46 protein-coding genes (1 of these 46 cut by a window edge) are annotated in these 57,671 nt (G+C 38.9%); 22 read left to right on the plus strand and 24 right to left on the minus strand.

The window, feature by feature from the left end:
- A protein-coding gene (locus B3139_RS02310; RefSeq protein ID WP_293879572.1) for a glycosyltransferase crosses the window boundary here: on the minus strand, window positions 1–704 show its 5' portion. Its footprint begins 439 nt before the window's first position; the window shows 704 of its 1,143 coding nt (coding positions 1–704); the start codon lies at window positions 702–704; the stop codon falls past the left edge of the window.
- A 275-nt stretch (window positions 705–979) separates the two neighbouring features.
- Between B3139_RS02310 and tgt the strand changes: the two genes are divergently transcribed.
- The 3 genes from tgt to B3139_RS02325 all read left to right on the plus strand — a co-directional run bounded on the left by tgt (window position 980) and on the right by B3139_RS02325 (window position 4,224).
- Window positions 980–2,110, plus strand: coding sequence for a tRNA guanosine(34) transglycosylase Tgt (tgt, locus tag B3139_RS02315; protein WP_209578629.1), 1,131 nt, complete (start codon window positions 980–982; stop codon window positions 2,108–2,110).
- Between the two features lie 28 nt (window positions 2,111–2,138).
- Window positions 2,139–3,215 carry an LptF/LptG family permease gene (locus B3139_RS02320; protein ID WP_209578762.1) on the plus strand — a complete coding sequence of 359 codons (1,077 nt, stop codon included), beginning with the start codon at window positions 2,139–2,141 and terminating at the stop codon, window positions 3,213–3,215.
- A gap of 97 nt (window positions 3,216–3,312) precedes the next feature.
- On the plus strand, window positions 3,313–4,224 hold the full coding sequence (locus tag B3139_RS02325; protein ID WP_209578628.1) for a DMT family transporter: 912 nt from the start codon (window positions 3,313–3,315) through the stop codon (window positions 4,222–4,224).
- A 139-nt stretch (window positions 4,225–4,363) separates the two neighbouring features.
- Here B3139_RS02325 and B3139_RS02330 read toward each other — a convergent pair whose 3' ends face one another.
- A complete protein-coding gene (locus B3139_RS02330; protein WP_293879573.1) occupies window positions 4,364–7,405 on the minus strand; it encodes a VIT domain-containing protein in 3,042 nt (1,013 codons plus the stop codon).
- Window positions 7,406–7,531: 126 nt separating this feature from the next.
- Between B3139_RS02330 and B3139_RS02335 the strand changes: the two genes are divergently transcribed.
- Window positions 7,532–7,666 (plus strand): hypothetical protein, encoded by a 135-nt coding sequence (locus B3139_RS02335; RefSeq protein WP_293879574.1) that lies wholly within the window; start codon window positions 7,532–7,534, stop codon window positions 7,664–7,666.
- A gap of 506 nt (window positions 7,667–8,172) precedes the next feature.
- Here the strand turns inward: B3139_RS02335 and B3139_RS02340 are convergent.
- Together B3139_RS02340 and gltB are read right to left on the minus strand one after the other, a co-directional pair.
- Window positions 8,173–9,633 (minus strand): glutamate synthase subunit beta, encoded by a 1,461-nt coding sequence (locus tag B3139_RS02340; protein ID WP_293879575.1) that lies wholly within the window; start codon window positions 9,631–9,633, stop codon window positions 8,173–8,175.
- A 17-nt stretch (window positions 9,634–9,650) separates the two neighbouring features.
- Window positions 9,651–14,165, minus strand: a complete 4,515-nt coding sequence (gltB, locus tag B3139_RS02345) for a glutamate synthase large subunit (RefSeq protein ID WP_293879576.1) — start codon at window positions 14,163–14,165, stop codon at window positions 9,651–9,653.
- A gap of 307 nt (window positions 14,166–14,472) precedes the next feature.
- Here gltB and B3139_RS02350 point away from each other — a divergent pair, with 307 nt between their 5' ends.
- The 4 genes from B3139_RS02350 (at window position 14,473) to rdgB (ending at window position 18,432) form a co-directional block, all read left to right on the plus strand.
- Window positions 14,473–15,570 (plus strand): mandelate racemase/muconate lactonizing enzyme family protein, encoded by a 1,098-nt coding sequence (locus tag B3139_RS02350; RefSeq protein WP_293879577.1) that lies wholly within the window; start codon window positions 14,473–14,475, stop codon window positions 15,568–15,570.
- A 244-nt stretch (window positions 15,571–15,814) separates the two neighbouring features.
- On the plus strand, window positions 15,815–16,795 hold the full coding sequence (locus B3139_RS02355; protein WP_209578622.1) for a deoxyhypusine synthase family protein: 981 nt from the start codon (window positions 15,815–15,817) through the stop codon (window positions 16,793–16,795).
- Between the two features lie 90 nt (window positions 16,796–16,885).
- Entirely contained in the window at window positions 16,886–17,548 is a 663-nt protein-coding gene (locus B3139_RS02360; protein ID WP_293879578.1) for a hypothetical protein, read from the plus strand.
- A gap of 308 nt (window positions 17,549–17,856) precedes the next feature.
- On the plus strand, window positions 17,857–18,432 hold the full coding sequence (rdgB, locus tag B3139_RS02365; protein WP_293879579.1) for an RdgB/HAM1 family non-canonical purine NTP pyrophosphatase: 576 nt from the start codon (window positions 17,857–17,859) through the stop codon (window positions 18,430–18,432).
- 164 nt (window positions 18,433–18,596) lie between these two features.
- Here rdgB and B3139_RS02370 read toward each other — a convergent pair whose 3' ends face one another.
- Window positions 18,597–21,128: an OstA-like protein gene (locus tag B3139_RS02370; RefSeq protein WP_293879580.1), complete on the minus strand. Its 2,532-nt coding sequence runs from the start codon at window positions 21,126–21,128 to the stop codon at window positions 18,597–18,599.
- Between the two features lie 99 nt (window positions 21,129–21,227).
- Between B3139_RS02370 and tilS the strand changes: the two genes are divergently transcribed.
- The 7 genes from tilS (at window position 21,228) to B3139_RS02405 (ending at window position 26,371) form a co-directional block, all read left to right on the plus strand.
- Window positions 21,228–22,559, plus strand: coding sequence for a tRNA lysidine(34) synthetase TilS (gene tilS, locus B3139_RS02375; protein ID WP_293879581.1), 1,332 nt, complete (start codon window positions 21,228–21,230; stop codon window positions 22,557–22,559).
- Window positions 22,560–22,745: 186 nt separating this feature from the next.
- A complete protein-coding gene (locus tag B3139_RS02380) occupies window positions 22,746–23,240 on the plus strand; it encodes a hypothetical protein (RefSeq protein ID WP_209578619.1) in 495 nt (164 codons plus the stop codon).
- Window positions 23,241–23,329: 89 nt separating this feature from the next.
- Entirely contained in the window at window positions 23,330–23,650 is a 321-nt protein-coding gene (locus tag B3139_RS02385) for a DUF4834 family protein (RefSeq protein ID WP_209578618.1), read from the plus strand.
- Between the two features lie 33 nt (window positions 23,651–23,683).
- Window positions 23,684–24,787 (plus strand): DNA replication/repair protein RecF, encoded by a 1,104-nt coding sequence (gene recF / locus B3139_RS02390; protein WP_293879582.1) that lies wholly within the window; start codon window positions 23,684–23,686, stop codon window positions 24,785–24,787.
- A complete protein-coding gene (locus B3139_RS02395; RefSeq protein ID WP_293879583.1) occupies window positions 24,780–25,106 on the plus strand; it encodes a DUF721 domain-containing protein in 327 nt (108 codons plus the stop codon). The genes recF and B3139_RS02395 overlap by 8 nt, the downstream gene beginning before the upstream one ends.
- Before the next feature lie 11 nt (window positions 25,107–25,117).
- Complete coding sequence (locus B3139_RS02400; RefSeq protein ID WP_293879584.1) at window positions 25,118–25,681, plus strand: Crp/Fnr family transcriptional regulator; 564 nt, start codon at window positions 25,118–25,120, stop codon at window positions 25,679–25,681.
- A 255-nt stretch (window positions 25,682–25,936) separates the two neighbouring features.
- Entirely contained in the window at window positions 25,937–26,371 is a 435-nt protein-coding gene (locus B3139_RS02405) for an SRPBCC domain-containing protein (protein WP_293879585.1), read from the plus strand.
- Window positions 26,372–26,738: 367 nt separating this feature from the next.
- On the opposite strand, the gene B3139_RS02410 is transcribed toward B3139_RS02405, so the two are convergent.
- The 3 genes from B3139_RS02410 to sucC all read right to left on the minus strand — a co-directional run bounded on the left by B3139_RS02410 (window position 26,739) and on the right by sucC (window position 30,454).
- Window positions 26,739–27,359: an L-threonylcarbamoyladenylate synthase gene (locus tag B3139_RS02410; protein WP_293879586.1), complete on the minus strand. Its 621-nt coding sequence runs from the start codon at window positions 27,357–27,359 to the stop codon at window positions 26,739–26,741.
- Between the two features lie 149 nt (window positions 27,360–27,508).
- Entirely contained in the window at window positions 27,509–28,954 is a 1,446-nt protein-coding gene (asnS, locus tag B3139_RS02415) for an asparagine--tRNA ligase (RefSeq protein ID WP_293879587.1), read from the minus strand.
- Between the two features lie 306 nt (window positions 28,955–29,260).
- Window positions 29,261–30,454, minus strand: coding sequence for an ADP-forming succinate--CoA ligase subunit beta (sucC, locus tag B3139_RS02420; RefSeq protein ID WP_209578613.1), 1,194 nt, complete (start codon window positions 30,452–30,454; stop codon window positions 29,261–29,263).
- 172 nt (window positions 30,455–30,626) lie between these two features.
- Between sucC and B3139_RS02425 the strand changes: the two genes are divergently transcribed.
- From B3139_RS02425 to B3139_RS02440, 4 genes are all read left to right on the plus strand, one after another.
- Window positions 30,627–31,277, plus strand: a complete 651-nt coding sequence (locus B3139_RS02425; protein ID WP_209578760.1) for an ABC transporter ATP-binding protein — start codon at window positions 30,627–30,629, stop codon at window positions 31,275–31,277.
- Window positions 31,278–31,322: 45 nt separating this feature from the next.
- Entirely contained in the window at window positions 31,323–31,802 is a 480-nt protein-coding gene (locus tag B3139_RS02430; RefSeq protein ID WP_293879588.1) for a hypothetical protein, read from the plus strand.
- An 80-nt stretch (window positions 31,803–31,882) separates the two neighbouring features.
- The gene (locus tag B3139_RS02435) at window positions 31,883–32,413 is read left to right on the plus strand and encodes an HAD hydrolase-like protein (RefSeq protein WP_293879589.1); all 531 of its coding nucleotides are present in this window, start codon (window positions 31,883–31,885) and stop codon (window positions 32,411–32,413) included.
- A 127-nt stretch (window positions 32,414–32,540) separates the two neighbouring features.
- Window positions 32,541–33,545, plus strand: coding sequence for a LacI family DNA-binding transcriptional regulator (locus B3139_RS02440; RefSeq protein WP_293879590.1), 1,005 nt, complete (start codon window positions 32,541–32,543; stop codon window positions 33,543–33,545).
- A gap of 54 nt (window positions 33,546–33,599) precedes the next feature.
- On the opposite strand, the gene lpdA (B3139_RS02445) is transcribed toward B3139_RS02440, so the two are convergent.
- Window positions 33,600–34,988 carry a dihydrolipoyl dehydrogenase gene (gene lpdA / locus B3139_RS02445; RefSeq protein ID WP_209578609.1) on the minus strand — a complete coding sequence of 463 codons (1,389 nt, stop codon included), beginning with the start codon at window positions 34,986–34,988 and terminating at the stop codon, window positions 33,600–33,602.
- Between the two features lie 245 nt (window positions 34,989–35,233).
- On the opposite strand from lpdA (B3139_RS02445), the gene B3139_RS02450 reads away from it, so the two are divergent.
- The gene (locus B3139_RS02450; protein WP_293879591.1) at window positions 35,234–35,533 is read left to right on the plus strand and encodes a DUF3817 domain-containing protein; all 300 of its coding nucleotides are present in this window, start codon (window positions 35,234–35,236) and stop codon (window positions 35,531–35,533) included.
- A 145-nt stretch (window positions 35,534–35,678) separates the two neighbouring features.
- Here the strand turns inward: B3139_RS02450 and B3139_RS02455 are convergent, their stop codons facing one another.
- The 7 genes from B3139_RS02455 to B3139_RS02485 form a co-directional block, all read right to left on the minus strand.
- Window positions 35,679–36,083 (minus strand): acyl-CoA thioesterase, encoded by a 405-nt coding sequence (locus tag B3139_RS02455; protein ID WP_209578607.1) that lies wholly within the window; start codon window positions 36,081–36,083, stop codon window positions 35,679–35,681.
- A gap of 66 nt (window positions 36,084–36,149) precedes the next feature.
- On the minus strand, window positions 36,150–37,556 hold the full coding sequence (lpdA, locus tag B3139_RS02460; protein WP_293879592.1) for a dihydrolipoyl dehydrogenase: 1,407 nt from the start codon (window positions 37,554–37,556) through the stop codon (window positions 36,150–36,152).
- 207 nt (window positions 37,557–37,763) lie between these two features.
- A complete protein-coding gene (locus tag B3139_RS02465; protein WP_209578605.1) occupies window positions 37,764–38,297 on the minus strand; it encodes a plastocyanin/azurin family copper-binding protein in 534 nt (177 codons plus the stop codon).
- Window positions 38,298–38,474: 177 nt separating this feature from the next.
- On the minus strand, window positions 38,475–40,076 hold the full coding sequence (locus B3139_RS02470; RefSeq protein ID WP_293879593.1) for a response regulator: 1,602 nt from the start codon (window positions 40,074–40,076) through the stop codon (window positions 38,475–38,477).
- Window positions 40,077–40,097: 21 nt separating this feature from the next.
- Window positions 40,098–40,658, minus strand: a complete 561-nt coding sequence (locus B3139_RS02475; RefSeq protein ID WP_209578603.1) for a chemotaxis protein CheB — start codon at window positions 40,656–40,658, stop codon at window positions 40,098–40,100.
- A gap of 6 nt (window positions 40,659–40,664) precedes the next feature.
- Window positions 40,665–41,504 (minus strand): CheR family methyltransferase, encoded by an 840-nt coding sequence (locus B3139_RS02480; protein ID WP_293879594.1) that lies wholly within the window; start codon window positions 41,502–41,504, stop codon window positions 40,665–40,667.
- Entirely contained in the window at window positions 41,492–44,923 is a 3,432-nt protein-coding gene (locus tag B3139_RS02485) for a response regulator (protein ID WP_293879595.1), read from the minus strand. Before B3139_RS02485 ends, B3139_RS02480 begins: the two co-directional genes overlap by 13 nt.
- Window positions 44,924–45,658: 735 nt before the next feature.
- On the opposite strand from B3139_RS02485, the gene B3139_RS02490 reads away from it, so the two are divergent.
- Together B3139_RS02490 and B3139_RS02495 are read left to right on the plus strand one after the other, a co-directional pair.
- Window positions 45,659–46,177, plus strand: coding sequence for a KdsC family phosphatase (locus tag B3139_RS02490; protein WP_209578601.1), 519 nt, complete (start codon window positions 45,659–45,661; stop codon window positions 46,175–46,177).
- Window positions 46,178–46,179: 2 nt separating this feature from the next.
- Window positions 46,180–46,758, plus strand: coding sequence for a Maf family protein (locus B3139_RS02495; protein ID WP_293879596.1), 579 nt, complete (start codon window positions 46,180–46,182; stop codon window positions 46,756–46,758).
- Between the two features lie 44 nt (window positions 46,759–46,802).
- On the opposite strand, the gene B3139_RS02500 is transcribed toward B3139_RS02495, so the two are convergent.
- The 8 genes from B3139_RS02500 to B3139_RS02535 form a co-directional block, all read right to left on the minus strand.
- Window positions 46,803–49,388 (minus strand): TonB-dependent receptor domain-containing protein, encoded by a 2,586-nt coding sequence (locus B3139_RS02500; protein WP_293879597.1) that lies wholly within the window; start codon window positions 49,386–49,388, stop codon window positions 46,803–46,805.
- Window positions 49,389–49,654: 266 nt separating this feature from the next.
- Window positions 49,655–50,074 (minus strand): HYC_CC_PP family protein, encoded by a 420-nt coding sequence (locus B3139_RS02505; protein WP_293879598.1) that lies wholly within the window; start codon window positions 50,072–50,074, stop codon window positions 49,655–49,657.
- Between the two features lie 433 nt (window positions 50,075–50,507).
- Complete coding sequence (locus B3139_RS02510; protein WP_293879599.1) at window positions 50,508–52,973, minus strand: phosphocholine-specific phospholipase C; 2,466 nt, start codon at window positions 52,971–52,973, stop codon at window positions 50,508–50,510.
- Between the two features lie 184 nt (window positions 52,974–53,157).
- Complete coding sequence (trpA, locus tag B3139_RS02515; RefSeq protein WP_293879600.1) at window positions 53,158–53,919, minus strand: tryptophan synthase subunit alpha; 762 nt, start codon at window positions 53,917–53,919, stop codon at window positions 53,158–53,160.
- A 3-nt stretch (window positions 53,920–53,922) separates the two neighbouring features.
- Complete coding sequence (trpB, locus tag B3139_RS02520) at window positions 53,923–55,107, minus strand: tryptophan synthase subunit beta (RefSeq protein ID WP_209578595.1); 1,185 nt, start codon at window positions 55,105–55,107, stop codon at window positions 53,923–53,925.
- Window positions 55,085–55,702: a phosphoribosylanthranilate isomerase gene (locus B3139_RS02525; protein ID WP_293879601.1), complete on the minus strand. Its 618-nt coding sequence runs from the start codon at window positions 55,700–55,702 to the stop codon at window positions 55,085–55,087. The genes trpB and B3139_RS02525 overlap by 23 nt, the downstream gene beginning before the upstream one ends.
- A gap of 28 nt (window positions 55,703–55,730) precedes the next feature.
- On the minus strand, window positions 55,731–56,720 hold the full coding sequence (trpD, locus tag B3139_RS02530; protein WP_293879602.1) for an anthranilate phosphoribosyltransferase: 990 nt from the start codon (window positions 56,718–56,720) through the stop codon (window positions 55,731–55,733).
- 350 nt (window positions 56,721–57,070) lie between these two features.
- Window positions 57,071–57,538 carry a hypothetical protein gene (locus B3139_RS02535; RefSeq protein ID WP_293879603.1) on the minus strand — a complete coding sequence of 156 codons (468 nt, stop codon included), beginning with the start codon at window positions 57,536–57,538 and terminating at the stop codon, window positions 57,071–57,073.
- Window positions 57,539–57,671: the final 133 nt, after the last annotated feature.

The following is a 57,671-nucleotide window of genomic DNA, read 5'->3' on the forward strand; positions in this document are numbered from 1 at the left end:
GATTTAATATGCATGTGGGCCGCAAACCCTTTGTTTCGAAAGAAGAGATCTTTTTTGTAGGCCATATTCCGACCGACCCCCATATATGCATCCCCTTTCAGGGCATAGGAGAAATAACTCATGGCCGTATGACTGGTTTCAAATCGAATCAATAGATTTAATAAACTTTTTTTCTTAAAATACGGGGAATAGCCGAGCACAATTTCTGTTTCAGGTCTGAAAGCGGCTGCGACTTCTTTAAGCCACTGATTGGATTGTGGTGCACAGTCGGCATCAGTAAACACCAGTGTCTGGTGTTTTGAAGCCTTGATACCCATACTTACGGCGAACTTTTTGCCATGTTTTAAGCGTATATGTTCTTTGATATCAACAATTTTTAAATGCGGATATTTTGCTTCGAATTCATGTAATATCCAAGGCGTATTGTCTGTCGAAAAATCATTGACAACGATTACTTCAAAATTAGGATAGTCTTGATGCATGATGTCCGGGAGGAATTGGGCGATATTATCCTGTTCATTGTGTGCACAAATAATTACGGATAGCGGCGGGAATTCCGTTCCTTCTTGTACTGGTTTAATTTGATAACGGCTCAATTTACTATATACAAATAAGATGTAGTATAATTGTATACATAGAAAAAGGCCCAATACTCCGAAAGCAATATAGGGGAGATTGGCCAAAAATACGTGAAGGTCAAGCATAGCTCACAAAGATAAGTGCTTTCCACAACTTTTTTACAGCTGAAAAATGATAATTTATTTTTGAAACATCCTGTTTGCAAATCTTTTTATAGTATTTTTGCAACATATTCTAGGGATGAATCCCAATTTAGGTGGGTATTAGGTAGGTTATCGTAGTTTTTTAAGCTATAAATAATTGATAATGAGCTTGTAATTAGTTGTGGGCAAATACTTATGGCGCCATCTTTCTGGCAAATCATCCTTTAAAATAGAAATAGTCTCAGAGGAAAATATTAATGAAATTTACGCTACAAGCACAAGATAAGCTGTCTAAAGCACGTGCAGGTGTTGTCGAAACTGCACACGGTCCCATTCAAACACCTATTTTTATGCCTGTTGGTACGGCAGGTACAGTGAAAGCAATTCATCAACATGAATTGAAGAATGATATTGAAGCGCAGATTATTTTGGGTAATACCTATCATTTGTATTTACGACCAGGATTGAATGTATTGAATAAAGCGGGTGGATTGCACAAGTTTAACGGTTGGGATGGTCCTATTTTGACCGATTCGGGTGGTTATCAGGTGTATTCATTGACTGAAGTACGTAAGATTAAAGAAGAGGGGGTTACCTTTCGCTCTCATATTGATGGATCAAAGCATCTATTTACACCAGAAAATGTAATGGATACGCAACGTATTATCGGTGCCGATATCATTATGGCATTTGATGAGTGTACACCGTATCCATGTGATTATAATTATGCACGTCGTTCTTTGGATATGACGCATCGCTGGCTGAAACGTTGTGTGGATCGTTTTGATAGTACGGATCCGCTTTATGGCTATGATCAAACTTTATTTCCAATTGTTCAAGGTTCTGTTTATAAAGATTTAAGAATAAAATCTGCAGAGACTATTGCCTCATTTAATCGTGATGGGAATGCGATTGGCGGATTGTCGGTAGGGGAGCCTGCGGAAGAAATGTACGCGATGACCGAGGTTGTCTGCGATATCTTGCCGCATGACAAGCCACGTTATCTTATGGGGGTGGGTACACCAGTGAATATTCTTGAAAACATTGCGTTAGGGGTGGATATGTTCGATTGTGTCATGCCAACCCGCAATGCCAGAAATGGTATGCTGTTCACACAAAATGGGATTATCAATATCAAAAATGAAAAGTGGAAAGATGATTTTTCGCCAATAGAAGTGGAAAGCGATTTGCATGCAGATCAATTTTATTCAAAAGCTTATCTTCGACATTTGATTAAATCGCAAGAAATTCTTGGAGCACAAATTGCTTCTTTACATAATTTACATTTTTACCTTTGGTTGGTTAATCAGGCTAGGGAGCGAATCATTGATGGGACTTTCTACGATTGGAAAAGCAAAATGGTAAAAATATTGGATCAACGTTTATAAGACTAACTCGTTCAAGTTAAAGGAAATGCTGTCGTTAATCGATCGTTACATTATTAAAAAGTATCTATCTACTTTTTTATTCACCATGGCCATATTTACTGTTGTCATGGTGGTTTTCGACGTGTCCGAACGATTGGATGATTTTTTAAAGTATCATGCTCCTCTAGATAAGATTATTTTTGAGTACTATGCTGGGTTCATTCCTTTTTATCTGAATTTTCTTTGTCCATTGATCAATTTTATTGCGGTTATCTTCTTTACGTCAAAAATGGCGGATCAAACTGAAATTGTACCGATTCTAAGTGCTGGGTATAGTTTTAATCGGCTTCTTCGTCCTTATATGATTGCAGCTACTTTGATTTTTGCCGTTTCGCTGGTGTTCAATATTTTTATTATTCCGAATACCAATAAGATGAAGGTTGATTTTGAAAACATCTATGTTAAGCCACCTAAGGATAATTCAAGGGTTTCTACCCATATGCAATTGGACAAAGACAGCTATGTGTATATAGACAATTTTGATAATACGACCAAAACAGGTTACGGATTTGTTCTTGAAATTTTTAAGGGGGATACGCTTAAAGAAAAAATGATGGCTGACCGTATTACTTGGGACTCAGTGGCCACGAAGTGGAAGATTGAAGGGTATACCAATCGTATTATCAATGGATTGCATGAACGCATGGAAAAAGGTACTGTTAAAGACACTACCTTAGATATGAAACCTTCGGATTTTGAGGTGCGTGATAATATGTTTACTGCAATGGATACACACGAATTGAATATTCGTATCCGTAAAGAGGAGATCCGTGGTACCGGCGTCATGAACGATTTATTGCTTGAGAAATACAAGCGTTATGTGTATCCATTTTCAGCTTTTGTACTGACCTTGATGGGGGTGGCACTGTCCTCCAAGAAAGTGCGTGGGGGGATAGGATTGAGTCTGGGTATCGGTATCGCGTTAAGCTTTACGTATATCGTCTTTATACAGTTTGCAACTATGTTTTCTTTGAAAGGGGGACTACCACCGTTGATAGCCGTATTAATTCCAAATGTTACTTTCTTTTTGGTAGCAATATATCTGGCGATTAAAGCGCCAAAATAAATTTTTGTTCAGTTTTCAATAACTTCAGTGAGCCTGCCTTATTAAGGGAAATAGTAGGTATTGCTCATCATTTCCATACACATGTATTTTAGAGAATATGACTAAAATTAAATTAAATCGGAATATTCTAATTCTGCATTTAACAATACTTATTTGGGGATTTACCGGAATTTTGGGGAGTCTGATCTCCGTATCTGCCCTTCATTTGGTATGGTATCGCGTTGCAATAGCATCTATTGCTCTGCTGATCTATTTCTTGGTGACCAAACAATCTATATTAGTTTCGAGGAAGCAGTTTCTCCAATTTTTTATGGTAGGAGCGGTGGTTGGCCTGCATTGGGTACTATTCTTCTATTCGATCAAAGTTTCTACAGTTTCAGTGACGTTGGTAACACTTTCGTCGGTGACATTATTCACGGCAATATTGGAACCTATTGTGAATAAAAAGCGCATCGCGCGTTTGGACATTGTAGTGGGGCTAGTCATTATTATCGGTATTTATACGATCTTTTCTTTTGAAACGCATTATCTAGTCGGTCTGCTGGCTGGACTTGGCTGTGCTTTTTGTGCGAGTATATTTTCAATTGCCAATGCGCGGATGGTTAAGAAATCGAGCCCTACACTGATTACGTTTTATGAGATGATGGGGGCGTGCTTTTGGATAAGCATATTGATGCTGTTTACAGGAGATTTTAATGCCGGGATGCGATTGGGACAGCAAGATTTAATCTATCTTTTATTGTTAGGTGTGGTTTGTACTGCTGTGGCTTATGTGATGGGTGTTGCTGTCATGAAGGAATTGTCAGCATTTACTGTTGCGCTGACGACGAATTTAGAGCCAGTTTACGGTATTCTACTTGCGATGCTGATTTTTGGGCAAAAGGAAACAATGAGTGGTGGATTTTATCTCGGCGCTTGTATTGTTTTAGGAGCGGTGTTCACTTACCCTTATGTAAAAACCAAATTGGAAAATAGACAAAAGGATTTGGTTATCCGTAAATTGCATTAATTGAATGAGGTGCTATCCAATCTTTTTGGACAGCACCCGATTCATGTGACTTTAGACGTCTCCCATTACTGCATCGTTTCATAGATTCAATTTTCAACGGATTCATTTGACTTTTTGATCACCTTTTGTCTCTGTTTATCTATTGAAATGAAAATTCACCAATCCCTACATTGCGCTCTTTATTGCGGTCAAGATAGATCGTGACGATTTTTCGTTCCTGCTTTCCACTGCTGTAATAGGTGTAGATTTCGGCCATAACTGCGGCAGGACCAGCTAAAGTGAGTGAATTGTCATTATAGAAATCTACCTCAATTTTGTACGTTCCATGAAGTGCTTTTTTCAATAAAAATTGTTCTGGTCCATATCCTCCGGTGAAGTCATTGCTGAGTCGGCCCCCGATTGCTGTGGCAGGATTACTATAGAAACATTTTTCTCCATTTGGATCCGTTACCCAGAGATCGATATCTGTGTTTTGTGAATTCCAGTTAATAACAACGCGGATATCCACAGGCAGGTCAGCAATCAATTTTTTGTTCACCGCAACTTTGGAGCTTGCAGCTTTGTTTGCTTTAATGAGATTATTGATTTCCATGAGCAATGTTTCTTCGATGCCCTCATCGCGATCGGCAGCTTCTGGGGAGTAGCTCTGGGTCAAAATCCCATATAATTGTTCTAGTGCCTCCTTGAACATCCCTTTGTCTTGTAAAACGAGGGCATAATCGCGGTGACTTTGAGGATCCATTGGCCGCCATTTCAACACTTTGGCTGTAATGAATAGTGCTTTATCGTAATCTCCCCATTCGCGTAGTTTGTATGAAATGGTTTTATAGAGATCGGCATTTTCGATCTGCAAGTCAGCCAGTGCGCTTAGGATTAGTACGGCTTTTTGTTTATTTCCTCTTTTATAGAAGAAATTTGCGACATCAAAATAGAAAGTTGGTGTTCCCATGTATTGGTTCCGAAGTTGGAGGTAGCTTTTGTAGGGATCTTTGGATTGATCGAGTTCTTTAAGATAGGCCTGATCTTCTTTAATGTCGGGTATGCTGATTTTTCCACGGATGTTGTCGATGCTGTTGCCCGTTGGTACGCCCGCTACAGGTTCTTCCAAGGATTGAACAACAACGGATTCGTGAAGAACGTCGTCAGATGTGGTTGCCATTGCTAATTCGCTTGTTGCTGCCTTGGCGGTATTTGAATTGCCAACGACTGATATTCTTTTTTCGCTGGCAGCATCTGATGACCTCAATTCTTCGGCGCGTGTTGTCGCGACAGGACTGGCTGAAGCACGTGACGGAACAGGTGTAACAGGAACAACTCCGGTGGCGATCTCTTCGACAGCCATATAGTCTGTGGGCTCAATCTGCGTGTCCCGTTGTGGATATTTCTTTTTTGCCCGAAAGTCTGTATTCCACCAGGAGCGAAGTTCTTCTGCGCTATTTTCGGCTTTATCTAAGAGATTCGCTACACGCTCTTCCCTTTCGATAGCATGTTCTTTTTTGAGTGCATTAAATTGCGGAAGTAATTCTGCTGGAGGTGTTATTGCATAACGTATGTAATCTTCTACAGTTTCCAGTACAATTAGGCTAGTATTTCGCGTCACGATTCCGAACTGTTTACCCAGGGTTTCTATTTCCTCACGATTATTGTCGTATTGAAGGTCCAATGCTTCGATTTTCTTTTGTGCCCAGATCTGCTGCAGGTCAATTTCACCATGATCTTGATGCAGCGCTATGCTTACTTCTTTTGGGGTATGTTGTCCATCTCCTACAAGTAATGTGAGTTGCTTCAATCCTAGGTATTTTCCTATTCCAGCAATAGAAAAATTGGCTTGTATAGGGGTTCCTTTCTTAGGGTAAACTTCATCGAAATCATTGTGCTCTTTTATTCCCAAGTAAAGAAGATCGATTGTATTTAGATTGTGGTAGGCTTGATTTACGGAAACATTGGTCAAATTGATCATCTTTCCGCTATGTTTCTGAGCAATCTCTTTTAGGATACCGTAGTCAGATCCACTGGACGAAGTAATGCAATAAACGGGATTTTCAAGGGTAATTTCACTTTGGCCAAATGTGGAAAGTCCGTCGGTAAACAGCAGGTAATTGCTGGCTTTTATTACTCCAGGTTTTATTTGACTATAATCTGTGCCGCCATCGTAGTCCATTTGTTTGAGATAACTTTTAAGTTCATCCCAATTACCTTGTCTAACTTGAAACGTCGGTCCTTTTACAAATTGGATGTCCAATAAACCCATTTCAACCTGCATGTTAGGATTATCTTTAAAAAAGAGATCTAATAGGGCAAGTTCCTTTTCTATAGCTCTATTTTTAGTACTCAGTGAACGGTCCCAGATAATTCCGATGGTGTCGCCCCATTTTTTCTGAGTAGGTTTCACGGAATTGATGCTTGCATTGGCAAGAAAATAAAAAGTCTTATCATGATTTGTTTGAAATAAGCCCGATGACTCTTTGCTGTCTGTTGGCAGTAGAATGACCAGATTCCGCTGGGATTGAAAATGTTGTTTACGTAAAGAAGCTGTGTAATTGTTGTTGTGTTGGGAGAATGCTAGAGAACCATCTGGTTTTTCTGTGAAATCTGGTTTATGGCTGTCTTGAAGGACATGAATATCCAAGGCAAAGTTATGAATGGCAGCGGTGTAAGTTAACGGCAAATAGTAATAACGTGCCTGATCGGATTCCGTAGTTAGATTTTCGGAATAACTGATCTGAATAGTCCGTTTACCATTCGCTGGCAAAGGATAAATGCGGGTACGGAAGTTGTTACCCTCAACTTTCTCCAATAGTCCGGGGTCGACACGATGTGTTTCTATACTTTCAAAAACTTCGGTGCCTTTATTTTTATCGACTGCAACTGCTTGCCGTAATTTGCCATTGATATCTAAGGCATAGCCGCTCACCGATACGCCTTCCGGCATAGGGAATGTCAGTTCGCCCTCGAGATCGCGATTGGTTTTATTTTCAAACACCATTGTCATCGTCGTTTTGGCGATATTTCCGAAGATGGCAACTTCTACTTTTAGGTCTGCCAACACAACGTTGTCTTGCCGACCATCGTCGTTTTTAATTTTTAAACTGGGTATCTCTCGCGTAGTTCTGATCTGAGATTTTGTATCTACATTGGAAAATACCAAAACTATGAAAAGGGCAATTATGATCTTTTTCATCTTTCTATTTTTAGTAGGTGAGGGCAGAGAATGTACCGTTGATTCGCTGCACAATTAGCTATTTATTTTTGTAGTGATGCATTAAAAAGTAAAATTCCATAACTGGGTGTATTTAATTGATGCGATATGATGGAGCGTACCGATTTGCAGGCTGTAAGAGGAATCGCTGCCGTGAGCAATTCAACATTTATTGTCTTGGAACGCGACGGGGAATATGTGACAGAAGCATCTCGTTCTACTGTATTTAAGAAAAATTTATAAAACAGATCTTTCTGGCGCAACGGATATCTCGGATACGAATAATACTGCAACTGGGAAATTATTTGATGGTAAAACTGCCGAGGAACTCAAAGATGCGGCTACATTGGCAAAATATACTATTAAACCAGTCCAAAAGACCATGGTTGCCGATTTTAATGACTGACATCCAGGAATTGTATCCGCATGATAAAGCAGCGGGCTTGGCTGTCATTAATCCATACTTGATCGCGGTATGTAATGATGATGATTTTGGGGTAACCGGAAAAGGTTTCTATGAATCGAAAATATTGCCTTACATAAAGACCGTTGACAAAAACAGTATTTATTTTATTAAACTTAAGACTCTTTGAAATAGGTGCTAATTATTGATGATAAAAAGGTCCGTTGAGCATTCAATGGACCTTTTTATCATTTTATACTGCGCAAGCTTTTGTTCTTATTACTAAAGATTAAACAGTGGCTTGGCATATTACTGGTATGTGGGCTCTATTGCGCGCGCCCAACTTTTATGCATTTATTGTTGCCAAGAAATCTTTGCTTTCAAGTTCGGAATATCCCATCAGGTATTCGTCTACTTTTCTGGCACACTCGCGTCCTTCAGAGATCGCCCAAACAACCAAGGATTGTCCCTTACGACAGTCTCCGGCAGTGAAAATATTGTCAATGGTGGTTTGGTAGTCTTTGTCATTCGCCAAGATATTTCCTTTTTGATCGACACGGACGCCTAGTTGTTCTAGCAGTGTATGCTCGGTATGTTGATATCCAATGGCCAATAATACGAGATCGGCTGGTATTTCACGGATTTCAGATTCGCCTAAGCGGGTTCTTCGTCCGAATTCATCCACTTCGTATTGAACCTCTTTGATTTTTACAGCTTTGATATGGCCATTTTCATCTTGAACGAATTCTTGGGTTTCTGTAGCCCAAAGTCTTTCACACCCTTCTTCTTGAGATGAGGATGTGCCAAATGTAAGCTTATCCATGGGCCAGGGGTTGCTTTTTAGCCGTTCTTTGGATGGCGTTGGTTTACGGGCAATCTGTGTGATACTTTTCGCACGGTGACGGTTGGATGTACCGATACAGTCTGATCCAGTATCACCGTCGCCAATGACCACAACATGTTTGTCTGTTGCCAGGATACGGTCCTGATCGATCGTAATTCCGCTTACTTCTTTATTCTGTTGGGTCAAAAAGTCCATGGCAAAATGGATACCTTTGGCATCATGTCCTGGTAATTGCATATGCCAGGGTACAGTTGATCCTGTTGCCAATACAATAGCGTCGTAAGCTTTTAATTCGTAAACACTTATATCTTTGCCCACTTCAGTATTCACCTTGAATTCGATTCCAGATTCTTTCATGAGGTTGATACGACGATCAATCACTGATTTTTCTAATTTAAAATCGGGAATACCATAGCGTAGTAATCCTCCAACCTGGTCATCGCGTTCGAATACAACAACATCATGACCTGCTTTATTGAGCTGTGCAGCTGCAGCCAGTCCTGCTGGGCCGGAACCGACGACAGCGATGCGCTTGCCTGTTTTTAAATAGCTTTTGTAAGCTTTGACATAGCCCTTTTTGAAAGCAATTTCGATGATGTGTTTTTCGATCTCTTCAATAGTGATCGGAGTACTATGAATACCCAGTACACAGGCCGACTCGCAGGGTGCCGGACATATTCTGCCTGTAAATTCTGGAAAGTTATTGGTGGAGGATAAAATCTGATAGGCCTCTTCCCATTTTCCATCGTATACAGCATCATTAAACTCAGGGATAACATTGCCCAATGGACAGCCCGAATGGCAGAATGGAATACCGCAGTCCATACAGCGCGCGGCCTGTTTATTAAGTTCATTCTCAGAATAACCTTTGTTAAATTCCTTGAAGTGCTGTACGCGTGCTTCGACAGCTTCTTTTGTTGGAAGCACGCGCTCAAATTCTTTAAAACCTGTAATTTTTCCCATGATTTGTGCTTCCTATATTATGCTTCAACTAATTTTTGACGAATGACATTTTTGTATTCTCTTGGGAATACCTTAATGAATTTATTTTTTTCTCTTGACCAGTTTTGTAAAATAAAATCTGCTCTGCGACTATTGGTAAGCAAGATATGACGTTTTAACAAAGCAATAATTGCGGTTTCGTCTTCACTTTCCAATGGATCTAAGTCAACCATTTCTTGATTACAATTATCGCGGAAATCTTCGTTAATGTCGTAGATCCATGCGATACCGCCACTCATTCCGGCAGCGAAATTACGGCCTGTTGCACCCAAAATCAGCGCTCGGCCTCCGGTCATGTATTCACAACCGTGGTCTCCAACTCCTTCAACCACGGCGGTAGCTCCTGAGTTACGTACGGCGAAACGTTCACCTGCCTGCCCATTGACGAATAGATGACCCGAGGTTGCACCAAATAGTGCTACGTTGCCAATAATGATATTATCTTCTGGTACAAGCGCACTTTCTGCTACTGGATAGATTGCTAACTGAGCTCCTGATAATCCTTTTCCAACATAATCGTTGGCTTCACCTTGTAACTCAAAGGAAAGGCCTTTGGTAGAAAATGCGCCGAAGCTCTGTCCCGCAGAACCTTCAAATTTGAAGTTGATGGTGTTGTCAGGTAGGCCTTCGGAACCGTAGAGTTTGGAGATTTCGTTGGACAGCATTGTTCCTATGGTACGGTCTGTATTTTTTACTTTAAAGGTGCCAAATACAGGCGTTTTGGTATCTAGCGCTAATTTAGACTGTTTCAATAAGCCCCAATCTAAAATCATGGCCATACCGTGATCTTGCTCTTCGGTATTGTATAGTGATTGTCCAGGTTCGTTGCGCTCTACGTGCAATATATCGGTAAAGTCAATTTTCTTGGCTTTCCAATGATCTATATTCTCGCGTTTTTTTAAGAACTGAGCTCGTCCAACCATTTCGTTGATGGTGCGGAATCCAAGATAAGCCATTGTTTCGCGCACTTCTTCTGCCAAGAAAGTGAATAAGTTGACAATATCTTCTGGTTTTCCAGAGAACAGTTTCCGTAATTCGGGGTCTTGGGTTGCTACCCCCACGGGACAGGTGTTCAAGTGGCATTTGCGCATCATGATACAACCGCCGGCCACTAGGGCAGCAGTGGACACACCCCACTCTTCGGCTCCTAATAGTGTTGCAATGATGATGTCACGACCTGTTTTTACCTGACCATCAGCTTGAAGTACTACGCGGCTGCGCAATTTGTTTTTCACCAGTGTCTGATGGGCTTCTGCAAGACCCAATTCCCAAGGTAATCCCGCGTGTTTGATTGAGCTGATTGGGGATGCACCTGTTCCGCCGTCAAAACCTGCAATGAGGATGACGTCGGCGTGAGCTTTCGCAACTCCGGCAGCAATCGTGCCGACGCCTGCTTTAGATACTAATTTTACGTTGATTCTTGCTTGGCGGTTGGCATTCTTTAAGTCAAAGATGAGCTGTGCTAAATCTTCGATAGAGTAAATGTCATGATGCGGTGGAGGGGAGATTAGTCCTACACCGGGTGTTGAATGCCGGGTTTTTGCGATCCAGGCATCAACTTTAGGTCCTGGTAATTGTCCCCCTTCACCTGGTTTGGCTCCTTGCGCCATCTTAATCTGTAACTCATCTGCTTGCGTCAGGTAATTGGATGTAACACCAAAACGTGCCGAAGCGACTTGTTTGATTGCTGAACGCATGGAGTCTCCATTTGGGAGGGGTTTATAACGCAATTCATCCTCTCCACCTTCACCGGTATTGGATTTTGCTCCGATACGGTTCATGGCTATGGCGAGTGTACTGTGTGCTTCGTGCGAGATTGAACCAAAAGACATGGCACCTGTAGCGAAACGTTTAAGGATCTCACTGGCAGGTTCTACTTGTTCTAGTGGAATGGAATTGCGATGTTTTGCAAAGTCCAGTAATCCACGAAGGGTAAACATATGTTCTTTTTGCTCGTTGATTTTCTGCGCGTATTTTTTATAGGTCGCGTAGTCTCCAGTGCGACAGGCCTGTTGTAAGAGGTGGATTGTGTCTGGATTCCAAAGGTGTCCTTCACCTCGGCGTTTCCATTGGTAAATACCACCTTCTGGCAATAGATTTTGTGGGGTACGGCTTTTTTCGAATCCGCGCCAGTGTTTTGAGAGTGCTTCTTTAGCAAGATCATCTAAGGTCATGCCACCAATGCGTGAAACAGCTCCACAAAAGAATTTATCGACGACAGATTTGTCGATACCGAGCACTTCGAAGATCTGCGCTCCGTGATAGGATTGTAATGTTGAGATTCCCATTTTAGAGAAAATTTTCAACAATCCATTGTTGACGGCTTTCACGTAGTTTTTGGATAATTCTGGCCATGTCAGTTCGGTATCCAATGTATTTTGTTCTTTCATGGTACGGATACTGGCTAATGCCATATAGGGATTGATAGCTGTAGCACCGAATGCCAATAAGCAAGCGAAGTGATGCACTTCCCAAGCATCGCCCGCTTCAACCACTAACCCTACTGCACCGCGATTTCCGGTTTTGATCAAATGGTGGTGCACCGCCGATACAGCGAGTAAGGAGGGGATCGCAGCGTGTTTGGAGTCGATTGCGCGATCCGAAAGGATTAAGACTTCAAAACCATCACGCACAGCATCATCAGCATAGCGACACAGGCGCTCTAGACCTGCTTCTAACGCCCCAGGCTTGCCATCTGAGCGGAAGTAGGATTGAATGGTTTTTGCTTGGAATAACCCTGTATCGATGGAACGCAATTTTTCCAGTTCTTTGGAGGTTAAGATCGGATGTGGTAAAGTTACACAGTGACAGAATTTTTTGTCTTCGATCAGAATATTGCCGGCGTTACCGATGAATGTTGCTAAACTCATGACCAAGCGTTCGCGAATCGGATCGATTGGTGGGTTGGTTACTTGGGCAAAAAATTGCTTAAAATAACTTGAAATATGCTGTGGTTGGTCCGAGAGTATCGCTAAGGGGACATCTGAACCCATTGATCCGGTGGGTTCGTACCCTGTTAAAGCCATTGGGGTCAGGATCGTTTCTAGATCTTCCCGGGAGAAACCAAATGTCTTCTGATATTTGAATACGGAATCTTTGGAAAGGTAGGTGTAGGTAACTCGAGGTTCTTCGAGTTCTTCTAATTTGATTTTATAATTGTCTAACCATTCGCTGTAGGGTTGTTGATTGATCAATTGATCTTTTACTTCTTTATCGGTAAGGATACGGCCCTGTTCCATGTCGACAAGAAAAATCTTACCTGCTTGTTGCCTTCCTTTTTTGATGATGGTAGATTCGTCGATTGGAAGTGCCCCAGCTTCAGAAGCAACCACAACGCGGTCGTCAGAAGTGACGGCATAGCGCAACGGACGGAGGCCGTTACGGTCTAACGTAGCGCCAATGTGTTTACCATCGGTAAAACAAAGCGCTGCAGGACCATCCCAAGGTTCCATTAATGTGGCGTGATATTCGTAGAAAGCGCGTTTTAACGGATCCATTTGTGTGTTGCCATCCCAAGCTTCAGGAACTAACATTAACATGACATGGGTTAAACTACGGCCGCTATGTAAAAGCAATTCGGCAACATTATCGAGACATGCAGAGTCTGACTGACCACGGTCTACAACAGGGAGCAGGATTTCCATTTCCTCTTCTGTAAAGTAAGGCGATGATAATGCACGCATGCCTGCATAAAACCAATTGAGGTTACCTGTCAAGGTGTTGATCTCGCCATTGTGTGCCAACATCCGGAAAGGCTGTGCGAGTGACCATGAAGGGAATGTATTGGTTGAAAAACGAGAGTGAACTAATCCGAAAGCAGATACTACACGAGGATCGCGTAAATCGAGATAATAGGTTCCGACTTGGTATGTTGTTAATTGACCTTTGTAAATAATTGTTTTGCAAGAAAGGGATGCAAAGTAAAGTGGGAGAGGGTATTCTTGTTGTTGTTTAACTTTTTGGATGATCAGGCGACGTAGTACAAAAAGCTTGCGTTCAAATTCTTCAGTGTTTGAAACGCCGTCCGGTCTGCTGACAAAAAATTGGACAATCTCGGGTTCCGCACTGAGCGCTGTTGGTCCAATACCTTCACGATTGACAGGTACTGGACGGTAGCCAAGGAATTTCATACCCCTTTCTGCTGCCGCTTCCTCAATCAAGTCCCGACATATTTTGTTCATGTCTTCTTCTTTAGGAAGAAAGACCATACCTGTGCCATAATAACCTGGCTCCTCCAGTTGTATACCCAAGTTGATACATTCTTCCCATAAAAATTCATGGGGAAGCTGGATCATGATACCTGCTCCGTCACCGCTTTCTGGGTCACAGCCACAAGCACCGCGGTGCTCCATATTCTCCAGCATGGTTAATGCATCCTTTACTTGTGCGTGTGATTTATTTCCTTTGATATGGGCGACAAAGCCTACCCCACAGGCGTCATGCTCAAAATTAGGGTCGTAAAGGCCCTCCGTTTTCGGTCTCTGTTCGATCATCTTTCCTTTTCAAATAATTATGATTGCTAATATAGGAATAAAAATCGTAAATATTATAAATATTATAATTAAAATGTGTTTAATTTGATTTTATCATTTCTTTTAACAGGTTTTGTTGCTGATATTGTATTTAATATTTACTACTGTTAAGACATGTTAACGCACACGTGAATAATGCATCATTTGGCAATATTTTTTTGTGGGATATGGAAAAAGCATCCCAAGATTGCGAGAATATATATAAATTAGGCAAAGTATTGCATATTCTTTTATGCTGTATCGACATGACTTAACTAAATAGAATGAGATGAAAATAACTGAAATTGAAATTTATCGATTAAGCATTCCTATGGAACCTTTTGTCATTGCGACAGGGACAATGGACTATGCGCAAAATACTTTTATACGTATATATACCGATGCCAATATATATGGTGTGGGCGAATGTTCTGCCTTTCCGATGATCGTTGGAGAAACACAAGATACTTGCTTAGTTCTGGCAAGAGATTTTGCAAAGATCTGGAAGGGGCGCGATCCTTTGGCTATAGAAGAGCGTTTGGCAGAATTGGACCTATATATCGCCGGTAACAAGACGATCAAATCAGCTTTTGATATGGCCTTGCATGATCTGGCGGCCAAACATGCTGGTCTGCCACTTTATCAGTTTCTAAAGGGAGCGAAGCGAGAGATTACGACAGATATCACCTTAGGGATTGCTTCGCCGGAAGAGATGGCACTGAAAGCAAAGCGTTTACAGGACGAAGGTGCGGTCATGTTGAAAGTTAAACTGGGGAAGGATCCGAAAATAGACATTGCACGTATTCGAGAAATACGTAAGGCTGTTGGATTCGAGATGCCTATTCGCGTTGATGCAAATCAAGGTTGGTCTTATGCGGGTGCAATAGAAGCATTGCGGGGATTAGAGCCTTTTAAGATACAATTTTGTGAACAGCCTATGCGTACATGGAACGATGAGTATTTGCCTCAGTTGCGCGCAGAAACAATTGTTCCTGTGATGGCGGATGAATCGGTTTATTCTCACCATGACGCGGAACGCCTCTGTAAAGCCGGTGCTTGCGATTATATCAATATTAAATTTTCAAAATCAGGTGGTATTCAAGAAGCTTTAAAAATTCATGATATTGCCGCTGAATATGGGATTATCTGTATGATCGGTGGCATGTTGGAATCGCGACTTGCGTTGGCGGCAAAAGTACATTTTGCGTATGCTGCTCCACATGTCAAGTTTTTTGATTTGGATACCTGTATGGTTGGCCATCTTAAAGATCCCGTGATCGGAGGTATTCGATATGAAGGATATAAAATACATATTTCAGACGAAATTGGTATCGGGGCTGATATAGACCAAGTGTTCTTGGATAGTTGTGAGAAATGGATCATTTAAATTGTGGTAAATTATGAATAGTATGAATTGGGGAATAGGGATACAAGAGATTATTGTTCTGATTATTATCGTTATCTTTTTGGTAGCGGCCTATTTGTTTTTCTCTAAGTTGTTGAAAAAGTAGGTTTAGTTGGCGTTTAAAAAAAATGTGCTGTATACTCGTTTTGAATCTCGATTGGAACGAAAATAGATTATATTCAGTACCTTTGCGGTACTTATTATTTTATAAAAGTTAGAAAATATCATGAGTACTCAAAAAGGACCTATTTCTCAATTTATTGAGCATAATTACCGTCACTTTAACGCTGCAGCATTAGTAGATGCTGCGAAAGGTTACGAGGAACATCTGTTGGATGGTGGAAAAATGTTGATCTCTTTAGGAGGTGCAATGTCTACCGCTGAATTGGGTGTTTCTTTAGCAGAAATGATCCGTCAAGATAAAGTACACTTTATTTCTTGTACTGGTGCTAATTTGGAAGAGGATGTGATGAACCTTGTGGCGCATTCGCATTACAAAAGAATCCCTAATTATAGAGATTTGACAGCTGAACAAGAAAGAGAGCTATTGGATAATCACTATAATCGTGTGACAGACACTTGTATTCCTGAAGAGGAAGCTTTCCGTCGTTTGCAGAAGCATCTTGAAGATGTTTGGCATGATGCTGAAGCAAAAGGCGAGCGTTACTTGCCACATGAATTTCTTTATCAAGTCGTGAACTCAGGTGTATTGGAACAGTATTATGAGATTGATCCAAAGGATTCTTGGATTGTTGCTGCCGCTGAGAAAAATTTGCCGATTGTATGTCCGGGATGGGAAGATTCAACGACAGGTAATATCTTTGCATCCAATGTGATCAAAGGTAAATTGAAAGCCAGTACAGTGAAGTCAGGTATCGAGTATATGATTTATTTAACAGAATGGTACCGCAATAACTCTGCGGGTAAAGGTGTTGGATTTTTCCAAATTGCTGGTGGTATTTCTGGTGACTTCCCAATCTGTGTAGTTCCGATGATGTATCAAGATCTGGAATGGGAAGAAGTTCCTTTTTGGGCTTATTTCTGTCAGATTTCTGACTCAACAACGTCTTACGGTTCTTACTCAGGCGCTGTTCCGAACGAGAAAATTACTTGGGGTAAATTGGATATCGACACGCCTAAATTTATCGTTGAATCTGATGCGACTATCGTAGCGCCATTAATCTTTTCCTATATCTTAGGTCATTAATCTTTTCGATATACAGAAAGGAGCGATTTATCGCTCCTTTTTCTTTTCCCTTTTCTTGTTTATCTTTACTTTCTTATATATCTTTTCTTGATGAGCAATCTTACAACAGATAATCCGGTAGCGCTTCAGGTGTTAATGGATGAAACAATCTTTGCAAATGGTTTTGATTTTCAAAAGGATGTGTCTATTCATCCTATTCCTGAGGGGAATAGTACTCCTATATTATCTGCTGAGCTCAACTCTTCAGCGGCGAGGGACACCTCGTATCTGGCAGTAGGATTAGATGCCGAGGAAGCAGTTAAGGGTATGGGGTCTGATAATGGGCGGCAGGATGTGGTTAACGATCTTGAAGTGTTGGGGGGTGAGTTTATCTATCAGGGAAGTAAAGAACAAGGTATACTCTTTATTTTACGTTATGAGCATTATCCTTACTTCTCGCCAGCAGCCCTCGATGCCTTTGAGAAGACAATTGGTGCCTTGAAACTGACCAAAGAGACCGTTGCGGTACTCAATTTGGCCAATCCCCATAATCCGAATGATTTTAAGCGCATTATGCAGTTTTTTCAGCCCACTAAGATTATATTGTTGGGTGTGGAGCCGGCATCCTTAAAATTGCCTTTTATTGCCCATAATTCTTATATGAAGGGTCGTATTGCTACAGTTTTCAATACCTTCAGCTTTGAGGAGATGTTTGCCGATGTGAATAAAAAGAAACTATTCTGGAACGAATTTAAGACCTTTATTGGCTCTTAACTTTTCTTAAATACCTCATGCTGATACTGGGGTATACTAGATTTAGTGGGATTGGTAAAAATCTTTTTTGGATTTTAATATTGGATAGAATACCATCTTTTTTAGGATAGACCTGATGTAGACTAATCCATTTACACCATTTTTTCATTGTATCAATCGGATATGTGTATTTTATGGCTAAAAAGCGTATAAACTGCCTATTCCTTATCAATAGATTGGGTGGAGTGGTCTTTTCTTAAATATAGGTGTGGGAATGTTAATGTGGATAAGATTGCATATTTTTGATGGGATATCAAAATAAATAGAAAATGCTAGAACTTGTGTTTGCCACCAATAATACCCATAAATTGGAAGAAGTCCAAGCAATTGTGGGAAATGCTTTTGTCATTAAGAGTTTAAACGATATTGACTGTCAGGATGATATTCCAGAAACAGGCGTAACATTTCAGGAAAATGCACAACAGAAAACAGATTATTTAGTGAATAAATATGGTCTTTACTGCTTTGGTGATGATTCTGGATTGGAGATCGATGCATTAAACGGTGAACCGGGAGTTTATTCAGCCCGCTATTCTGGGTCAAGGGATATGGAAAAGAACATCGATCTTGTCTTGGAGAAATTGGGTAATAACCCTAACCGCTCGGCGAGATTCAAAACGGTTATTTCCTTATATTTGAATGAGCAGCAGCACTTTTTTGAGGGAAGTATTGAAGGTAAAATTAGTGCGGACCGTAGAGGTGTTGATGGTTTTGGTTATGATCCTATCTTTATCCCTAATGGCTATGACAAAACTTTTGCGGAGATGACTGCCGAGGAGAAAAACAGCATAAGCCATCGTGCGATTGCTGTGGGTAAACTTGCTGCTTATTTAAAAACGAAGTAAGTTATAATAACGATCTCGTTTGAATTAATTATAAATAGAAATTTTTATTGATTTAATTTAATGAATGAGCGCATCTAAGAGGAGCAGCAGATAGTCTTGAATCAAAAAAGCAGCGCAAAACAATTTGTTTTGCGCTGCTTTTTTGTGCGACCTGGTAGTGGCGGTTATTTAGCTTTTACCTTTGTCTGTGTACTATCTTGCGCCGGTGTCATCGCCGGTTTATTAGTTGTTGAGCCGGACTTTGCAGTTGCTTTGTCGGCTGCAGTTTTTACATTTGGTTGCGCTCCGTTCGTTTTGTCTGTCGTTTCAACCGGTTTGACTGTTGACTTTGCAGTGTTCGTTTTATTATTTTCGGATGTAGGATTTAAATCTTTCCCTTTCTCGCCACTCTCGTTCGAATCTGCTTTTTTTGCAGTATCCTTTTGATTGGTAGTAGTTTTATCCCCTTTTTTTATAGACTTCATTGTCCCTGATTCCTCACCTTCCGGTGCAGTAGGAACCGTAAATGAAGCTTTTGAAAGATCTCTTTTTCGATTTAATAAATCGTCTTTTGACTTAGGCCGGTCTTCAGGTCGCCAAGTGAAATTCGGAAGGAATTCCTTATCGGCAGTGACTTCAGCAATAGGATAGACCTTGCCTTCTACTTTACGGATGGACACATATTCCTTCAACTTATTGTCTTCCATCAAGATCTTGAAACGACTGCTGCGGTCATGGACAAGCTCTGTGGTTACATTGGTCTTCTCATCAATATTGTAGAATATGTTTTCCGCATTACCATCAACGAAAAGGCGTTCCATGCGGTTATTGGTGAAAAAACTTGTGATTTTTCGGCCTTTTATCTGATTAAATTTGAGAGAGTCACTCGTTGCATTAACCATAAAAGCATTCCCTACGAGTAGTGAATTGTCTAATTTCTGATTCTTTACTTGTAGGAAGATGGTATCTCCTGAGATTTGTGAGTTTTCGGCCCACATCATTGGTTTTCCCATAAGTCTGAACATGGAATCTTGCATACCATAATACATGGAATCGGCTACGGCCTGCAAATCAGATTTAAACAGTCGCGCATTATAGTAGGCTTTGATAATCCTCGTTTTTGCTGTGTCCTGTGCAAGGGAATCGCTTTTTCCTTCTTGTGCATTTTTTAGTGCAGCTCCCATGAGTTTATCGGATTCTCCACCCTTTGGGATAATCGCTTTTTTGCGTAATACACTATCAGCCTTTAGGTTTTTTTCAATTTCTATTTTGTTCTGATCACCAACGATAATTGGTGTTTTTTTCGGAACAACCGGCTTTTTATTCGTCAGGTTATCGCGTACTTTGTTTGTGTTTTTTTCTACTACGGGTTTCCTGTTGTCTTTTTTATGCAGACTATCGAGGTCTTTTTGAAGACTATCTGCAACGGTTTTTAAAGCATCGATAGAGTCAATCTGTGCTGATGTTGAATCTTTTTCGCCATAATCGACCTCATTATCGTCTTCAATAGCTCCACCTTCACGATCCAATTTGAAATCTTTAGCTACATAATCTTTGCGGAATATCATTTGCGAGAACAGTGTATCGGCCGTCATAAAAACTGAATCTACTTGTGCGTTAGACTGTAACTGTTCTTTTTTGCCGCTGTTTGTGTTTTTACCCGAACGATCCTTTTCTTCGACAATTCCTTCTGATGCGGTCTTATTTGATTTGAGGTTATCTTTCTGTCGATCTTTCTCAATTTCCTTTAACTCTTTAGTTTCTTTTTTGAGCTCTTGCCCTGGTTTTTGTGGAGCAGGAGACAAAGATACAGAATCTTTTTGTGTTGAATCTTTTTTGACAACCGAAATGATCAACGGCTTATCTGTCATGGTGATGGATTCGTTCCTCCCATTGTACAAGCCAAATCCGCCGTAGGCGTAAAATTTGTCTAATGTGTCAACAAAGACCACGTTTTTTACGGCTTTACCTATTCCCACCTGCCTATCGTAGAATAGACTATCTCCCTTGAGAAACTTTGTTCCTTCGGTGTAGAGATTATTTTTAGAAAAATAGGCTTGGCCTGTTGCCATGTGATATCGGCCTTTTTCAGTATATAAGTTTTCCCCCTTATTCCCTTTGATATTAGTAGGGCCATAGAATTCGGTAATACGTGTATTGCCATTGTATTTCATGGAGTCCGTGTAGACTTTTACATTGGTTGATCGAACCACAACTTTTTGGTTGAAATAGGACTCGCCTGTATTTTCGAAGTAAGTAGCCCGCTGGCTGGTAATCGTATCACTTCCTGAAAGAATACGCCCACCACTGTAATAATTACCGATTTTACTCCGCATATTATAGACAAGGTGGTCGGTCGTCAGTATGGAGCCGTTGGTGCTGACCATGCGCACTGCTCCCGTAAGTGTAGCGAGTTGCATGGCAGCTTCATAGTGTAATTTATTGGAAAATATTTGGGTACCGTCGGGTTGAGTGATGATAACATTCCCAAAGGCTTCAAAAAATTGTCGGCCAATGTTGTCTTTATGCAAATAGCCACTATCTGAGGATAGCGTTGAGCCTACATGTTCATAGACTGGACGGTAAAACAGGATATTGCCATCTTTTCCAGTAATAATATGGGATGATGAAAGAAGCTTTAGCTCATCCTGTTTCTGTGCTTGTACCGACAAGCCAGTTAAAATAAATACAATAAGTGTATAAATGTATTGTTTCACATGGGCAAAAATATGGATTTTAATTGCTACTTTACTGGATTTCACAAATTTTAAGACTTGAATTTATCTTTGACATAAAATATACCTTAACTTTGTTCTATGAATGTGCTGGAAAGACTAAAGGGCTATATTGAAAAGGAGCATTTATTAATGCCCCATCATAAGGTATTGCTTACAGTGAGTGGAGGAAAGGATTCAATGCTCATGGCACATCTATTTGTAAAAGCGGGTTATACCCTTGCTATTGCACATTGTAATTTTAAATTGAGGGGGACGGATTCTGATGAAGACGAAGCATTGGTTAGAAAGTTCGCAATGGAAAATAATGTTCCGATATTTGTGCGGCATTTTGATACAAAAGCCTATGCGAAGGAGCGACAGATTTCGATTCAAATGGCTGCCCGTGAACTTCGTTACGCCTGGTTTGAGAAATTGCGACATGAAATGGGGTTCGATCGAATTGCAGTTGCTCATCATCTGAATGATCATATCGAAACGGTACTATTAAACCTCTGTCGCGGAACTGGTCTTCAGGGACTTCAAGGTATTCTCCCTCTCCGGGAGCGCATCATTCGACCCTTACTTTTTCTAAAGGCCAGCGACATTGAGCATTTTGTTAATATGTACGGTATTGCTTATCGGGATGATCAATCCAATTTTTCAACAAAATATGCCCGAAATAAAATACGGATTGATATCATTCCGCATTTTCAAAAGCTTCAGCCAGATTTCGAAATGGTCTTTGAACAGAATATTAATCATTTTAAGGAGTCTTATCAGCTGCTGCAGCAATTCGTAGAGCCTATTCGGAGAAAGCTCTTTCATCCTACTGGCGAAGGGTGGGAGGTTCGGAAAGAAGATTTAGAGCCTTATCTTGATAATCTTCCACTGCTCTATGAGCTATTTTCGCCCTTTAATTTCTCAAAGGCGATATTATGTGATCTCCAACAGGCGTGGGTAAGAGAGTCGGGGCGTATTTTTCAATCTGATTGCTACCATATGCTCTTGGACAGAAATGAACTTTTTATTCGAGAGAAGGAATTTATTTCTGCTGATGAGGTTTTGATTACCTCTGAAACTTCGACCGTGGAGTGGAAGCAGTATTGTTTTCATGCTGAGGTTTCTACAGATGTAACTATTATCAACGCGACAGAGGTTGCGAAACTGGATTATGACCTATTGGTCTTTCCTCTCACGATTCGATCGTGGAAAGTTGGCGATAGCTTTTATCCTTTAGGTATGGAAGGGCGTAAGAAGCTGAGCGATTTTTTTATCAATAAAAAGATCAGTTTATTTGAAAAAGAAAATATTCCTATAGTGGTGAACGGAAACGGAGATATTCTTTGGGTAGCAAATTATCGGATAGACAATCGTTATAAAATTACCTCCAATACAAAAAAAGTCCTTACTTTAGTTTGCAGAACGGATTAGCGAAAAATGCTGACGCTGATTATGACAAAAAACTCTGTTTTTGGAGAGAGTACAATGTGTTTCTATGATCTAATACAGTATCGTGTGGATGGTGAATCCATAGAAGCAAAGCGATGCTATTGATAAGTTTAAATATACGAAAACAATGGTATTGAGTCTCCCAATTGACAGCTAAATCTTAAATAAATGAAAGAAGGTGTACTCTATTCGGAAAATCAATATTTAGGTCGTGACCGTGTTTGGATAAGCGTGCGTTTGGTGCTTGTACTTTTTTGCTTTACTGCATTTTATCTAAATTTGGATCATTTGATTTCCAGTCAATTGTTTTTTATTGTCGGGGTAGGTATTATCATCACATCTATCGTAATGATGTATATGGTGTTATTCCGTACGGAGGTGTTTCAAGATCATATTCTTATTAGCGGGCTTTGGTCTACCCGAGTGGTCAAAATAGATCTTGCTTCTATCACAAAGATAGAAAAGGCGCCATATAGCACTTTCTTTTTCAATAATCCAGTTTACAATCTTCATACAAAAGGTAGAATTAAATTCTTTGCTGGCGGCAAAAATGCTGTTTTTCTGACAGATAAAAATGGCCTTACTTATGTTTTGGGCACACAGCGTCAAGAAGAACTTTACCGGATTATTATGGAAACGAAAGAGAAATTAGGAAAGTCTTAAAATGTGTTAATAAATTCTTATCTGACATTTTAAAGACATCAATTTTCCGAGTTATTGGTTAAATTTGATAAAATAACAACGAATTAACTATGGCATTTTTAAAATTTATACTTATTGCATTCGCTGTTTACTTTGTAGTAAGATTCTTATTTAAATTATTTTTACCTTTTGCGATGCGCAAAGCAGCTGAAAAGTTAATGAAAAAAGCGCAGCAACAGGGGGGAGCATATAATAGCCAAGGGCAAGGCGGAACCTTTTATTATGAATTTAACGGCCAACGACAAGAGCAAGCTAAAAGATCGCAGCCAGAAGGTAAGGTGCATGTAGATTACATCCCGCCAAAAGAAGGTGTCGAACGTAAGGGGACGGAAACAGCTGGTGAGTTTGTCGATTTTGAGGAAATTAAATAATTTTTAGCAATCCAAATAGCGTATCTTTGTGCCATGTGGCTCAAGCAACTTTCTGTTCTAAATTTCAAAAATTATTCGGAATCATCTTTGGAATTTCTTCCTGAGGTAAATGCATTTACAGGTGATAATGGGGTTGGAAAAACTAATCTTTTAGATGCGATTCATTATTTATCCCTTTGTAAAAGTTATTTTAATCCGATCGATTCACAGCACATCAAATCGGGCAACGACTGGTTTATGGTACAGGGAGAATTTGATAAGGAATCATCCAGTGATTTTATATCTTGTAGCTTAAAAAAAAATCAAAAAAAGCAGTTTAAAAAAAACAAGAAAGATTATCCTAGATTGGCTGATCATATCGGTTTGTTTCCTTTGGTCATGATTTCGCCAAACGATAGCATCATCGTCACAGACGGAAGCGAGGAACGAAGGAAGTTTGTGGATAATGTTATCTCACAAACTGATAATAAATATTTGGATACGTTAATTGTCTATAATAAGCTCCTGGCGCAGCGAAATAGCCTTCTCAAACAAGCGCGTCAAACGAGTGTACTTGATCTTGGACTAATTGAAATTCTCAATTTTCAACTTGAGGAAGTAGGAAATATTATTTTCCAAAAGAGAAGTTGTTTCATGGAAGAATTTCAGCCCGAATTTGACCGACATTATCAGTTTCTCACTGACGACGCGGAGTCGGTACAATTACACTATGAATCACCTTTAATGACTGATTCTTTTTTACATATCTTAGAAAAGAACTTGGAGCGTGACCGTGTGTTAGAGCGTACCACCCAGGGCATACATAAGGATGATCTGATATTTACAATTCACGGTGGAATGCCTTTGAAAAAATTTGGTTCTCAAGGGCAACAGAAATCTTTTCTAATTGCGCTAAAACTTGCTCAATATTCTTATTTGCAACATAAAAAGGGTTTTAAACCTCTGCTTCTTTTGGATGATATTTTCGATAAACTAGATGATCGTAGAACACACAAATTGATGCAAATGGTTTCTGAAGATGATTTTGGACAGATTTTCCTAACCGATACAGATTCAAAAAGAATTGAGCGAATATTTGAGGAAATCAACCGTCCTGTTCGTATATTTGATATTGTAGGAGGACAAGTCAATGTATAAGAAGCAAGCTAAGAAAAGCCTGGAATTTATTCGGTCAAGCGATGATATAACGATAAAGGAGGGAGTTGAACGTCTTCTTGAGGCTTATAAACTGCGCAGGAAATTTGACGAAACATCGATAGCTTCCGTTTGGCCTCAATTGATCGGTAAAGCTATCGCTAATCGCACACAGCAGCTATATGTTCGTGATAAAAAACTGTTCGTACGTGTAGAGTCCGCTGTTATTAAGAATGAATTGGCGCTTATGCGAAGACAAATTCTAGGAAGGGTAAATGAATATGTAGGTCACGTGATTATTGAAGAAGTCGTGATTTTATAAAACCTCCCTTCATGTTAGATCAACTCTTTCAAGATTTTTTTCCTATTTCTGAGGCTAGTGCCTTAAAACTTTTCTCAAACTTCGAGCGTATTGAATTAAAACGAGGCGAATATCTTATCAAGGCAGGGGATTATTCTTCCAATCTGTTTGTGATAGAATCCGGATTGATCCGTCAGTATGCTTGGTCAAAAAAAGGAGAGTTTACACAATGGATAGGTACAAGAAATCATTTTGTGACAGATCTTGCTTCTTTCATCTTTGACAGGGCTTCCATATGGAATTTCCAATGTATTAGCGATTGTACGGTATACCGTTTGTCAAAGTCCGATTACCAGCGAATGGAATCCGAAATTGTGGAATGGAATAAATTTGAGAAGGCTTTTTTAGCAAAATGCTTTTGTACCATGGAGCAGCGAATCTCGGATTTTATTTGTCTAACAGCGGAAGAAAGATATGTCCAATACTTTGAACAGCATAAATCATTATTCAATCAAGTTCCTCTTCAATATATCGCCTCCGTGTTGGGTATGAGCCCAGAAACCTTGAGTCGTATTCGAACGAAAATAAGTTCTTGATAAAAGTCAAGAGCGAACTGCCTGTCTTTTTCTAGTTTTGTCCTGTAGCTGTTTACGAACAGCTTGCTTAATGAAACACGTAAGCAAAATTTTGTGTATTTATACGGCTCATAATAAGCTTGGAATAGTTTGTTTGCAGCTGTAATAATTGATATTAAGACGAAACTCGAATAGCATCACATACGCTTTATCGTTATTTGAAGACAGGTGAAGAAGCTTGAGCTATTTTGTCGTTTCAGCGATAAAAAGAACAAAATGAAAAAGATTGAAACGAGTATTCTCATTGAAGCAACAATAGAAGAGGTTTGGCAGGTATTAAGTGAATTTAAGGCTTATTCCCAGTGGAGCCCAACAATCAAACAGTTTGAAAAGCAACCGGTAGTCGGAAAACGCTGCAAAGTGCTTTTACAACAACCAAACGGATTCAAGATCAAAATGAATCCAAAATTCCTGTCTATTGAACAGCATAGCGAACTGCGCTGGAAAGGAGATTTATTCTTTCCAGGTATTTTTGATGGCGAGCATTATTTTAGGTTAGAACAAGTGGGAGCTTCACAAGTTAGATTTGTCCAAGGCGAATTATTTTCTGGATTGTTGGTTCCTTTTCTGGGAAAACTACTGACAGAAACGAAGCGCGGATTTGAACTTTTCAACATAGCGATAAAAAGGCGGGTGGAGTATCGATCTTAACTTTCCACAGAGATCTGTTAATATAGTTTATTTATAAACACGATATTTAACGAATTTGTCGATGAATGTTATCTTATACACATTTTTATGTGTATAACCCCATAGTTTTACACATTTTGTTACTTTTTTGAATTCTTTCGGGTTGTGTTATTAACAATTGTGTGTTGATAAATGACTAGTTATGCACATTTTATGTTAATGCCTCTATGTTGATAAGCTGCTTATTAACATTTCTTATGTTAATAAGTAGCTTGTTTTGTTGATAAGTATGTTGATGGGAGCATTTTTTGCACAAATTACCAACAATGCTGCTGTCGGGGATTTTGCAAATAGGTTAGTAAGGGGAGTTTTTATTGCAGGTTGTTTTTTATAGGAATTGCTCTAAATCACCTTTTCCTTCACGAATCACATCAAAAGTCCCTTCGGTAACATCGATCACGGTAGATGCGACATTATCGCCATAGCCGCCATCTATAACAGCATCAACTAGATCTTCATATTTCTCGTGAATTAATTCAGGATCAGTAGAATATTCAATAATTTCATCTTCATCGTGAATGGAGGCTGTCACAATAGGGTTGCCTAATTGTTTGACAATTTCACGAACAATATTATTGTCTGGAACACGGATACCCACAGTCTTCTTTTTGGAACTTAGGAGCTTAGGTACTTTAGTTGTTGCATTAAAAATAAAAGTAAAAGGTCCGGGTAAGGCTTTTTTTAATACACGGAAAACGGAGGTATCGAAGGATTTTGTGTATTGCGAAATATCTGTTAAATCATAGCATATAAATGATAGATTTGCTTTTTCAGGCTTTAGTCCTCTTATTTCACATACGCGTTCTATGGCTTTTTGTTGCGTGATATCACAGCCAATACCATATACGGTATCGGTAGGGTAGATGATTACACCACCACGTCGAAGAATATCAACCGCCTGTTCTATTGCCTTGGGGTTGGGATTGTCGTTATATATCTTAATTAGCATTTTCTATTTTTGTTAAGTACCCGAATTAGGTTAAATCTTAGTCCCTGTTGTAGGATGTCGATAGAGCGATGGTTATTAGCTGCATTCAGATACGCTATATCTAAAAGAACAACAGCCAAAATATTTTGTTTTGGCTGTTGTTCTTTATATTAAAATTCTGCGTTTTTCGGCGTACGTGGGAATGGAATGACGTCGCGGATATTGGTCATTCCTGTCGTGAATAAAACGAGGCGTTCAAAACCTACGCCAAATCCAGAATGCGGTACCGATCCAAAACGGCGTGTATCCAAGAACCACTCCATTTCTTCTGCGGGAATACCGACTTCAGCCATACGATTAAGTAAACGATCAAGATTTTCTTCACGCTGCGAACCACCGACCATTTCACCAATACCTGGGAAAAGAATATCCATGGCACGGACGGTGTTTCTTCCTTGCGCATCCGGCTCATTTTGCTTCATATAGAAGGACTTGATTTCGCGTGGATAGTCTGTTAAGATAACAGGTTTCTTGAAGTGTTTTTCAACCAAATAGCGTTCGTGTTCCGATTGTAAATCAGCACCCCAATCATCAATTAAATATTTGAATTGTTTCTTCTGGTTTGGTTTGCTACGCTTTAATATTTCAACAGCATCGGTATACGTAACGCGTTCAAAATCGTTTGTTAATACGAAGTTTAATTTCTCAATAAGATTTAATTCTGAGCGTTCTGCAGCAGGCTTAGATTTCTCTTCCTCCAACAAACGATTGGTTAAGAACTCAATTTCTTCTGGGCAGGTTTCCAATGCATATTTAATCACATATTTCAGCAAAGCTTCGGCCAAGTCCATATTGTCCTCTAATTCATAGAAAGCCATTTCGGGTTCGATCATCCAAAATTCGGCTAAGTGACGTGTTGTATTGGAGTTTTCAGCTCTAAATGTCGGACCGAATGTATAGATGTTTCCAAATGCCATGGCACCAAGCTCACCTTCCAATTGGCCCGATACCGTAAGGTTCGTCGATTTTCCAAAGAAGTCTTCCTTGAAATCGATATCTCCGTTTTCTTTGCGTGGAGGATTTTTTAAATCCAGTGTCGTAACTTGGAACATTTCTCCTGCACCTTCCGCATCTGAACCTGTGATGATCGGTGTGTGCATGTAGACAAAATCGTTTTCCTGAAAAAACTTATGTACAGCAAATGCCAAAGCATTACGAACTTTAAATACAGCATTGAAAGTACCGGTACGGAACCGTAAATGCGCAATTTCACGTAAGAATTCTAAGCTATGTTTTTTAGGCTGTAAGGGATACTTCTCAGGATCAGAATCACCAATAATGCTTACTTCAGTAGCTTTAACCTCAACTTTTTGACCTTTACCCAGTGATGCTATCAACTGACCTTTTACGCGAACTGCTGCTCCAGTGGTGATACGTTTTAAGATATCCTCAGGTGTATTTTCAAAATCGACAACTGCTTGAATATTATTGATTGACGAACCGTCATTGATTGCTATAAACTGATTGTTACGGAAAGTTCTAACCCAACCTTTAACAACGACCTCTTTGCCAAATTCTGTGGCATTCAATAGTTCCTTTATTCTTGTGTGTTCCATCTTAATTTTTGGAGATTGACTTGTAAAAGATGCTTTGTTAAAAAAGCAATACAAAAATACGCTATTCTGTTGGTTTATTGGCTATAAATGTTGATTTAATTCAATTCACGACGGGGCATTCTAGGTCATGGGGCAAATATTTTATAGAAATCAAGACAGGTGGAAATTGCAAGATTAGGGAGTGAAATATGTCCTATTTCTATAGGAGACATAACTTTGATAAGAGGGGCTTCATAAGATGAGGTGTAATAACAAAAAGCGCGAATTATTTGTAATTCGCGCTTTTTGTTATGATGATTCAAGGAATTATCCTTTCAATACTTTCGTTACTAATTCAGCAGCTTCTTTCAATAAGATTGCAGAATAGACTTGTAAACCGGATTCATCAATTAATTTTTTCGCTTCTTCAGCATTAGTACCTTGAAGGCGAACAATAATAGGAACTGGAATGTTGCCAATTTCGCTATACGCATCAATTACACCTTGAGCTACGCGGTCACAACGAACAATACCACCGAAGATATTAATTAAGATCGCTTTTACATTAGGGTCTTTTAAGATGATATTGAAACCAGCTTTCACAGTTTCAGCATTTGCCGTACCACCTACATCTAAGAAGTTGGCAGGTTCACCGCCAGCTATTTTAATGATATCCATGGTAGCCATTGCCAAGCCAGCACCATTTACCATACAACCTACGTTACCATCTAATTTAACGTAGTTTAGGTTTGATTCACCAGCTTCCACTTCTGTTGGATCCTCCTCAGTTACGTCGCGCATAGCTGCGTAATCTGCATGGCGGTATAAAGCGTTCTCATCAAGATTTACTTTAGCATCAACGGCTAAAATCTTGTCGTCAGAAGTTTTCAATACAGGATTGATCTCAAACATGGAAGAGTCTGTAGAATCGTATGCTTTGTAAAGGGCAGCAACAAATTTTACCATTTCTTTGTGGGCAGCACCAGAAAGACCAAGATTGAAAGCAATTTTACGTGCTTGGAATCCTTGTAAGCCTACTTTTGGATCGATTTCTTCTTTGAAAATCAAGTGCGGTGTTTTTTCTGCAACTTCTTCGATATCCATACCACCTTCTGTAGAGTACATAACGATGTTACGTCCTTTAGCACGGTCCAATAATACGGACATGTAGAATTCTTTTGTTTCGCTCTCGCCTGGATAGTAAACGTCTTGAGCTACCAAAACTTTGTTTACTTTTTTACCTTCAGGTCCAGTTTGAGGCGTTACTAATTGCATACCAATGATGTCAGTTGCTCTTTGTTTGACTTCATCTAAGTTCTTAGCTAACTTGACACCACCACCTTTACCACGGCCACCAGCGTGAATTTGAGCTTTGACAACAACCCAATCAGAGTTGTAGTCTTCTTTCATTTTTTTGGCCGCTTCCACAGCTTGCTCTGGAGTATCGGCTACGATACCTTCCTGTACGCGCACACCAAAGCTCTTTAGTATTTGTTTTCCTTGATATTCGTGAATGTTCATTTGCAAAAATATTTGGCGTAAAAATATAATTTTTTGGGGGATAAGACAAGTGATAAATTGCTCTTTTATCTATTTTTTGACATTTAGACAAAATAAAATGGCTGGAATTGAGAAATAACAGCTTATTTATTCAAACGCGTTGTATCGTAAATTTATTTATCTTTGTCTTATGATGTTACATGCCAAAGGAATTCACAAAGCTTATGGGTCATTACCGATTTTGAAAGGTGTTGATATCGCTGTTGAAAAGGGCGAAATCGTTAGTATTGTAGGTGCATCGGGGGCTGGAAAAAGCACGTTGCTGCACATCATCGGTACCTTAGATAAACCCGATCAGGGATCGGTTTTGATCAATGGTGTTGATGTCCAAAAATTGAGTGCTAAAAAGTTAAGTGCTTTTCGCAACGAACATATCGGTTTTGTATTTCAATTTCACCATTTGCTGCCTGAATTCACTGCTTTAGAAAATGTATGTATTCCTGCTTTTATTCACGGAAAGGGAAGATTTGAGGCGGAAGAAAAGGCGAAGAAATTGTTGGAGTTATTGGGGGTTTCTCATCGTATTGACCATAAGCCTGCTGAAATGTCTGGAGGTGAACAGCAACGTGTTTCTGTGGCTCGTGCGCTGATCAATGATCCTTCTATCATTTTGGCAGATGAACCTTCCGGTAATCTCGACTCTGAAAATGCAGCCGCTTTACATCAATTGTTTTTTGATCTTAGAGATAAATTTCAGCAGACATTTATTATCGTTACGCACAATGAAGAGCTTGCTCGAATTTCGGATCGAACGATTCATATGCGTGATGGTGTAGTCGTTTAACAGATCCACAACATCCTGAAATATTGGGATTATAAATAGGTTTTAATGAAAAAAATACTCATAACTTTCGGGACTAGGCCTTTGGCGATGCGTATAGCAAAAAAGCTTGGCGCTGATTTCGAAGTATTATTTGCAAGTTCAGAAGAAATCCCCGGATTGCTTTTAAAGTCCGATAAATACGCCAGAATTCCGAAAGGTCTTCTTCCTACTTTTGCACACGAGGTGCTTAAATTATGTCTAGATCAACAGGTGGATTATGTATTGCCTTTGGGCGGCTTCGAACTTGAACCCCTGTCTGTAGCCAAAGTTTTATTTGAGGAATATCAAATCTCAGTTCTTGTTCCGGATAAAGATCTGCTCGAAACAATCCCTCTTATGGAAAACCCTCCGACAGACCTGCCTTATAGACTTCTTTCTAAGGGTAACGATTTATTGGACTCGACGACTATCGAAAGATCATTGGACGGCTTGTTTGCTGCCTCTGATTCTGGAGAGGATTTAGCACTAATTTGTGTATCCAAATAGCCTCTTATTTTTACTGCCAGCGCTATTGTTTTTGTTTTATCGATGTAGGCACTGTCCATAATTTTAAGCTTTATTCATAGATGACGTTTCCAGAAGAAAAAAAGGTTTATGTTTTTGAATTAGATGATGTTATTTTTTCTAAAAAAGATTACCTACTACAGGTCTATTACCTTTTCGCTAATTTTATAGAATTTACTGAGACGGTTCCAGCTCAAGCAGATTTGATTCAATTTATGAAAGATCACCTCGAGCGTCAAGGAGAAGATTTATTGTTTGAACATGCGCAACAAGCCTTCGGATTGGACCAAAAATATAAGGAGAATTTTGAGCGACTTCATGTGAATGCTATTTTGCCACTGAGATTACAGTTGTTTGATCACATTAATATGCTATTTAAAGCGTTAAAAGCTGAAGGTAAGCATATTTGTATCTTAACAAAAGGAAATCCTCTTGAACAGCTTAATAAAGTGAAATTTGTGGACTGGGGCGAATATGAGGATGAGGTAAAAGTTTACTTTTTGGATGAACTTATTTTTAGGGGGATCGTGCCTTTGGACTTCCTTGCGAATGAGTTTACTGTTGAACCAAGCGCAATTCAATTTGTAGACTAAGTTTACAGTAAGTATATTTGTTTAATCTACCAAGACGATATTGTCATTAGAATCGTAGTCAATATTGTTGGAAAAAATTATGATTAGGGATATAAAAGCCCTATTTTTATATAAAGCCCTTGGATTTATGAACAAAGTGAACAAGCCTGCCACGATTAAAGAAATTGCCAAGAAGCTGAAAATCAGTCCTTCAACAGTTTCTAGAGCATTGAATGATCATCCGAGTATTGGATTGGTAACAACAATGCGGGTAAAAAAAATGGCCGAAGAATTGAATTACGAACCCAATCAAACAGCCATATTCTTCAAACAGCGCAAAACATTTACCATTGCTGTTATCTTGCCGAGTCTGTCTGAACCGTTTTTTTCCTTTGCTATCAGTGAAATTGAAAATGTTGCATCTGAGCACCGATACACTGTTCTAATGGGACAATCATTGGATGATCCCGATCGTGAAGAGCAGATCTTAAAAACATTTAAAAACCATCGTGTCGATGGAATTTTAATGTCTATCGGTAAAAAGACTACTAATTTGGAGTTTATCGAAAAATTGGGTGCTTCGGATATCCCGGTTGTCTTTTTTGACTGTGTACCAAGTTTGCCTCATATCAATAAAGTACAAAGTGACCTTTCTACTGGTATGAACGAAGCCGTTGATGCTTTCGTGGCCTGTGGTCACAAAATTATTGCTCTTGTAAATGGACCGAAAACATTGCCAGCTAGTGAAGACAGAAAAGTTGCCTATCTATCTGCTATGAAGAGAAATGGTATGGATATTCTTGATAAGAATATCATCGAAACGGATTTGAGTACGGAAGGAAATGAAAGCGCTATGGATAGTATATTTGCGATGTCTGCGCGACCCTCAGCGATAATTTCTTTTAATGATTTTGTAACGCTTGACTTGATGAAAGCAGCACGGCAGAAAGGTCTTGTATTGAATCAGGATATCTTTTTCATCAGCTATGCGAACTATCCTTTATGGCAATATATGGAAAATCCACCAATGGGACGTATTGAACAGTTTCCGGGAATGCAAGCGCGCAAAGCAGCAGAAATTCTATTCGATCGAATAGATAATCCTGAAGCGCCAGACCAACAGATCGTCTTTAAGTCAAGACTGGTTATGTAGCTTCTTTATTCATTCGGAAAATAAAATTTAANNTTAAATTTTATTTTCCGAATGCTATAAGTGGATTACTTCTCCGTAGGCATCAGCACAAGCTTCCATAATTGCTTCACTCATGGTAGGATGAGGATGGATAGTTTTAATCATTTCGTGACCTGTTGTTTCCAATTTACGGGCAACAACAACTTCCGCAATCATCTCTGTCACATTGGCTCCAATGAGGTGTGCACCTAGGAATTCACCGTATTTAGCGTCAAAGATAACTTTTACAAACCCATCTTTTGCACCAGCAGCTGAAGCTTTTCCAGAAGCGGAGAAAGGGAACTTACCAACTTTTATTTCATAACCAGCTTCTTTAGCAGCTTTTTCGGTATAACCTACAGATGCAATTTCTGGTGAACAATATGTACAGCCGGGGATGTTGTTGTAATCGATCGGTTCAACATGTAGACCTTTGATTTTTTCAACACAAGTGATCCCTTCTGCTGACGCAACGTGAGCCAAGGCTTGACCTTTAACGATATCTCCGATAGCATACACGCCTTCGATGTTTGTTTTGTAGAAATCATCTACTACAACACGTCCACGCTCAGTTTTTACACCAACTTCTTCCAATCCTATATTTTCGATATTTGGAGCAATACCAACAGCAGATAATACAATCTCTGCTTCGATCACTTCTATACCTTTTTCGGTTTTGATTGAAACTTTGCTCAACTCACCTGATGTATCAACAGATTGAACTTCTGACTTTGTTAAAACAGAGATGCCTTGTTTCTTCAAACTTTTCTCTAATTGTTTTGAAATTTCTTCATCTTCAACAGGAACTATTCTATCCATAAATTCGACGATAGTCACTTTCGTTCCAATTGCATTATAGAAATAAGCAAATTCGACACCGATAGCACCAGACCCTACAACAACCAAAGATTTTGGTTGTTTAGGTAGTGTCATTGCCTGACGGTAACCAATTATCTTTTTACCATCTTGAGGTAAATTAGGCAATTCACGCGAGCGTGCACCAGTCGCAAGGATCGTATGTTTTGCCGAATATTCTTTAGTAGAACCGTCTGCTCCTTTAACATCGATTTTACCACCTTTTTTAATTTTTGCAGTACCATTGATAACGTCGATTTTATTCTTTTTCATCAAAAACTGTATACCTTTACTCATTCCTTCAGCAACTCCGCGACTTCTTTTGACGATAGCTTCAAAATCGGCCTCACCACCTTGAACATTGATGCCGTAATCAGCGGCATGGTTTAAATATTCAAATACCTGAGCACTTTTCAATAATGCTTTTGTAGGGATACAGCCCCAGTTTAGACAGATTCCGCCTAATGATTCGCGTTCAATAATCGCTGTTTTGAACCCTAACTGAGCGGCTCTAATGGCAGCAACATACCCGCCTGGACCACTACCGATTACAATGATGTCGTAATTCATATAAATAAATATTCTGTAGTTGAGTGTTATAGCTTCAAATACCAAAATATGTGAAGCCTATATTCATTCAAAAGTACGCATTTTTTCTGATGAAACTGAACAATTTATTGTAAAATTGGCGGTTTCTGATAAAACACTGTCGTTGTTTGTAGGTGAATGTCACATCTTAGTCAAAGGGGTAAAAATAATAGTTAATCCTTATTTAGAGTCTTATTTTTGGAATTCACAATAGACAGTTTATCATTATGTTAAGAATATTTAGACAGATTGCACTGTGGGAAGCTATTTCCACAATTTGCTTGTTTTTTATTGCTATGCCTCTGAAATATTTCGCGGGAATACCCGAAGCAGTGAAAATAGCAGGCTCCATTCATGGCTTTTTTGTCGTTATTTTTGTCGTTATGCTAATTATGTCTACCGTAGAATACAAGTGGCCTATCTTAAAGGCTATTAAATATTTCTTGGCTTCTTTGATTCCTATTTTTGGCTTTTGGGTAGAATTGGATCTAAAAAAGGAAATTGAAGGAAAAAGACAAAAGTCTTAGTCTTGTGATACAGTGTATTGATGCCTGAATTTTCTTAGCGAGTGAGATCGAAAATAGAAATGAAGAAAAGCCTATCTGTAAGACGAACAGTAGTTCGCACGATTATTGAAAAGAAACACAGATTTTAAGAACAACAGGGAGATGTTTAATCATCTCTTCCTGTTTTCTCAATACCCATGTAAGCATAAGTGATGCTGTTCCTGCCATGAGGTGCGGGATTGCCATCCTCATCCAAATTTACAAATACCAGTTTTTCGATCGATAGAATTGTCTTTTTGGATATTTTATTGCGGACTTCACAGCGCATAGTTAAGGATGTTGTTCCAAAATTGATGGCTTCAATGCCGAGTTCTAGAATATCACCTTGTTTTGCTGAGCTTACAAAGTTTATTTCTGAAATAAACTTTGTAACTACTTTTGGGTTCCCAAGTTGAACGATAGCATAGATTACCGCTTCTTCATCTATCCATCGCAGCAATGTTCCTCCAAATAATGTTCCGTTAGGATTTAGGTCTTCGGGTTTGACCCATTTTCTTGTATAAAAATTCATTGTGTATAGATATTTAAGGCAAAGGGGAAAAGTTTCCTTTTCCCCTTGAGTATTTTACATTGACGCCTAAGCGTGTATTGCTCGATTTGCTGTAGCTGCTAGCGCAGCTTCTTTGAGTGCTTCTGTATAGGTTGGGTGTGCATGGCAAATACGTGCGATATCTTCTGCAGATGCGCGGTATTCCATGGCTACCGTAGCCTCAGCAATTATATCTGCGGCACGTGGACCAATCATATGTATGCCTAATACTTCATCAGTAGTGGCATCAGCGAGTACTTTTACGAAACCATCAGTATCGCCAGACGCTTTTGCACGGCCAGAGGCTTTGAAAGAGAATGATCCTGCTTTGTACTTAACACCAGCTTCTTTAAGTTGCTCTTCAGTTTTTCCAACAGATGCAACTTCTGGCCACGTATAAACGACGCCTGGAATCAAATTATAATCAATATGTGGTTTTTGACCTGCGATATATTCTGCGACATATACACCTTCGTCTTCAGCTTTATGGGCTAACATCGCTCCAGTGATTACATCTCCGATAGCGAAGACGCCTTGTACGGCTGTTTCAAGGTGTGCATTGACGGGTATTTTTTTACCTCTTTCTTCTACAGTAATGCCGATATTTTCTAATCCTAATCCTTCTGAATATGCGGTACGACCAACTGCTACGATGCAATAGTCGCCCTCTAAAGTAATTTGTTGTCCCTTCGGATCCTCTGCAGTTACATTTACGACATCGCCATTAGCGGAAGCGCCTGTTACTTTATGCCCCAGATAGAACTCCATTCCCAATGATTTTTTCAAAACACGCTGTAGTTCTTTCCCTAAGCCAGCATCCATTGTGCCGATAATGGATTTTGCAAATTCAACAACAGAAACTTTTGAACCTAAACGGGCGTAAACTGAACCCAATTCCAAACCAATCACACCACCACCGATGACAATAAGGTGTTTAGGTATCTCTTTTAGGTTAAGCGCTTCTGTAGAGGTAATGATTCTCTTTTTATCAACCGGCAAAAAGGGCAATGAAGTTGGTTTCGATCCGGTCGCAATAATTACATTTTTACCAGTGATCTGTTCTGTAGAACCATCTGCTTTTGTTATTTTGATCGTGTTTTTGTCCACAAATGAACCCACACCCTGAAAATTGTCAATTTTATTCTTTTTGAATAGGAAGGTAATACCGGCAGTATTTTGTGCAATGACATCGTCTTTACGAGCAATCATCTTTGCCATATCTACTTTCAGGTCTTTCAAACTGATGCCGAATGTATCAAAATTGTGCGCAGCATTGTGGTAATGCTCCGAAGCATCTAAAAGTGCTTTAGAAGGAATACATCCAACGTTAAGACAAGTACCACCAAATGTGCTATATTTTTCGATAACAGCTGTTTTTAATCCTAATTGGGCACAACGGATAGCTCCTACATATCCACCTGGACCACTTCCGATTACAATTACGTCGTATTGCATTGATTACGTTTTATTTTTTTGTACCACAAATTTAATGATTATTAATGGGATAGGAAATCAAAACTTACGATTTGTGACTAAAGCGCCTTACTTTACATTTATTTGATAAATAGCGAGAAATTACACACCATAACGGAAATGATAGACGCTTGGGAGGGAGGATAAGTAAAAGGTATTCATGTTTTGAATACCTTTTTTATTTACTGATTATTCTGCAACAATTTTTCCTTGCATGACACCGTAGTGACCAGGGAAGCTACAGATAAAGGTATAAACACCTTTTTCAAGTGTAAACGTGATTTTATCAGTTTCTCCAGGTCCCAACAATTTGGTGTGGGCTGCAATTGAAGATAAAGCCGATTTTGGGATATATTCGTCTGCAGCAGCTGCAGCAGCTTCAGCACCAAAAGTGGGCAGATCAACTCCTGGTTTTAAGATAACTACATTGTGCCCCATAGACTCTTTAGGCATTGTACCTGCATTTTTAAAAGATAATTCAACAGGTTCGCCAGCCTTTACACGGAATAAATCCTTGTCAAATTTCATTTGATCGTTACCTTCTAAAGATAGGTTGTTGGAAATAGCTACGTTTTCAATACCAGGTACTGTTTCTGTTGCTTGGCTTTCTGTCGAGGTTGCCGCTTCTGTACTCGTAGATTTTTCAGACTTGTCACTGTTTCCACCGCAAGAGGCAATTGATAAAGCAACTGCAACTGCTGGTATCATAAAAAGTTTTTTCATTTGAATGATTGTTTGTTTATCTTCTATTTATTATAGGCATTTCCACTGCCTTCAGCGGTTTAGTGATGAAGTTATTATAAACTTTGATCCCTTTCTGGATATATGTTCATGACAACCAACATCAATACATATTTTTTATGTTCTAAAAGTAATCAATTCATTGATAAATTGAAACTATCATTTCAATTTTGACAATAAAGTATCAATTGTTTTATATAGCTTGATCGGGTCGAATGGTTTTCCAACAACTTCATTTGCTCCAGCATCAAGAGCTTCCTGTTGTTCGGCTTGTAGCACAGACGCCGAAATCGAAATGATGGGCATATTGGCTATCACCGGATTTGTGTTTCGACGTATTTCCTTAATTGCTTCAAAACCGCTCATCAATGGCATATGTGCATCCATAAATACCAGGTCGATTTTTTTCTTATTAATCTCTTCTAGGGCAATAAGACCATTGGTTGCCAAAGTAATATTGCAATTCCAGCTTTTGAGGATATTCGCCAACATGAAACTGTTCAATTCGTTGTCTTCTGCAATTAGAACCATTGGGAAATTGAACTTCGGTAATTCTGTGTAGAGTACTTGGGTTTCTTTCTCTACAGGCTTATCTTTGATTTTGTCAAAATTACATTCAAATGAAAACACGCTGCCCTTTCCGTATTCACTCGAGGCAAAGACTTTACCGTTGAGCAGTGCTGCAATCCGCTTTACGATGGCGAGACCTAATCCTGTACCTCCAAATTTTTTGGTAATGCTATCCTCGCCCTGTTCAAAAGCAATAAATATTTTTTCAAGGGCATCTTCTGCAATGCCAATTCCTGTATCGATGACCTGAAACCGTAAACAAATATTGTGGTTGTCTTCCGATAAGAGCTGAATTTTTAAGAGGACAGCGCCTTCGGCGGTGAATTTGAAACTGTTGGAAATAAAATTGGTCAATATTTGTTTCAATCGCAATGGATCTGTCAGAAAATAACTTGTGATGCGATCGTCGACATCAATTGAAAAATTCAGTCCCTTGTAGTTGGCTTTATCAATAAAGAGATTGTTTAGGTCATCTGTGATATCATGGACTGATGTGGATTCCATATTAAGCTTCATCATTCCTGAGTCAACCTTGGAAAGGTCCAGTATGTCGTTGATGATATTCAGCAAATTTTGCGATGCAGAGTCCAGTTTATTGATCCAATTTTCTTGTTCTAGGGTAAGCTGGGAGTTTTTTAGCATCTGTGTAATCCCCATAATACCATTAATAGGAGTACGAATCTCATGGCTCATATTTGCTAGAAATGTTTCCTTGGATTTTCTGGCAAGGTCGGCCTCCTCTTTAGCTTTAAGAATAGCTTGCTTAGATTCCTCTAAGGCAATGTTTTTTTCTTTAATTTCTTGCTGAATCAGTAGTTGCTGAACGAAAGATTTTACTTTTGCTATAGTGGCTTCTGGATTAAGTGGTTTATACAGATAATCTACAGCTCCGCTATTGAGCCCCTGTATGAGGTATTTATCTTCTTTAGAAATTGCCGTTACCATAATTGTGATAATATGGTTAGTTTTCGGATTATTCTTTAGAAAGGAAACGAATTCAAAACCATTGATTTCCGGCATCTGGACATCGACGAGCGCTAAATCAATCTGTTCTTTCCAACAGATCTTTAAAGCATCATTGGGATCTGTACTCGTCACTATGTTTATATTTTCTATATCCTCCAACAGGGCTGTTAGACTGATAATGTTTTCAATTTTATCATCGACAATCAATATATTTATCTTCTTCATTATAGCAAATCTAACTACAATTTATGTCAACTGCTTGATGTAATCTTTAATTTCTTGAATGGTCAAAATACGTTCTTGTGCTCCAAGTTGAATAGCTGCTTCGGGCATAACGGGAACTTCAGCAGTTGTAGGATCTTGTACAACAGTTTTTCCTCCATATCGTTTTATCATGAGTAAACCTTGCGCGCCATCTTGATTCGCTCCTGAGAATAATATAGCAATACAGTTTTCTCTATATACTTCGGCTACAGACTCAAAAGTTACATCAATTGAAGGTCTTGAGTATTGAACAGGTTCAGAGATATCCAAAGAAAAACTATAATCTGGTTCAACTAATAGGTGATAACCAGCAGGTGCAAAGTAAATAGTGCCATTTTCTATTGCTTCTTTATCATCAGCGGTCTTTATTTTTTGAACGAGAGCTTTGGAGAGTGTTTCTTCGATGGTAGAAGCGTATTTAGGGTTTCTATGTACAATGACAATAACGGGTATGCGTATGGGGTGTTCCAATGATTTAAGAATGTTCAGAATCACACTAAAGCCACCTGCAGAGCCCGCTAACAAAAGAATTTTTCTTTCCATTTTCTATTACCCAATTTTTTGGTAAATATTATGTTTTTTGTTTACGATCTTAAATTTGGCAGCATCTTTATAATTGATCAGAGATTCCTTCGCCCCCAAACAGAGAAAACCCAGGTGACAGAGTGAATAATAGAATAAATCCAAGACTTTATTTTGCAAAGCAGTATCAAAATAAATCAATACATTACGACAGGTAATCATCTGAAATTCGTTAAAAACGCCATCGGATACTAAACTATGTATAGAGAAAAGGATATTTCTTTTGAGGCTATTATTAATTGTTGCGGCATTGTACATCGCTGTATAGTAATCCGACAATGAGTTTTTGGGTTCTGTTTTGATAAAGTTTTCCGAGTATTCTTTGACTTTTCCAAGAGAATAAATACCGCGTTTTGCTTTTTCTAGCACTTTGCCGTTAATATCAGTGCCATAAATGAATGCACGTTGGTAAAGATTTGTTTCTTCCAACAATATGGCTAGCGAATATACTTCTTCGCCCGTAGAACAACCAGCGCTCCAAATTTTAATATGGGGATAAGTTGCAAGATAGGGGAGCACCTCCGTTTTGACAGCTTTATAAAAATCTGGATCCCTAAACATTTCTGTGACATTTACGGTGATTTCCTGAAGAAAATAGGTGCTGAATCCGGGTTGATTGATCAAGTTGGATTTCAATTCCTGTAGATTGAATTTATTGAGTTCCATAATTCTCGTTACACGTCTTTTGAGAGATGCTCTGGTATAGCCAGATACATCATAACCGTGGAGATTTTTGACTACATCAATAATTTCTTCTAACTCTTCAAAACTTATCATTGCCACTTTTTTAACGGTTAACTCAGCCATACACGCATTAAGGATATTAATTTGTCTACGTCAACCGGTTTACTAATATAATCGTTTGCGCCAACAGCGATCGTTTTTTCGCGATCACCTTTCATTGCTTTTGCCGTCACAGCAATAATAGGAAGATTCGCAAATTTTTTGTTTGCCCTTATTTTCCCAATAGCCTCATAACCATCCATAACAGGCATCATAATATCCATTAAAACAAGATCAATCTGGTCATTTCGTTCGAGAATATCCAATGCCTCCTGACCATTATTGGCAATCTCAATCTTCATATCATAACTTTCAAACGCCGTGCTGAGGGCAAAAATATTCCGCATATCGTCATCTGCTAGTAGTACTGTTTTGGAAGCTAAATTGTTCTCAGCAATTACAGAGTTCCCCGAGTTGTTGAACATCGTGTATTCGTGTTTGTTGCTACGAATTTTATTTAAGAATAAATTTACTTCATCAATTAGACGGTTGTTTGACTTAGCGGATTTGAGAACCATGGCTTGGCTATGATGGAGTATTTCAGAAGTCTGCTCGGTACTGAGTTCCATTGCCGTATTGATGATAATCGGTAAATTCTTAAATTGATTGTTCGATTTGATTTCGTTCAGGAGTTCAATCCCCGATCTGTCTGGGAGATTTAAGTCCATAATGATACAATCAAATGATTTCTCCTGATTCAATAAATCGAGTGCTTGTCCCGCATTGAAGGCCTGAAAGATCTGAATATGCTGTTCTTCCAAAGATTGTTTGATAAAATCGCTTTGGATTTCTTGATCTTCTACCAACAGAATTTTTTTCAGTGGATGACTTGTCGATGTCTTTATTTTTAAGAAAGTTTCGGCCAGAGATTCTTCTGACACTGGTTTGGACATAAAGCCGATGGCTCCTGCGGAAATAGGTTCATCATGTAAAAATGTTCCTGCCGACATCATGTGTACTGGGATATCCTTGGTGTTGTCATTTTTTTTCAGGTTTCGAAGTACTTCCCAACCATCCATTTTGGGCAACATAATATCTAGTATCACCGCGGCAGGTAGTAAATTTTTAGCTTTTTGTAAGCCATCTTTTCCATCATAGCTGATGTAGACATCATAACCATTTTGTTCGGCATAGTCTTTTAAAATATCTGCAAAAATAAAGTCGTCCTCAATAATCAGCAATTTATTGTTTTTTCCATCGTTTTCTATCCCCTGAATTTTTGCAGCAATCGGAGTTTCATTTAGAATTAGCGGCGGATAATTATTTTCATTATCGATAGATGCTACTTTTAATAATGGGGTTTGTATTTCCTGTTCTAGTGGAATACTAAAGATGAAGATGCTACCTTCGCCGATTTTGCTGGATAAGGTTATTTTTCCTTTCAATAAATTGGCGATTTCCCGACAGATCGATAAACCTAAACCAGTGCCGCCATATTTACGGCTTGTTGAACCATCTTCCTGCTTAAAAGCATCGAAGATAAGCTCTTGTTTTTCAGGGGCGATTCCAATACCGTTATCTTTGACCGTAAAAATAAGATTTTGCGCGTCAGCTTTTATTCCAAAAAAAACTTCTCCTCTTTCACCCGTAAACTTAAATGCATTCGATAATAAATTCTTAAGGACTTGTTGTATACGATGTTCATCACCAACAAATTCCTGTGGAGCATTCATATCGACATCAAGTAGGAAGCGGATACTTTTGGATGCTGCGGTATCGTTGAAAAAATCTTTAATATAATTTACGAGAAAGTTGGTGTTGATCCGCTCTTTTTGTACCTCAACTTTGCCGGATTCTATTTTTGCCAAATCCAACAATTCATTGATTAAATGTAATAGATCTGAGCCGGCACTATGAATGACAGAAGCATATTTAATTTGATCTTCTGTGAGATTTTTCTTTTTATTATCCTGAAGCAATTTGGCTAGAATCAGAATACTATTAAGGGGTGTCCGTAATTCATGGCTCATATTGGCCATAAATTCAGATTTATACTTGCTAGATAGCTCTACTTCCTCTATTTTTTGGGCTATCGCCTGACGGGCTTTTTCCAGATCTTCGTTTTGAGCAAAGAGTAGTTTTGCTTTCTCATCCAACTCATTATTTGTTTGGATAAGTTCTTCTTGCTGCACTCTAAGTTCTTCTTCAGAGGCTTCTAATAGATGCGTTTTATGTATTAGCTCTTCATTCGTTGTTCTCAACTCTTCCTGTTGAGTCTCCAGTTCTTCGGTTTGTTGTTGAAGTTCCTCATAAAGATCGGCAAGCTTCCCATGCGTTTGGGCCACTTTAATGATAACGGCAATGTTATCTTTCGCTTTATTTAAAAAGTTAAATCGCAGTTTTTCGTCTTTCTTGTTGACAACTGGGCAGCATATCTCCATGATACCGACACAATGTTTTTCATAAGAAAAAGGAATAATATAAATCTCAGTTTCTACCCGATCTGCCAATGAGGTTTCTAATAAAAGGTGCTTGTTGTTAATATCTTTAATTTTAACAACCTCATGATTGTTTGCGACCTCGCCTAATATACCGTCATTTTCCTTAAATGTTTGTTTGATATATTGTGTTGCGGAAATGCCGATTTTGTGGCAAAGCTGATATTCCTGATAATTGTCGTCGAAGATATAAACTGTTCCTCCCAGTGCTCTAGTCGACGAGGCAATCGCCTGTAGGCTTATTTCAGCAATTTTCTTGTCTGTATAATCTCCACGTAACTGTTCATCGATGCTACTGATTGCATTCAAAATCCAGTTATCATTGTTTGTTTGTTCCTGCAATAGTTGGAGACGGCTGTTAGACTCCTGCTGACTTTTCACGGTGGCCCTTAGAAATCTTGAGATAGAAGAAATCTTGGAAAGAATATAGAAGAATCCACTTAAGCCTATAGCAATGAACAGGTAGGTAATGTATTGGGCTATTTGCAGATCGTTTCTAGATTTTTCTAAAAGATTTCCCCGCTGATCCAATAAGTCTTTTGACATTAGATCGATCTGACCTAATATGGAGGCTTTTTGTTCGTGAATGTGATTGGATCTGAATTGAATTTCTCTTGTATCTGCGATATCTTTTTCAAAGTTATAAAATGCTGAAATTTCTTTGCGCAAGCTTTCAATTTTGTTCAATGGGAAATGATAGAAATCATCTTTAAGGCTTAATGAGCGGAGTAGTTCATCGGTTTTTCTTAATTCCAATTTGTAGGGAATAAATAGCGAAGCATCTTTCTTATTCAGGTAATCAAGTTTGACATCATTTACTTCGTCTACATTTGATTTAATTTCATTAATAGTATTAAATCTATTTTCGGCGATTTGAACGATAGTTCGCTCGTTATTTAAATTATGATGCAGCGATATGAAAAAATATAGGGCTGAAAGGAAGATAAGCAAAAAAGAAATGATCACTCCTAGGGTAATTTGCTTTCTATAGTTTTTTCGATTCATGTGAGAATGAGTTTATCGTTTTACTTTTCTGTAGGTAATGTTTTTTGATTGTACCTGGGGAAAAAGATATATGTAAAATAACAAAAAAACTTGCTATTAATCAAAAGCTACAATAGAAACAGCGCTATAGAAAAGTCAAGGGGCATCCCAAATACATTTATATCGACACGACAGTCTTTTTCTATTCCTGATGTGTAGCTCATTATTCGGGCAAGTATAGCATCGTATAAAAAAGTTTGGACTAGGATGCCAATGGATCAGTTTCAAAAGCTGTGGACTAAACAAATAATTTGGTCAATCTGAACAGGAAAGAAAGTAGGTAAAAACAAAACCCTGATGATGGGCACCAGGGTTCGTTACTAACCAATTATAAACCTAAATTATGAAAAGACTCTTTAAAGGCCGCTAAACTAAATTAGTTGCCGTTTTTTTTACTATGAAAACTAAAATGATTGTTTTTTTATCTTTTGCAAATAAAACGTGAATAACGTCTTTGATTGCTTGCTATTAGTGTTTCATAGTGAGATAACCTTTAATTATCTTCAACAAAGATACAGTAAATATGCAGTAGCTTCCAAATATTTTTTCTAATAAGTTGCTAATACAACTATGTTGTGACACACAAATGATATTTTGACTAATCTGAATAATTATTTGACAGGGTTGGTCATTGGATTAATGTCATTACTCGAATTATTTATTAGAAATGCCTTACATTTACAAAAATATATTTTTATGATATTGACCGAATTTAAATCGATAAAGGCTTTTGTATTGGATGTGGACGGTGTGTTGACTGACGGAACCGTGCAGGTAAATGAAGACGGACATCAATTGCGCACCTTTAATATCAAAGATGGATACGCAATGCAGTTGGCAATCAAAAAAGGTTATCCGATTTTTATAATTACCGGGGGTGGATCGATCGGTGTTGAAATGCGTATGAAAGGATTGGGTGTTAGTGAAGTACATTCAAAAGTGAGTGATAAGCTTTCAAAAATGAAAGAACTTGCTTATGCTTACAAGTTGGAATTAAATCAGTTGATGTACATCGGTGACGATGTACCTGATTTCAGCTGCATGAAAGCAGTTGGTGTAGCTGTTTCTCCAGCGGATGGTGTGGAAGAAATTAAGGAAATTTCACATTATGTGTCTGGTTTTGGCGGCGGTAAGGGGGTTGTGCGTGAAATGATCGAAAAAGTAATGAAAGTGCAGGGCAATTGGTATGAGGACGAAACGATAAAAAGTATATAAGAATGTTGGAAAATATAAAAAATAGTACAGTGATATTAGGGTCTCAATCCCCACGGAGAAAACAGTTATTGGCAGGGCTTGGTCTGACATTCGAAGTTGAGGTAAGGGAGACAGCGGAATCGGTTGATCCAAATCTTTCTGCTATAGAGGCTGTTCGTCAAATCGCTATTTGTAAAGCCGAAGCATTTAGGGATACAGTAGATTGTTTGATTATCTGTGCCGATACGGTTGTAGTTTCTGATAAGGGCGAAATTTTGGGTAAACCAAAAGATGCGCAGGAAGCTATAACAACTTTAACAAATTTATCTGGTAAGAAGCATTTGGTATTGACTGCAGTAGCGATCTTGTGGAAAGGCAAGATTAGCACTTTTGTCGAAAAGACAACAGTCTATTTTTATGAATTAAATCGGGATGAAATCGAATATTATGTTACTAAATTTGCTCCGTTAGATAAAGCTGGTTCTTATGGAATACAGGAATGGATCGGCTTAATTGCCATAGAAAAAATAGAGGGAGAATATAATAATGTCGTCGGATTACCAACGGCAAAGCTTTATCAAGAATTGAAAAAATTAGTATAAAAAAGCGGCAGAAACCGCTTTTTTATACTAATAGATTTTCATTTTTATTTGATGAAATACCGAATACCAGTGTAGAACATGCGTCCTGTTAAGGGCCCCCAAAGCATTGATGTATCAAAATAGTTTCCAAAAGGTTGATCTGCTGCGAGGATTGGCATACGTTGGAAATAATTAGATAGATTTTCTCCACCAACATACACGGTCAAATTTTTCTCTTTCCCAAAAGTTTTGCTAATCTGTGCATTCATTGTCGCGTATGCTTTCGATGCTGTAGGCATCTGATATTCGACAGGGTTTTCAATGGTTGATGGAATGCGTTTTTGTCCAACCACATTTAATGTATAATCTACACTCCAGCCAGCATGGTGGTTATAGGCTAGGTTGACAAAGCCGCGGTGTTTAGCCAATAGCGGTTTGGTCTTTCTGCCACTTTCGAAATCAGTCTGCACATCAAGTAGGCGATAGGCCAACCTCGTTTCAAAATGAGGAGCTGGCATAAAACGAAATTCTGTTTGTAAGCTATTGGAGAAAGAATTTCCAGACAAATTATAGAAATTGATTTCTCGGGGATTTTCATAATCTACGACAACCTGGTTAGAAAAGCTGTTATGGAAGAACTCAACAGATGCCGAAGCCTCTCGTCCAAATATTTGCAAACTTTGGTCTATCGCTATTCCGCTGTTCCACGAAACTTCCGGTTGGAGCCCATAAGCTTTATCGTATACATTAGGTGATTGAATAATCAATTTTCTGCTACTTGCCAGGACTGCGGTATTCTCTGCAAATATATTTGCTGTACGTTGACCTCGTCCAGAACTAGCCCGAATTGTTGTTCCTGAAATCGGCGCATAACGTAAATGTATACGAGGAGTTGTAAACCAACCATACAGGGAGTTGTAGTCTTGGCGTAGACCAATGATAGCATCAAACTTTTCTGATGGACTATAGGTATATTCCGCAAATGCGCCCGAAACAACCTCTTTACGTTTGAAGTTTTTGTCTTTTAAGTACCATTCGTCGTAATTGTCATAATTAACCGATGCTCCAACACGATATTTATGGGCAACAGTTCCGATGATATCTTGAAATAAGAGGTTGGCATAGCCATTTTGTTGCTCCGAATCGTAGTTATTAAGCCCAAAATAGCTTTTCTGATTATAGTTTGATCCTGCGAGTTGGAGACCAATGCTACGGTGCTTATTTTCGGGGAACACGTAACCAATTTTGGCAAAACCTTCTACGCGTTCAATATCAAATCCTAAACCATAGCGATTTGTGGTTCCCTTATCTGTCTTTTCGTTGAAATCAATCTGTCCACCCGTACGGTCATCATTGAGATATTTGACCCCAAATTGTACCATCAGCCCTTTTCCATTTTCATAAAACCAGCGGTTGACACCGGAGAATAAATTACCCACTGGTATATCTCTAAACCCGTTGTGACTAAAGTTCATAGACTTATTGTACATAAAATTGTCGTGCAATAGGACTGCCGTCGACCAATGTTGACCAATTTTTTGTGAAAGATTTAAGTTGACATCTGTGCGGCCCATGTTGTTCGCATAGGCATTAAAAAACAATCTTTCCGAATTTTGAGGTTTCTTCAGTTCGACGTTGATCTGTCCGGCCATGTTTTCGAAACCGTTAGCAACGGAACCTATGCCTTTCGCGATTTGAATTGATTCAATCCATGTTCCTGCAATAGAATTTAAGCCTAATGGAGAAGCCAGCCCACGCGGCCCGGGTAAGTTTTCGACAGTTAATTGGGTGTAAATACCACTCAGGCCTAGCATCTGAATCTGTTTACTACCTGTTACAGCATCAGCACTGACAACATCGACAGAAGCGTTAGTTTCAAAGCTTTCGCTTAAATCACAGCAAGCTGCTTTAAAGAGCTCTTTTCCCGTGAGAACTTCTAATCGTGCAGGTGTCATACGGTCGATGTAATTTGAGCGTCGTGTTCCTTTAACCTCAACTTCCATCAACACATTACCCTTTGCTGTAATCATAATGACTTCATGCAGATCTTTGATGGTGATGGTGTCAGGTTTCATTCCAACGTAACTTACCACCAATTTGTCGAATCCTTCTTTATGGTCTAATTTAAAAACGCCATTTTCGTTTGTCCTTGTATTTTTGGTAGGCAGGTTGGCCCAGTGTAAATTGGCTCCAACAATGGGTTTAAGATCCCCCTTTTTGTTTTCTTCAACGACCACACCGGTTACTGTATGTGGATGGTCATGGTTATCGGTTGTTATAGTTTTCTTTTCGGGTATTTTGCCATTTTCCAATCGCGGATACATACAACATTCATGGAGCTTAGCATAGGATTCATCAGTGGCAACTAAGTTGTCTACATCATGGCCAACTTGAGCGATATTTTTCTTGATTGTCTCCAGCTGAACTTTTTGGGAGTTATATCTGATTTGCAAGAGGTTGTCTCCTGTATTCCAAACGGCCGTTTCTACACCATGCATTTTCGCTGCGGTTTCAATGCGTTTTTTACACATGGCACAATTCCCAGCTACGGTAAGCGTCCTCGTACTGTCGGTCTGTGCCTGTACAAACGCCAGAAAAAATAAGGTTAGAATGGTTGTCGTATATATTTTTTTGAAAATTTGATTCATCATTTTAATTAAGAGTATTCGCTTCAACTAGCATTTAATTTTTACCTCCATGATATCGCGCAACCATATGCAAGGAGTACGGATTTATTTTTTTCAGTTCTACAATTTTTTTGCTGAACGATTTAAAATCCGCTTTTTTTGTTCCGTGATACGCTACGGAAAGATGATTGTTGGGAATAGCAGTCTGCCATTCTTATGAAAATATAAAAATTATACTGCGCTTAAATCAATTCAAGAAAGTGAACTGCGTTCAGTGAAAAGAGGTAATATTAAATTCTAAAATTTTGATTGAGAATAAAAACAGGAGGGCTCTGTCTATTGTTGCTCGCAAAACCGGTATACTTTAGTTTAGAAAAATCGTCTTCCTCCCCAGAGAAATGATAATAATTAAGTATCCAATGAAGCGTAATTATTGCGGGAGAAAAAGTATTAAAATCAAGATTTTGTGTTACTCTGCTGAAGTTGTCGACCTTGTGTGCTTCGATCTTAACATCTTTACAGCTTCCTGTTTCATGACAGTGTTTCTGCTGTTTTTTTGTAGACTTGGCACAAAGAGGGCAGGCTATATTATGGCTTTCCGATAACGAGACACTTTGTGTTTCCCCTTGGCAAAAATGAAGATGCACTGAGGCACCACTTGCTGCGAGCAAATAGAAAAATAAGCCGATAAATAGTGCGATTTTCTTCATCGAGACAAAAATAGAGAAAATATGCAATTTTTTTTTGTAAAATTTTGGATAAATGTTATAACTTGTAGACACAAATGAAAAACCAAAAATAACCAGAGTTATGTATGTATTATTTATCAATTCGGTCGGCTCATATTTATTAGCTAGCTTTTTGATTGTTGGGGCAGTACTATTATATAAGGGCTTTTACCATCTCGCTCGTCGTATACAGGAATAAAGTATCGGATCTTCTTTCGGTGTAGTTTTTTGACTTGAATGTGCTTTATCTCTGCTGAAGGTAACCGTATTCTTTTATTTTGTATTCGAGATTAATCGTTTTGTAATTGTTACGAATGAATGTATTAAAGCGGTTTAGTCAGGACATTGTGTGGGTCAGCAGCAAAGTCGAATAAACGTGGGCTATCCAGTCTTTTTGAACAGCCCTTCTCTTTGTTTATCGATTGAATAAGGGATCGCTTTTTCCTACATTTCCAATCTCGACACGACCGGCATAGTGTTCCACAAAGTTTGGAAAGCCAGCGCAAGTGAGCCGGAAGTCATACCAAAAGTGTTGATTAGCCAAGTCAAAATGTATGATGATAACTTGTCCAGCTTTAATTTTCACAGTCTTTTTTTTCTGACCATAGCTGATATCTTCAAACATAAGTTGCTGAGCTGTTTTTCCATGATTTGTACAGGAGAAAGATAAACGGCCACTAAATGCTGATCCATTTTTACATTTTTCATAAGTGCATCGTATCTTTACATGTGGATTATTCCCATCGCCTTTAAATTCGCGATAAAATCCATTTGGACCGTGAATTTCGAGATGATATATTTCTTTTTCGAAGTCGTTTAGTGACCAAAGGTCTGTTACACTGTCTCCTGGAGAAATAGCATAATTTCTTGAGGTTCCAACTTCTCCTTTGTATTTAGCCGCATGGTAGACTGTAAAAGGCGAACCCGCTGAATGCTCGCCAAAGATTTTATTTGAAGCCTCAAATGTGACCCAATAATTCCCTTTGGGTTGGTATTCGCCATGTACATAAAGTTCATAAGGAAGGATACACGAATCCCGAAGCCCCTTTTCTTGTTTTGGAAAATAGGGCGAACTACTAGGGGCTTGTTCAATTTGTGTGATTTCCGATGGATCAAGCGCTTTAAAGCCCATGGGAACGCCTTTAAATTTTGCTTGGTGGATCTCTTGGATAAAAGGCTCTCGTTCAAGTAGAATTGGTTTATTCATAGTTTCACCATGGTAGGGTCTAAATGCCGAAGTTAAGTCTCCACATACGGTACGTCGCCAAGTGCTGATGTTGGTCTCCTTTACCTCTTTCTTGGTTTTATATGTTATAAATTTCTCTAGGAATTGTAAACTGGAGGTATGGTCAAATACTTGCGAATTAACCCAGCCACCTCTGGTCCATGGAGAAGCTATGACCATCGGTACACGATAACCGAGACCTATATTGCTTTCTCTTCCGCTTTCAGGATAATATTGCTCATCACGAAGTACAAATTCTAGCGCAGGATTTATTCCATCTGATACTTTCCCACTTTCTATTTCGTTAGGATTTGGTGCTGTAAAAGGTGCAAAGTGATCAAAATATCCGTCATTCTCGTCATAGGTAAGTATAAAGACTGTTTTTTTCCAAACTTCTGGATTCTGGGTAAGAATGTCCATAATTTCGCTAACATACCATGCTCCAAACCAAGGAGAATCGGGATGGTCAGAAAAAAGCTGCGGTGGAGCTAACCAAGATACCGTGGGAAGTTTACCCTCCTCAACATCTTTTCGGAACTGATATAGAACATCGCCTTTAGGAATCAGTAACTTTCGCTGTTGATCCCCTTCCTGATACTGCATAGTTTCTAATTCCATGTAATCGGGCTGTGCGCTGTTGTTAACAAAAGCACGGCGATGAATATCTTTTGTCCGCTCGTCAAGCTTCTCAAAGTTCTCGGCGGTATATAACTGTAGTTCCTCTTGGATATGCTTGAGCTCTTTATTTAATTTTTCGCGTGTGTCGACAGCTGTTGTTTCGTTCATTTTACGCTCGAGATCTTCCTTTTTTAAAGTAAGAAGCTGACGGTAGCGCGGATGATATTTGACCTGATATTGTGGAAAGTACTCCATTGGATTGCAGCCAAAATTAGCTAACCAGCTGTTTGCTTCACCACTATATCCAGCACTGCTCGAAGAAATTTCATTTTGATAGATCTTCCAGTCTACACCTAATTCGGAAAGGCGTTCGGGAAAGGTTGTCCATGTCGCCTTGCCACTAAACTCGGAGTCACCATTCCAAACTAAAGCTTTTCCCGTCAGATTTTCTCTGATATTAGCAGTCCAGAAGTAAAGTCTATTGGGATTAGTACCGGTGATACTTGAACAAAAGTGCTGATCGCAAATAGTGAAACAGTCTGCCAGTGAATAGTAAAAAGGAATATCTTCACGGGTATAATACCCCATAGTCAAAGGCAGATTGGCAAACTCTTTAAATCCGGAATGTTTGACATCCAGCCATCTGTTCATTTTACCATTATTTCTTGCGTCGGTTTGATCGGTCCAACTGTGTGGGAGACAACCCATCCAGGTAATTTTTGAATCTTTGATATCCAATCGAAAGGGAGCAAACGTTTCTCCGGATTTTTGCGTCTGAAACCAGACTTTATTCCGATTGGGTTGCCGGATAGCTCTAGGATCATTAAAACCTCTTACACCACGCAGTGTCCCAAAGGCATGATCAAATGAACGGTTTTCCTGCATTAATAAAACCACGTGCTCGGCATCATAAAACGTGCTGCCCAATGCTGGATTTATAGCCATTGCCTTTGCAATAGCGGATGGAATAACATGGGAGAGAGAGGCCCCTCCAGCAAGCATAGCTGCTTTCTTTAAAAAATCTCGTCGAGTATCCATGGTTATATCAATATTGATCGCCTGGCTGTTTTATTCCTTGGTGAATCAAGACAGCAAAGTTATTCGTTTTGAAAAAAAATATATCTTCAAAACTGCCTTAAAAATAAGCGTTCGATCCAAGAAAAAAGAATTTAGATCGAACGCTTATAAAAAAATAATGTTTTGCTAATTTTTAGCTTGTGGATTAAGCTTTGATGGACGAGATAAATGATGGGATTTGGTTGAGGTAATCCTGATCTTTTAACCGTTTAACAAATGCGGTGCCTATGATAGCTCCTGCAGTATCTCTAGTTGCCTTTTGAAAGGTTGTTTTATCAGAAATACCGAAGCCGACGATCAAAGGGTTTTTTAATTGAAGGTCATTTACCCGCTTGAAGTAAGCTGCGGTATTGTCTCCAACATCGAGTGTTTTACCCGTTGTGGCATTTGAAGAAAGTAAATAAATAAAACTCTTAGAAAGGCTGTCTATTTTTCTGATTCGTTCTGTCGATGTCTGTGGTGTTACAATAAATACATTGGCAACTCCATTTTTCTCGAATGTTTCTTTATAAAAGTCTTCATATTCATCCATGGGTAGATCCGGTATAATCACTCCGTTTACACCTACATTTTTACATGCTTCACAAAATTTTTCAACACCAAATTGTAGCACAGGATTAAAATATCCCATGAGAAATACAGGGATACCGATATGCTCACGGAGGTCATTCAATTGGTCGAACAGCTTTTCTAGCGTCATACCGTTTGCCAAAGCAATTTCTGAACTGTGCTGAATGACAGGTCCGTCCGCAACAGGATCGGAATAGGGAAAACCAATTTCCAGAAAGTCCGCTCCGGCTTCTTCCAATTTCTTGGCAATACTTATTGTACTGTCCAATGTTGGATACCCAGCTGTAAAATATATCGATAAAAGGGGAGTACCTTCTTTTTTTTCAATTGTATTCATGACTTAAAAATCAAAGTATTTCATATAATTATCCAGATCCTTATCGCCGCGGCCAGAAAGACAGATAACGACGGTCTCATCACCTTTAAAAGGAATTTTCTCTAAATAAGCGAGCGCGTGTGCACTTTCAATTGCTGGTATGATACCCTCTAATCGTGTAAGTTCAAGGCCTGCACGCATGGCCTCGTCGTCAGTCACACTAACGTAGCTGCCTCTACCAGATTTGAATAACCAGGCGTGCTGCGGGCCAATTCCGGGATAGTCGAGCCCAGCGGATATGGAATACGGTTCTATGACCTGACCATCTGCTGTTTGCATGAGGATGGAGCGACTTCCATGCAAGACTCCTTCTTTTCCTAACGCTGTTGTAGCAGCGGATTCGCCTGAATCAACACCGTGGCCAGCGGCCTCGACAGCATACAATTGAACCGATTCTTCATCCAGATAATGATAGAACATACCTGCGGCGTTGGAGCCTCCTCCGACACACGCCAACACTATATCTGGATTTTCTTTTCCCGTCTTTGTGAAGAGCTGTTTTTTCGTTTCTGCAGAAATAATAGACTGAAACCGAGCAACCATATCAGGATAAGGGTGTGGGCCTACAACAGAGCCAATGATATAATGGGTGTCGACAGGATTGTTTATCCAATCCCTTAACGCTTCATTTGTAGCATCTTTTAGAGTTTTTGACCCTGATGTCGCTGGAATAACTTCGGCTCCCATCATCTTCATCCGTGCAACGTTTGGAGCTTGGCGTTGAATATCAATTTCACCCATATAAACCGCACATTGTATCCCTTTTAGTGCACACACTGTAGCGGTGGCAACACCATGCTGTCCTGCACCGGTCTCTGCGATGATACGCTTTTTACCCAAGCGTTCTGCTAATAGAATTTGGCCAATGGTATTATTGATTTTATGGGCTCCGGTATGGTTAAGATCCTCACGTTTTAAGTAAATGGTAGTTCCATATTTTTCCGATAGACGCTTGGCATGATATAAGGGAGATGGACGTCCAACATAATCGCTGAGCAGTTGATTAAATTCCTCCTGAAAGCTCTCTTCTTCGATAATCTTGAGATATTCTTCACGTAGCTCCTTCACATTCGGATAGAGCATCTCAGGGATATAGGCTCCTCCAAATGGGCCATAATATCCTTTTTCATTGACTTGATATATACTCATTTTTAATAGTATTTATACTTTGGCTTAATAGATCAATATCTTTTAACCCGGGTTCTACTTCAAATTTTGAATTTAAATCCAGGGCGTATAGCCGAGGATCATTTCTTTCTAGCGCTCTTTTGATATTTTCAGCGTCCAAACCACCGCTCAGAAAATAGGGCGTGATAAGTGTGTATTGGTCCAATAGGGACCAGTCAAATTGTAATCCCGTACCGCCGTAGGAATTGCTTTTCGTATCAAATAAAAAGTAATCTACAATATTGGCGTAAGAATCCAAAGCTATCCAATCAAAGTCTTGATCTACTCCGAAAGCTTTAACGATCGTAGCTTTTGATTTTTCTTTCAATTCGCGGCAGAATTCTGCAGATTCATCTCCATGTAGCTGAATTACATTTAATTTAAATTCAGTTTTTTTAACAAGAATTTCTGACAGGCTTGCATTGACGAAAACCCCAACCTTGTTTAGGTTCTCAAGCTTCTTTATATATATTGAAGAGTTTTCGCCAACATAACGTTTGGATTGATCATAAAATATAAATCCCATATAGTCCACTCCCAAAGAAGCTACAGCCGCTATATTGTCGGAATATTTCATACCACAAACTTTTATTTTGATCGCCATCTTATTTTTTAATTAGTTTTTGGAAGCTTCGCAAAGCTTTGCCTTCCATCAATGAGCTTTCAGCTTCATAAAAACAGTCACCGAAAGATTTTTCGGGATTAAATGTTTTAATAGCAAAGGCAGCATTGGTCAAAACAATATTATTTTGTACATCTGTCCCTTTGTTATTCAAGATAGATAAAAATGTTTTGGCAGCGTCTGCTACGCTGTCACCCCCGGTTAACTCATGCGCTGAAACCGTCTTAAAACCGAGATCTTCCATACTGTAGTAATTCTCCCCTTGATTATTGATTACCTTGAAATCGCCAGTCATGGATATCTCATCATATCCATCTAAAGCATGAATAATGGAATATTGTTTATTGGTGTTTTGATATAAATATCCATACAGTCTTGCTAATTCTAAACTAAATACACCAACAGATTGAAATCTTGGATTGGCCGGATTTGTCAATGGTCCCAGCATGTTAAAGAATGTCTTAACGCCTAGCGCACGGCGTATTGGAGCAACGGTTTTCATGGCCGGATGAAACAGCGGTGCATGTAGAAAACAAATATTGGCCTCATCAAGCTGACGTTGTAGTTCAGATTTATCGTTGCTAAATTGATAACCTAAATATTCCATGACATTGGATGACCCACAGCTTGAGGAGACGCCGATGTTACCGTGCTTCGCGACGTGATAACCAGCTCCAGCTGTAACAAAAGATGCTATCGTTGAGATATTGAAAGTATTTTTACCATCACCACCAGTACCACAAAGGTCAATTAAATTATAACCGTTAAACTCCAGTTTGAGGCATAAGTCATACATCGCATCTCTAAATCCCCCGAGCTCTTCAACACGGATACTTCGCATACCATAGGCCGTCATAAAAGCAGCAATCTGGTGGCTGTCATATTTGCCCATCGTAATGTTGGTGAGGATTTCGTAGGCTTCTTGCCGAGAAAATGTCTTGTATTCAAATAAATGAGCTAAAATTTCTTTCATGGTTAATTTAAATAAAAAAAGGCTTACCTAATTTAGGCAAGCCCATCATATCTTGATGTATTAATCAAATAATGCAATAGGATTTTGCCACAACGTTATCCGTTGCGCCACCACCAAGCTTTATTTGATACAGTTATTATCATTGTTATTTTTATTAATACAAATATGGTTGATAGAATTATAAAATGCAAGTGTTTTTATTGAAAAATTTTTAAGAAAGCATCATTACCCTCCTATTGCTTATAATTATGCTATACAATATAGTGTCAAAAGACTACTTGAATTTTTCTTTGATAGCGATATTTAAATAAGTGATATAAAATGACCTAGGTATAAGAGCTTAAGAGAAATTAGTAAAAAACAAAATGGGCTTTGTTATTGCCTTTAGAGACTAATGTGAGCGATGCAATTTTTTTATCACGAATGACTACAGCAAATACAAAACGTTTGAGATATTTGACAAAGTAAACTTGCTGCGGATCAATACCTTCTAGATCTATATCGCTTGTTTCTTTCCTTCCCGCTTGATCAAAGCTGAGATATTCCAATTTTTCAATATCCTTACTTTGTATATTTATCCTGATTTCGTCGATACTCGCCAATAAGTACTCCTGCATATCTTCTTCTTGTTTTTCTGATGTTATTAGGTCTTGACTTAGAATAACATCGGTAGCTAGATTATGATCATGTAGACGTTGGACAAACCTTTTTAAAACAACAATATTTTTATTGGCAATTTGTTGTTCTTGCGCAAATGAGCTTTGGCAGACCATACAGCTTATAAAGAAAAACAATAATAGCTTTAATTTTATCTTCATACCTATGAGACTTGTCTTTATTAAAATGGATTAAAACTATAGCATAAAAACCTTTGTGAGACACCATATGAGCTACACTGTATCGTCTACGAATGGCAGGAGCAGCCTTTAATAAAAAACGCCTTTATTTTAA

Source organism: Sphingobacterium sp. UBA1498 (assembly GCF_002325125.1).
GTDB lineage: Bacteria > Bacteroidota > Bacteroidia > Sphingobacteriales > Sphingobacteriaceae > Sphingobacterium.

Bases quoted from the DNA above. Each gene is read 5' to 3' on its own strand.
- tgt (WP_209578629.1), top strand. From the start codon at position 980: ATGAAATTTACGCTACAAGCACAAGATAAGCTGTCTAAAGCACGTGCA.
- B3139_RS02325 (WP_209578628.1), top strand. From the start codon at position 3,313: ATGACTAAAATTAAATTAAATCGGAATATTCTAATTCTGCATTTAACA.
- B3139_RS02330 (WP_293879573.1), bottom strand. From the start codon at position 7,405: ATGAAAAAGATCATAATTGCCCTTTTCATAGTTTTGGTATTTTCCAAT.
- B3139_RS02335 (WP_293879574.1), top strand. From the start codon at position 7,532: ATGATGGAGCGTACCGATTTGCAGGCTGTAAGAGGAATCGCTGCCGTG.
- B3139_RS02340 (WP_293879575.1), bottom strand. From the start codon at position 9,633: ATGGGAAAAATTACAGGTTTTAAAGAATTTGAGCGCGTGCTTCCAACA.
- gltB (WP_293879576.1), bottom strand. From the start codon at position 14,165: ATGATCGAACAGAGACCGAAAACGGAGGGCCTTTACGACCCTAATTTT.
- B3139_RS02350 (WP_293879577.1), top strand. From the start codon at position 14,473: ATGAAAATAACTGAAATTGAAATTTATCGATTAAGCATTCCTATGGAA.
- B3139_RS02355 (WP_209578622.1), top strand. From the start codon at position 15,815: ATGAGTACTCAAAAAGGACCTATTTCTCAATTTATTGAGCATAATTAC.
- B3139_RS02360 (WP_293879578.1), top strand. From the start codon at position 16,886: ATGAGCAATCTTACAACAGATAATCCGGTAGCGCTTCAGGTGTTAATG.
- rdgB (WP_293879579.1), top strand. From the start codon at position 17,857: ATGCTAGAACTTGTGTTTGCCACCAATAATACCCATAAATTGGAAGAA.
- tilS (WP_293879581.1), top strand. From the start codon at position 21,228: ATGAATGTGCTGGAAAGACTAAAGGGCTATATTGAAAAGGAGCATTTA.
- B3139_RS02380 (WP_209578619.1), top strand. From the start codon at position 22,746: ATGAAAGAAGGTGTACTCTATTCGGAAAATCAATATTTAGGTCGTGAC.
- B3139_RS02385 (WP_209578618.1), top strand. From the start codon at position 23,330: ATGGCATTTTTAAAATTTATACTTATTGCATTCGCTGTTTACTTTGTA.
- recF (WP_293879582.1), top strand. From the start codon at position 23,684: ATGTGGCTCAAGCAACTTTCTGTTCTAAATTTCAAAAATTATTCGGAA.
- B3139_RS02395 (WP_293879583.1), top strand. From the start codon at position 24,780: ATGTATAAGAAGCAAGCTAAGAAAAGCCTGGAATTTATTCGGTCAAGC.
- B3139_RS02400 (WP_293879584.1), top strand. From the start codon at position 25,118: ATGTTAGATCAACTCTTTCAAGATTTTTTTCCTATTTCTGAGGCTAGT.
- B3139_RS02405 (WP_293879585.1), top strand. From the start codon at position 25,937: ATGAAAAAGATTGAAACGAGTATTCTCATTGAAGCAACAATAGAAGAG.
- B3139_RS02410 (WP_293879586.1), bottom strand. From the start codon at position 27,359: ATGCTAATTAAGATATATAACGACAATCCCAACCCCAAGGCAATAGAA.
- asnS (WP_293879587.1), bottom strand. From the start codon at position 28,954: ATGGAACACACAAGAATAAAGGAACTATTGAATGCCACAGAATTTGGC.
- sucC (WP_209578613.1), bottom strand. From the start codon at position 30,454: ATGAACATTCACGAATATCAAGGAAAACAAATACTAAAGAGCTTTGGT.
- B3139_RS02425 (WP_209578760.1), top strand. From the start codon at position 30,627: ATGTTACATGCCAAAGGAATTCACAAAGCTTATGGGTCATTACCGATT.
- B3139_RS02430 (WP_293879588.1), top strand. From the start codon at position 31,323: ATGAAAAAAATACTCATAACTTTCGGGACTAGGCCTTTGGCGATGCGT.
- B3139_RS02435 (WP_293879589.1), top strand. From the start codon at position 31,883: ATGACGTTTCCAGAAGAAAAAAAGGTTTATGTTTTTGAATTAGATGAT.
- B3139_RS02440 (WP_293879590.1), top strand. From the start codon at position 32,541: ATGAACAAAGTGAACAAGCCTGCCACGATTAAAGAAATTGCCAAGAAG.
- lpdA (WP_209578609.1), bottom strand. From the start codon at position 34,988: ATGAATTACGACATCATTGTAATCGGTAGTGGTCCAGGCGGGTATGTT.
- B3139_RS02450 (WP_293879591.1), top strand. From the start codon at position 35,234: ATGTTAAGAATATTTAGACAGATTGCACTGTGGGAAGCTATTTCCACA.
- B3139_RS02455 (WP_209578607.1), bottom strand. From the start codon at position 36,083: ATGAATTTTTATACAAGAAAATGGGTCAAACCCGAAGACCTAAATCCT.
- lpdA (WP_293879592.1), bottom strand. From the start codon at position 37,556: ATGCAATACGACGTAATTGTAATCGGAAGTGGTCCAGGTGGATATGTA.
- B3139_RS02465 (WP_209578605.1), bottom strand. From the start codon at position 38,297: ATGAAAAAACTTTTTATGATACCAGCAGTTGCAGTTGCTTTATCAATT.
- B3139_RS02470 (WP_293879593.1), bottom strand. From the start codon at position 40,076: ATGAAGAAGATAAATATATTGATTGTCGATGATAAAATTGAAAACATT.
- B3139_RS02475 (WP_209578603.1), bottom strand. From the start codon at position 40,658: ATGGAAAGAAAAATTCTTTTGTTAGCGGGCTCTGCAGGTGGCTTTAGT.
- B3139_RS02480 (WP_293879594.1), bottom strand. From the start codon at position 41,504: ATGGCTGAGTTAACCGTTAAAAAAGTGGCAATGATAAGTTTTGAAGAG.
- B3139_RS02485 (WP_293879595.1), bottom strand. From the start codon at position 44,923: ATGAATCGAAAAAACTATAGAAAGCAAATTACCCTAGGAGTGATCATT.
- B3139_RS02490 (WP_209578601.1), top strand. From the start codon at position 45,659: ATGATATTGACCGAATTTAAATCGATAAAGGCTTTTGTATTGGATGTG.
- B3139_RS02495 (WP_293879596.1), top strand. From the start codon at position 46,180: ATGTTGGAAAATATAAAAAATAGTACAGTGATATTAGGGTCTCAATCC.
- B3139_RS02500 (WP_293879597.1), bottom strand. From the start codon at position 49,388: ATGATGAATCAAATTTTCAAAAAAATATATACGACAACCATTCTAACC.
- B3139_RS02505 (WP_293879598.1), bottom strand. From the start codon at position 50,074: ATGAAGAAAATCGCACTATTTATCGGCTTATTTTTCTATTTGCTCGCA.
- B3139_RS02510 (WP_293879599.1), bottom strand. From the start codon at position 52,973: ATGGATACTCGACGAGATTTTTTAAAGAAAGCAGCTATGCTTGCTGGA.
- trpA (WP_293879600.1), bottom strand. From the start codon at position 53,919: ATGAATACAATTGAAAAAAAAGAAGGTACTCCCCTTTTATCGATATAT.
- trpB (WP_209578595.1), bottom strand. From the start codon at position 55,107: ATGAGTATATATCAAGTCAATGAAAAAGGATATTATGGCCCATTTGGA.
- B3139_RS02525 (WP_293879601.1), bottom strand. From the start codon at position 55,702: ATGAAATATTCCGACAATATAGCGGCTGTAGCTTCTTTGGGAGTGGAC.
- trpD (WP_293879602.1), bottom strand. From the start codon at position 56,720: ATGAAAGAAATTTTAGCTCATTTATTTGAATACAAGACATTTTCTCGG.
- B3139_RS02535 (WP_293879603.1), bottom strand. From the start codon at position 57,538: ATGAAGATAAAATTAAAGCTATTATTGTTTTTCTTTATAAGCTGTATG.